Genomic DNA, 57,671 nt, shown 5'->3' with positions numbered 1-57,671 from the left:
GCGACGAGCTTTGACGATCTGTCCGTTTTCGATAAAAAAGATATGAGTAATCAAACGCTTCAGGATCATGTCGAAGCCGCCAGGCTCATTAAAGAAAGATCCGATGAAGATATTCCGACCGTGCATACGCTGTTTACGCCGCTGACGGTCATAACCAATGTGTTCGAATGCCCCTTTGTACGCCGTCATTTTCCCGCCGACAGAAAAGATAATAAAATTTTCGACATTATTAAAAACCGCGGAAAAGAATTGGAAGCCGCCCTCGAAAATATCACCGATACGTATATTGCTTATTGGAAAGCGTTGAAAAAAACGGGTATAGACGGTTTTTTCTATGCGGGCATTTCGTGGGCGAGAACGGGCTATATGAGAGAAGACGAATGGCAAACCTATGTCAAAAAATACGATTTGAAATTCTTAAACGAAGTAAAAAAAGACGGAGGATTGATCATCTACCATACATGCGGCATCAAAAGCAATCCTCAAAGATTTGCCGATTATCCGATCGACATCCTTCATTGGGATCAGGGCGGTGAAGATAATCCGTCCATCAGTGAATCGCAAAAATTTTTAAAAAAAATCGTGCCGATGGGCGGCGTCGATGAAATGATCTTCGGTACCGGAGCCGAAAAGAAAATCGGTGAGCTTGCCGAAAAAGAACTGCAAGCCGATAAAGGTATCCCGTTTATTTTAGCGCCCTATTGTTCCGTTTCGATACATACAAGCGATGCGGAACTGAAGGCGTTCAGAAATAGTGTTAATTTGTAAAACAAGGAGGAAAAATTAACATGACAATACCTGCAATAATAACATGCATCATTTTTGTTGTTGTTATCATTTTGCTCGTATGGCAACCCGTGCATCCGGTTTTGATCGGTGCTGCGATCCCCGCCGTTTTAGCCGCATTTAAAATAATAGACGGCGGTACGGCCTATGCGGAATTCGGAAATACTACGGTAGTATTTTTTATGGGACTCGTCGTGGTCGGGGAGGCCTTCTTTAAAACGGGACTTGCCGACTTTATAGGCGGGAAAATAATCGGGCTCATCGGCAAAACCGAAAGGGGCTTGATTATCGGAACGTCGATCGTCGGCGGAGGACTTTCCGCATTTTTGAACGATACGGGTACGACCGCCTGTTTGATGCCGATCGTCGGCTCTATGGCCGAAAAAGCGAATGTGCCCAAATCAAAATTGCTCATGGCGCTCGCCTATGCGGCTTCTCTCGGCGGAACCATAACCCTCATCGGAACGACTCCGCACATCGTCGCAAACGGTATGCTCAAAGATATGGGCTTGCGCGAGTTCGGATTTTTCGAATACACAAAGATCGGTCTCCCGCTTCTTATCGTCGGTATGATTTATATGGCGCTCATCGGAACCAAACTGCTGCCCGTAAAAGACATCGAATCGGAAGACGTCGAAAGAAAGAGCGAAAAAAATCCCGCCAAAATGGTAACCGTGGCGCTCATCTTTTTGGCGGTCATTGTCGCGATGGCGACAAAGATCGTGCCGATGCACATCGCAGGAGTTTTCGGGGCTATCCTCGTCGTCCTTACCGGCTGCCTGTCCGCCAAAGAGGCGATCAAATCGTTCAGCGTCACGACCGTCTTTTTAGTCGGCGGTATTTTCCCTCTCAGCAAAGCGTTGGTTAAAACGGGAGCTGCAAAATACATCGTCGATCTGCTGAGCCCCGCGCTGCACGGTTTGCCGCCGGTACTGTTGATAGCCGCCATAGCGCTCATCATGCTCATCGTCACCCAATTTTTGCTGAACTCGTCGGCGACCGTATTGATGTTGCCGATCGCCATATTGGTTTGTCAGGCGGCGGGGATCAATCCCCTTGCCGGAGCGATGGCCGTTTCCGTGTGCGCATCGGGTGCGTTTGCGACTCCGTTCGGAACGGGGCCGAACCTTCTCGTGTGGGAAGCCGGCGGATATACGATGAAAGATTATTTGAAATGCGGCGCGCCGCTTTTGATTTTATTCTGGATCGCTACGACCGCTTTGTGCTACATCATTTACGTCTGAAGCCGAATAGCAAGCTTCAGATAAAATAAGGAAGCGCCGATCGATGCGACTGCGTATTTGATCGGCGCTTTTTAATTGATTCGATTTTTCTCTCAGCCTTTCTCAATCGGTTTATGATAGTATAAAAAACAAAAACGAATTCCCGGAGGAAAAGACGGAAAAGTTTTTAATAGTAACACACATACGCACGCGAAAGATTCTGTCGGCAATCAACATTCCCTATCGCAGAGCATCGGGTACAGTGTTCAACGTTTCGCACTGTATGTTATAATAAGATGGTAATGATGGTGATTCTTTCTGTTTGTGTCAGCAGAACATTGTTGTAGAACTCGCCATCGGTATAGGGCTTAATATCTTCCTTTGTGCCCCAGAGAGCATTTTGTCAAGTACCTTTTTATGTCTATGGACGATTTTTTGAAAATTGAGCAACAAAAAACAGCAAACCTTTTTGATTTACTGTTTCTCAAATTGTTATATTCAATTAGACAAACTGGAATTTATGAAGCTGAATTTATCTACGAATTTATCTATTAAAGATTTTATCCATATTTGAATAAAATAAGGGTAAATCCAGATTTTCTTGCTTCCCAGCCTCATAAATACTTTTACATCCATACATAATGTCTTTTACATCATTATGTAACGTCATAATTCTGCTTGTGAGCTCATTTCCTGCAAACATTCGTTTCATTATCATACCTGCGACAGCAGAAGGTATTTTGTAAGGAAGAAGTTCATTTTTATATAATTTCAAATTGACCCCTCTAGCTTTTACTACTTTAACAGTTTCTCTTATCGATTTCACTGCTATAGATAATGCGTGGGAATCTCTCATAAGATTAATCGCAAGCTGTTTTGGGTCATCAATTTTTCCTGCTCGTGCAGCAGTAGAAGTAACACCTGCATTTATTGCCATGTGAATCCATATCCATTCCACCATATCATAAGGAACTTCTGTTTTTAGGTCTGTAGATTTAAGAAGTTCTATCAAATCTCTATAGTTTGGAATGCTTGCTTTTTCCTTGCTTTCAAGCATTATATGGCCAAATAGAACACAGTTCAACTCTTGCTGTATCATACTTCCACCAGCAGTAGGAAATCCTATAATGTATTTAAAATTACCTACTATTTCTTCAATCTCTTTGCGACTGTTCCAAAAGTTACAGAATAATATCAAACTTCCCGTAATGTTGTTTTGCGAAAGTGTTGCTATAGCATCTTTTATTTTTCCGCGTGAAACACTCAAAAGAATAAAGTCATAACTTGTATCCGGTTTTGCAAGATTTACAGTGTATGTATCTGTTTTTTCTTCTCCCTTATTATCATAACGTCCGTCTAATATAGTTATATTCAGCTTTGCTGGAACATTTTGTTTTTTATTTTCCCTAACTAAATGCTCAATCTGATGTCCTGCTTTTTGAAATACATATCCATAAGTTGTACCTATCACACCTAAGCCTAAAATACATATTTTCATTTATATACACCTCTACAAATTCTAATTTGTTTTACTCAATGTTTGTAATATTATACCATTTTTAAGTTTTTTTTCCACTGTCAGATTTTTCCCCATCCGAACGGAGTGAGGGAAACCTCCGGAGAAAAAAAGCCATGAACAATGACTTTCTTTTTATAGCGGAGCTCCACAATAGTAATCCAAATGAATTCCCTTGGTTTCCAAATTCTTGAGACAGTCACGATAATAGCAATCATCATGTTCGGTATATATGGGATTGGGTACTTCAATGACCTCTAAATTATTATATGCCGGACATCTCTTACCGCGATAGTTTTTGTCCAACCATTCGGGACTGACCCTGTAGCCTCGCCGATTCATCTCTGCCATAATGAGTCGGTGATAACGATAAAGCAGATAGGGTGAATAACGAAAAACATAATTGACAGTTGCATGCTGCCTGCCCCAGCCGTTTCCGCGCAAGGCACAGCACTCCCTATGTTGTCCCAACAGCTGTTGACGCGGGAGTTTGCCGATCATATCTTGATGCCACAGTCTCATCTATCTCTCTCAATATATAACTTAGAGCAGGGTGCTTATGTGCTGCCCAAAGTTTTTGATACTCTTTTGACCGATTCGATTCTCTCATAACGTGCGGCAAACTGTCAATCGTCAGATAATGAAGCACACTTGTAATGATGCTGTGCAGCGTATACGCCGTATATTTTCAATTGGCAGCAAGCAGTCGTGTTTATTTTTTCAGCCGCCCGCGGAGCTTTGAGGTTACCGTCGTTGATAACACCGCACAATACATCGCTAAAGTACATACCGTAGAAAACACTAGATTTTTGTGCTGTTTTTGTATAAGAAGTACGGAGAGGTTCTGATGGATATTCATTTTAACAGGCTGACTGCAAAATGAAAAAAAGAAAAGGTGAAAAAACAGCATGCCGGCTCGTTAAATTTTTATAGAAAAAGATTCAGGAAAGGATTATGGAATTTGCAAATGAATTTTTGCCGCTCATTGAACGGCTGAATGAAGCGCTTTCGAAAGCGGATGCACTGCTCATCGGAGCGGGGGCGGGTCTTTCGACTTCGGCGGGATTTACTTATTCGGGCGAGCGCTTTGAAAAATATTTTTCGGACTTTCGAAAAAAATACGGCTTTACCGATATGTATTCGGGCGGATTTTATCCGTTTAAAACGCTCGAAGAATTTTGGGCATATTGGAGCCGTTACATTATGATAAACCGCTATACCGACGCGCCGAAACCGGTTTACGAAAATCTGCATAAGCTTGCGGACGGTAAAAATTATTTTGTGCTGACGACGAACGTCGATCACTGTTTTCAAAAAGCGGGCTTTGATAAGGCGCGGCTCTTTTACACGCAGGGCGACTACGGTTTATGGCAGTGTTCCGTTCCCTGCCACAACAAAACCTACAACAACGAAGAGGCCGTCCGCAAAATGGTCGAAACGCAAAAAGACATGCGCATCCCGTCCGATTTGATTCCGTACTGTCCGAGATGCGGAAAACCGATGTCGATGAACCTTCGAAGCGATTCGACATTCGTGGAAGACGAGGGCTGGCACCGGGCCGCCGAGCGCTACGGCGATTTTATCGAAGCGCATAAAAATGCGAACATCCTCCTTTTGGAATTGGGCGTCGGTTCGAATACGCCCGGCATCATCAAATACCCGTTTTGGCGTATGTGCGCCGACAACCCGCGTTCGGTCTACGCGTGCATCAATTACGGCGAAGCGCTCTGTCCCGACGAAATCCGCGGGCGCTCGATATGCATAGACGGCGACATAGGAAGCGTACTGGAAAAGATGCAATGATTGTGATATAGTCCGGTTCGGAGAAAAATACGGATACCGGCGGGGAAATTATGAACGGATTTGTTTTAGTGGCAATAAAATTATTAATCGGTTTTTTTGCTTTGATAATGATAATAAATATTTCGGGAAAAGGAAATTTGGCACCTTCATCTGCCAGTGATCAAGTGCAAAATTACGTGCTCGGCGGTATTATCGGCGGCGTGATTTATAATAATAATATTCGATTATTGGATTATATAGGTGTTTTATGTATTTGGTGTGTGCTTATATTGACTTTGAAATGGATCAAAACGCATAATGTAAAAGCGAAACAGGTCATAGACGGGAAGGCATTAATAATTATCGATGACGGTAAAATCAATATTGAAAATTGTGAAAAGGCGGGTTTATCTGCTCATGATATTTCTTTTAAGCTGCGAACAAAAAATGTTTATTCGACAAAAGACGTAAAAAGAGCTTTTGTGGAGCAAAACGGTCAATTGATCGTTATACATCACGGAGAAGCCAACCCGAAGTTCCCGCTGATAACAGACGGGCAGCTGCAAGAGGATATTCTGGACGTGATAGGCAAGGATGAAGAATGGCTGAGTGAAGAAATTAAAAAACAGGGATTGGAGAAATACAGCGATGTGTTTTTGGGAGAATATGTGAACGGCAATCTCATACTGACGGCATATCCGCCTGAGCATGACAAATTAAAGAAGTATAAAAAACCGTTGAATCAAGCCCGCGATTCCGCATCTCATCGCTTTTTTTCGTTTATAAAACCGCGGAACTGAAGGGCAGGGTGAAAGCTTTACCCGCACCAAATCCGCAGCCGCACGATTTGCGTAAACGGTGATATCGCAAGCGAGTTGGAAAAGCTCGGGTAAATATGATTCAGTTTTCTTTTACATAAGAATAGATGATCTTGCGCGCTTCTTTCGCTTCGGGAAGCCAGGGCGCGGCAGCCCACGTGTGCATCATGCCTTTTCCGATATGGGTTTCGAGTGCAACGCCGTCCGCTTCGCATTTTTGCTTAAAGGCGTCGAGTTCGGCATAATAGATTTCGTCCGTTCCGTAAAACGCCGCTATGCGCGGAAATCCTCTCCAGCTGTATGCGACGGAATTCCCCAAAAAACCGAGCGCGCCGCAGAGCGACATCATCTTTGATGCGGCCTCAACATATTCTGCAGTAAACATCGCATCTTTTTTTGCGATGCGCTTCATATCGTCAAGCTGCGCACTTGTCGGCGGCATTTGGATCGTAGCCGAAAACGGAATGAGTTTGCCCGGAAGCGGAAGGGCGATTTTTTGCTCGGTAATGTACGCGCAAATGTCGAGGCACAAAGAGCCGCCGGACGACAGACCGAAAAAGGCGATGTCCTTGGCCTCGTATAAGCCGAGCGCTTCTTTATAAACGCCGATAATCGATTCGATAAGCTCTTTGCCCGTCGTTTCGGGGAAAAGTTTGTACCATACGATCCACACGTCGGCTCCCGTTTGATCGGCCATATCCTGCGCAAAATCGAAATCGCCGGCATCGCCTGACATGACAAAGCCGCCGCCGAAAAAGTACAGTACGAGCTTTTTTTGCACGCCGGTACCGCAGCAATTTTTATTGCGGCTGTGTACGGCGTAATACGGGATTCCGCCTGCCGTCTTTTCATCGAAGTCGTATTTTTTGTGAAGATCCGAAAGCGCGAGTTTCTTTTTTTGCCGTGCTTTATACTGTTCTTGAAGAAATTTTTCAGGGTCGGCGGCGGCTTTTTTCATCATCGGGCGCACAAGACTCTTAAATAAAAATTTTGTAAGTTTATATTGAATGCTTGCCATATCGAATGCTCCTTGCCGGACTGTGCCGTTAATCAGCATCGTCTGTCGTATTGTACCGCGCTGCGGCTTTTCGTTCAAGAATTTTGCGACGGTTTTATTAGGGTAAAGGACATCTCGAAGAACTATCTTTAGCGATTTTCATACTGAAGCTGTGAATTCTATGCGATAAGCTCTTGACAGTATCTGGAAAAAAGTGTAATTTAATATTGAATATTAATTCTGTTTTGAACGGAGCGCTTTACAATGCCGCAAGTTCTAAAAGAAGAAATCTACGACCGCATTTTTCATGCCGGAATTGAAGTTTTCTACGAAAAAGACTTCCGCAGCGCAAAAATGCAGGACATTGCGGAAAAAGCGGACATCCCTGTGGGCCTTATTTACACTTATTTTAAAAATAAAAAAGAGTTGTTTGAAAAAATCGCCGCATCCGTTCCGGTCGATTTTCAGCGGATCATTAAGGAAGAAGAAGCTGCAAAGGGTTTGCCCTCCGAACGATATGAAAATATTGCCGAGGGCTATCTGCTGGAGCTGTTGAAACACCACAAGGTTTTTGTCATCTTGATGGATAAAAGCTGCGGGACAAAATACGAAAACGCAAAAGAGGAAATGATTGCCTCCCTCGGTGCCCATATCAAACGGGAGCTTTCCAAAAAAACGAAGCGCGTATATCACAATATGCTCATTCATATTCTTGCGTCCAATTTTGCCGAAAGCCTTTTGGAAGTTGCGCGCCATTACAAAACGCAGGAAAAAGCAAAAGAACTGCTGCGCCTCGTAACGCAATGCTATTATGAAGGGGTAAACTCGCTGTGAAAAACGGTATTTTTTTTAACCGTTTTTTTTATTTTGTTTAAAACTGAATATATATTCGGTTTTTAAAATACAATGAATGAAAAATTATGGAGGATGAATATGTTGGAGCAAAAAAAACTTGTCCGTCAAGTAAAAGCAAAAAACAGGATTTCCAATATTGCGCTCTGTTTTAAAATTGCGCTCGATCTTATTCCGCAGGCGCTGATTATTCATTTGATCGCTTCGGCGTTTTCGGGACGGCTTTCGCTTTTGCTTATTGCGTTCGATGCGGGTGCAATGCTGGCATGTTTTGTTTTAAAAGCTGCGTGCGGGTATCTTGCTGTATGGAAGGCGCACGAGGCCGCATACAATGTGCTGACGGATTTGCGGATGCGGATTATCGAACACTTGAAAAAGCTGCCCTTGGGATTTTTTCAAGAGCGCAAAACCGGCGACCTTACAAATATCGTTGAACACGATGTAGAGCAGGTGGAAGTGTATCTGGCACACGGCTTACCGGAAATTACGGCGGCGCTGCTGCTGCCTGCACTGATTTTTGCCGTTATGCTTTTTATCGAATGGCGCCTTGCGCTTTTAATGATTGCGGGCATTCCTCTTATGGGATTTGTGCAACTCGTGTCCGCTCCGCTGTGGAAAAAAAACTTTAAAATTTTTGCGCAAAGCACAAAGGAGATGCAGGAAAATCTCATGGAATATGTTGCGAATATTTCCGTGATAAAGGCGTTCGGCAAAGAGGAGCGCAAAACCGAAAAAACAATCCGCTCGGCGAAAGACTATGTGTATTGGGTAAAAAAATCGATGACGGGGATAAGCGTACCGATGGGGTTGATAGACCTTTTTATGGAATCCGGCGTTGTCCTCGTCATGATTTTCGGAATATGGCTGTCGGCTTCAGGTTCACTGTCTGCTGCGCGTTTTATCCTCTGCGTTATTTTGGGGGCCGCCTTTACTTCTTCCGTTGCAAAAACGGCAACCTTCCAGCACTACGGCGTGGTATTTAATCAGGCAATGGCGGGGATCGGCTCTATCCTCAATGTCGCTCCTCTCGAAAAAAAATCCGCATCGGATGCGCACGCAAAGTTTTCGGCAGCAGAGAAAAAAAATCCGGCAGCATCCGAGTCGAATACCGTTTCCGACGCAAGTGTGCCAAACGGCGATATAGAAATAAATGCGGTGGATTTTTCATACAAGGGCACACAAAAAACTTTAAAGCACATCTGTCTGACGTTCAAAAAAGGAAGTAAAAATGCGCTGGTAGGTTCTTCGGGCTGCGGCAAAACGACGCTTGCAAATCTTTTGATGGGCTTTTGGCAGCCGGACAGCGGTAGTATTCGAATCGGCGGGACGGATATGCAAAGCCTTTCGGACAAACAGGTCAATTCGCTTTTTTCTATCGTGCAGCAAGAAACGTTTTTGTTCAATTTGAGCATAGAAGAAAATATCCGCATCGGAAAACCGGGCGCATCGAAAGATGAAATTATCGAAGCTGCAAAAAAAGCGCGCATTCATGATTTTATCGTGTCGCTGCCGAAAGGCTACGATACGGCTGCAGGGGAAGCGGGCGTAAAGTTTTCCGGCGGAGAAAAACAGCGCATTTCGATTGCCCGGATGATTTTGAAGGATGCACCGATCATCATTTTGGACGAAGCGACAGCTGCCGTTGATGCCGAAAATGAAGCGGCAATACAGGACGCGATTGAAACATTAAGCCGCGATAAAACCGTCATTACAATTGCACATCATTTGAATACGATTCAAAATGCGGATCAAATTATCGTAATGGACGCTGGAGCGGTCATCGACAGCGGAACGCACAGAGAATTGATGCGTCGCTGCGCGCTCTATCAAAAAATGGTGAGCGATCAAAATAAGGTGGATCACTGGAATATAAAAGAAGGGGTACCGCTATGATTAAAGAAATATGGAATACGCTTACCGGCAAGGGGAAGCGCTCACTTTTGTTCAGCATTGTATGTTTTACCGTGTATGCGCTGTCGGGGACGGCGATGATGCTTTTAACGCTGCGTGCGATGGAAGCGATTTTTTCGGGAAATGCAAGATTGTACGGCTATTGGCTGCTGCTTACGCTGTGTCTTTTCATTAAGGGAGGCAGCAATATGATTGCGGATATGCAAAAACATTTTGCGGGCTTTGACCTTGTGTACGAAATCAGGACGAAAATCATTTACCGCTTAAAAACGTTTTCGCTCGGTTTTTATACGAACGAACGGCTCGGAGAAATCGGTACGATTATCCATAGGGATGTAGACAATATGGAAATGATTGTCGCGCATGTATGGACACGGATGTGCGCCGATTTTATTATGTCACTGCTTTTGCTTATCTTTCTTTTTTCCGTAAATGCGGCTATGACGTTGATTATGCTCGGCATTCTTCCGTTTGCGCTTTTGTTTCTTTCACATGCATTAAAAAAAGCCGATACGCTCGAAGAAAAAACGGGTAACAGTCTTGCCGATATGGTGAGCCTTTTTGTGGAATACGTAAAGGGTATTCCGCTTTTAAAAGCCTTTTCCGAAAGCAAGCAATTCGATGAAAGACTTGCCGCGGCAACGAAGGACTTCGGCGCGCACAGCAAAAGGGCTTCAAAGAATAAAGCGGCTGTGTTGTCCGTATACGGCTTTTTTATCGATTTTGCTTTTTGGCTCACGGCTTTGGCAGGCATTATCTTTACTGTACGCAAATCGTTGTCGATAGCGGAATATTTGATTTTTATCGTTTTAAGCAGAGAATTTTATAAGCCTTTTGTCGCAATGGAAATGCACTGGGCGAATTATTTAAAAGCGGCGGATAGCTTTCGGCGTATCAAAAAAATCACGGAAGCGCCTGCGGTAATCGAAATTGCCGAGCCTGAAAAACCGGACGGATTTTCCGTTACCTTTGATAAGGTCGGCTTTGCATACGAAGCGGACGGCTTTGTATTGAAAGATATTTCTTTTCATACGCCGGAACATACGCTCACCGCGCTGGTAGGAGAATCCGGTTCGGGGAAAACAACGGTAACCAATCTGCTGCTTCGTTTTTGGGATGTAGCTACGGGTACCGTCAAAATCGGAAATACCGATATTCGCAATATGAGCTATGACGAATTGCTTTCTTCCGTCAGTATTGTGATGCAAAACACACAGCTTTTTGCGGACACTATCGAAGGAAATATCCGACTCGGAAAGGCGGATGCAACGGAAGCGGAGGTTGTTGCGGCGGCAAGAAAAGCGCGCATTCACGATTTTATCATGTCGCTGAGCGACGGCTATCTGACGCGTATCGGAGAAAACGGCGCAGGTCTTTCGGGCGGACAAAAACAGCGGATTTCCATCGCACGCGCTTTTCTAAAGGACAGTCCCATTTTGCTCCTCGATGAAATGACGAGCAATGTCGATCCTGTCAACGAAGCGCTGATACAGGAAGCGCTTTCCGAACTTGCCGCACACAGAACGGTGCTCGTTATTGCACATCATTTAAGCACGATACGCTCCGCCGATCGGATATTGGTATTTAAAAACGGCGAGATCATACAAGCGGGTACACACGATGCGCTGCTTGCCGACACAAGCGGCAGTTACTATCTGCTGTGGAGTCAAGGAACACATCATCGGACTGTAAGCTTACCGTGATGGAAAAGTAGAACGCAGTTGCATTGAGTTCCCTTTTATCTACGAGGTAAGCGACTGCGGAAAAACTTCAATTGTCCATGACGGTTGTCCGCAACGCTTGCTCGCGATCGATTTGACAAAGCGCGTATCTCAAAATATAATATCATTTGGAGTAATTAAATTTACAAAACCGTCCGATAATAGAGTATGGGGCATCTCGGAAAACTCGCCTCTAGCGATTTTTTCGAGATTTCGACGAGTTGTAACTCGCTGTAGTATTTCGAGTTTGCGTTGCAAACTCGTTTATATAACTGTGCGCTCCGCTCGAAACTTCGCGCTGACGCGCTTGTTGCGAGTACGCGTACGGCTAAAAACTTTTTCGGAAGCCGATGCTTTCTATAAAAGTTTTATAGGAGTTTTGCATGAAAAAGGGCTTGGTAGTCTGTATGTGTTTCGGACTGCTTTTAGTGTTTGCGGCGCCGGCTTTCAGCCAGGATACGCTGCAGACGCAAAAGAGTACCGAATCGTTTATGATCGACAACTTCAACAACGAAGGTGAAAACGGATGGACGTGGGACGTCAGCGCGAGCCGCTACGTCGCCGAGGGATATCCGAAGACGGGATATTTCGACGGTATTCCCAATTCGCTCAAATACTTGCTGAAAGACGGCAAGGACAATCAAAAAGTGCTCGGCGTGCAGATCGCGTTTAAGCGAAAAGGCGACAACTGGTTTGAAGTATATCCGGTAAAAGACGGAAAAGCGTATGAAATCCCCTTTGTCGGATCGGTGACGCAGATCGATTTTTGGGTGTGGGGAGCGCATTATATGTATTTCCTCGATGTCATTGTCAGAGATGCCGACGGACGCGTTCACGTACTTCCTGCGGGCAATCTCGCATTCGACGGATGGAGAAACGTCGTCGTGTCGGTGCCGGGCTGGATACGGCAGCATTCGCGGTCGAGCAGCGGCCGGGATGCGATGTCGTTTATCGGTTTCAGGATCCGCACGAGTCCCGAAGAGTTCGTCGATTCGTATACGATTTTCTTCGATCAGATGAAATACGTTACGAGGGCGCTCGCTAATATCTTTGACGGTTACGAACTGAAAGAAGCGGACTTCGGCAATTCGGAGGGTAAATAAATGAAGAAAATTATACTGACGATTTGTGTCGTACTTGCAGGCAGTTTTGTTTTTGCCCAGAATTCGAGCCTCTTGGAACCGACTCCCGAAACGATCGGAGCCGATTCCGCCGCGATGGCGCTCCGCGAAATAAACGTCGATAAATTTGAACGCGAAGGTTCGTGGGACGTCAAGATTTCTTCGGATTACGGTTTTATCACGTCGCGTCTTTTTGACGGAAATCCCGCGATGAAAGATACGCTTGAAGAGGATAAGGGCAAAGAAGACGAAGACTCTTTCGTTTTCGGCGTAAAAGTCGAATTTTTCCGCCGAGGCGTCAATTCCTTTTACATCACGTCGGTGCGCCCGCTGCCGGTCGAAGGCATTGCAAAGACGATCAGCGTGTGGGTGTGCGGTCGAAATCAGGATCATAATCTGTGGGTACTCGTACAGGATATGTTCGGCCGCAATTACGAGTTGTACATGGGTACGCTCGGTTTCGGCGGCTGGAAAAAGATGACGGCGGTCGTTCCGCCTTCTCCGGACGGGGAGCACGGCATCGTACAGCAGAGCGCGTTTTACAACAGCCGCCCGGGCTTACGCATCGTCGGTTTCAGGATCGACTGCAATCCGGTGCTTGCGCGCGGTTCGTACTATGTGTATTTCGATGCGCTCCGCGTCGTCACCGACTTGTACGATTTGCAGTACCGCGACGAAGACGATATGTCCGATAACTGGTAAGGGAACCTCTAAAAACTGCAGTTTTTAGAGGTAACTTTGAAAATGCGATGTTGTAACTCGCGATAATACAGCGAGTTACAACTCGTCGCAATCTCGAAAAATTCGCTAAAAGCGAGTTTTTCGAGATGCCCGTAAGCGCTTTCGCGTGCAATAATTCCGATTTTTATACGGCGGCATCTTGCAGGGTGCCGCTTTTTTTATCTGATCCTATAATATCGCGGGCGGGAAATGTCGTTTTCGGCTTCGATGAGCTTCATGTGTGAAAGCACCCACAGCATGAGATTTGCTTGCGCTTTTGCGGAAGCGGGCAAATCCTTGTTTTCGGCGAGGGAAGAAGCAATGTCTCGGGCGCAAAAACGGGGAAGGCAGGATTCGGGGATGAGCGAAAGGTAGTCGGCTGCTTTTGTAAACCTGTGCGTTTCGAATATCGTTTCGAGCCGCTTGTCGGTTTTGTTCCAATTTTTTAAAAAGCGGCGGCGGCCGTTCGGCGACTGTACCGGCGTTTCGCTTTGCGTGCGGATTTCGCTCATCGCGATTTCGAGCACATCGAGCGAAAAGCGTTTTTTTAAAAGCACGGGATAAAGGCCGGTGAGTTCGCGGAATATGCTGTAGATCGAAGCGCGGACGGGGCTTTTCCGCTTCGAAAGAAGTACTCCTTTTTGGTCATAAACTTCGATGTATTTGACTTTCGCGACGGGATAGACGATTTTGACGCGGCGCCCGTCTTTCAGCGCACCGAGCGTTTTTACGAGCAGCGACGAAAGGTTTTTCGTCTGTATTTCGGTGATGTTTCCGTGAGCGTCGACGACATCGTAAATCTTTCCTGCGATATTGACTTCCGTCATGCATCCTTTTTCGAGCGCATAGAGCGATTTTAAAGAGCGGTGGAGTGAGCTTTCGTTGAGCGTATTTATCATTATTTTTCGAATTCCACGATACAATTATATAGATAATCGGAGTATATTGCAAATTTCTTTGGCGAAAAGGCCGTTTTATCCGTTGACATTCGGTATTTTTATTATAAAATAGTTGCTAAGTGGGAATTACTGGGGAAAAGTGGTAGGCAGTGGCATGAGTATGCTGACAGGAGAATTTCGGAATACGCTTGACGAAAAGGGGAGGATCCTCTTTCCCGCCAAACTGCGTTCCGAACTTGCCGGAAATGTGCTCATCGTGACGCAGGCTCTTGACCGCTGCCTATGGCTTTTTACTCCGGAAGAATGGAAAACCGTTTCTTCGAAACTCATGGAAGCCGCGTCTCCGTTCAGCGAAAAAAACCGCCTCGTGCTCAGGAGGTTTGTCGCGCCGGCGCAGGAACTTGAGTTCGATAAATCGGGGCGGCTTTCGATCCCCCAAAGTCTGCGCGAATATGCCGCGCTTTCCAAAGACTGCGTTTTGCTCGGCGTCAGCAAATACATCGAGCTGTGGGACGCGGAAAGTTATCGGCACTATATCGAGGAAAGCGAAGCGTCGTTCCGCGGGGCTGCGGAAGAGCTCGGCTCGATCTTTTTTTAGCGCAGGGGAGGAAAGCGCATGGAAGCGATTCATACGCCTGTTTTGTTGCAGGAATGTCTTGAACTGCTTGCCCCGTGCGGCGCCGAAGCGGTCATGTGCGACTCGACGCTCGGCGAAGGCGGTCATTCGTTTGCATTTCTTTCACGATTCCCGAATATTAAGATAATCGGCATCGACGCCGATGCGGGCATTTTGGCGCGCGCAAAAGAGCGGCTCGAATGCTTTGCCGAACGGACGATGTTTTACAACGGCTGGTTCGACGATTTTTACGCGTCGTACCCTGCGGATTTTCCGAAGCCCGATATCATATTGTTCGATTTGGGCATATCGATGTACCACTACGAACTGTCGGGCAGGGGATTTTCGTTTCGTCACGATGAAGCGCTCGATATGCGCCTTACGCCGTCGGGAGGAAAAAGCGCCGCCGATATCGTAAACGGTACGGAAGAAGGGGCGCTTGCCGATTTGATATACCGCTGGGGCGAAGAAAAACTGAGCCGCAGTATAGCGAGGGCTATCGTGAAGGCGAGGGCGAGCGGGGAAATCCGTTCGTCGAAAGCGCTCGCCGATATCATTTACGATGCAGTGCCTTCGCAGTACCGGCACGGAGCGATACATCCGGCGACACGTACGTTTCAAGCGCTGCGCATCGCGGTAAACGGAGAGCTTGCGCGGCTTCCGCGCTCGCTGCACGATGCGTTCAACGATTTGAATGCGGGCGGAAAGATGGGGGTGATCACGTTCCATTCGCTTGAAGACCGCATCGTAAAAAATTATTTCCGGAATCTCGGAAAGTCCTGCATTTGTCCGCCCGAGGTTCCGGCTTGCCGCTGCGGTGGGAGGGCGTGTGCCGAAGTGCTTACGAAAAAGCCCGTAAGTCCCTCGGCGGAAGAGGTTTCCGGCAATTCGCCGTCGCGGAGCGCGAAGCTTCGCGTCGTGCGCAAACTGTGCGATGCCGAAGATGCGCGGCGCCTAAGCATCGCAGTATGATCGGGAACCGTTGAATATGTGCGCACTTGCGCACGATGCGAAAACTTTTTCGGAAATTCCAATTTTCTGCAAAAGTTTTATGGGAGTGGGTATGAAACGAAAATACGCTCGCGTGCGCGAAACGCTTGTCGTCTGCATTATCGCTCTTTCGATTCCGCTTTTGCTGATCGCGGGCGGCATACAGTCAAGAAAATACGAAGATCTATCGGACGAAGTCGCGGCTCTTGAAAAAAAACAGGAAGCGCTCGTCGAAGAAAATAAAAATCTCGTTACGGATATCAGTCTTTTGGCGAGTACGGAGCGCATCGAAAAGATTGCGGAAAACGAACTCGGCATGCATAAAGCGCAGACGGACGATATCGTCCGCGTCGAAATGAAGGGGAAGGGCAGTGCAAAGTCTGATGGAGCGAAATGAGCTCGTCGCTGCCGTCCGCGGTAAAGGTGTCGGACACAGTGCAGCCGAAAACCGATTTTGTTTTTCCTCAGTTACGACCGACAGCCGCTTCGTCGTTCCGGGCAGCCTCTTCGTACCGCTCGTCGGCACCGTGCAAAACGGCCACGCCTATATTCCCGAAGCCCTCGAAAAGGGGGCGTCATGCGTTTTTGTCAACGAAAGCGAATATTCAGGCGACGAGAGAGCGTATTCGCTTTTGGCGGAAAAATATCCTCTCGCTTTTTTTGTGATCGTCTCCGATACGCTGTACGCGCTGCAGGATGCGGCCGCCGCCTACGTCGCAAAATTTCCGCGCTTAAAAAAAATCGGTATCACGGGGTCGAGCGGAAAGACGACGACAAAGGAACTCGTCGCTGCGGTTTTAAAGCAAAAATATCGAGTCGTTTCGAGCGACGGCAATTTCAATTCCGAAACGGGGCTGCCGCTTTCCGTTTTTAAAATCAGGGATACGGATGAAATCGGCGTATTCGAAATGGGCATGAATCGGCCGAACGAAATCGGGGAAATCGCCGGCGTTTTAAAACCCGAGTACGCCCTCATCACGAATATCGGAAGCGCGCATATCGGCATACTCGGCAGCAAAAAAAATATCGCCGCCGAAAAGCGAAAAATATTCGATTATATTCCCGAAAGCGGTGCGGCCTTTGTTCCCGCGTCGGACGCGTTCGCACCGTTTTTAATCGAAAACTGCAAAGGACAAATCGTCTATTTCGGAAACGATGTCGCCGAAAAAAGCGGCGTCTCTCTCTTGTCCGACGACGGTCTTGCAGGGACGGTTTTTTCTATCGGAGATGAGCGCGTGCACTTTAAGCTTCCGGGCATGTACAATTATGAAAACGCGCTCGCAGCCGTCGCCGTCGGAAAGTATTTCGGTGTAAGCGATGCGGAAATCAAAACGGCGCTTTCGTCTTTCGGCGGCGTTTCGGGAAGGAGCGAAAGCGGACATATCGCATTGAAAAACGGCAAGCGCGTCACGCTCGTAAAAGACTGTTACAACGCGAACGCCGAATCGACTGCGAGCGTCCTGTCGTTTTGCGCGTCCGCAAAAGACGTCGAGCGGAGGATATACGTACTCGGCGATATGCTCGAACTCGGAGAGGCATCCCGGGTCGTGCACGAAACAGCGGGCAAACAAGCGTGCAAAGCGAACGCGTATAAAATCGTATTTATCGGCACGGAGATGAAATACGCTTACGATGCCGCCCTCGCTTCGGGCTTTACGGGCGCGCTGTATATTGCCGACTCTTCCGAAAATGCGATGAGCTGCGCGGCGGACTTTATCCTTGCAAACGCTTCCGACGGGGATTTGCTTCTTTTAAAAGGTTCCCGCGGTATGGCGCTCGAGCGTATTGTTCCGCTCATTGAGGCGGAGGAGGGGCGCGATGCGTGATTATCTTTTCCTCGCCGACAAGCCCGTTTCGTCGTATCGAAAAAGCGATTCGGCTTTTATCGCGTGCGTCATCCTCCTGTGCGGACTCGGCATCTTTGCGCTTTTCGTATGCTCGCAAAATTACGCCGAACGCATGTTCGGCAATCCGTTTTATTTTGTAAAGCGCCAGCTCGTGAGCATCGCCGTCTCTCTCGTCGGATTTTTTTTGTTTGCGAGCATACGCATAAAAATTATTAAAAATATTTTGCCGATCCTCGTGCTCGGTGTGATCGTACTCTGTCTTTTGACCTTTGTTCCCGGCATCGCCGTTGAAAGGAACGGCGCTCATCGGTGGATACGCATGCCCTTTGCGTTTACGCTGCAGCCGTCCGAATTCGCAAAATTTGCGCTCATCCTCTTTCTCGCGAATTTTTTCGACAAGCAGGCACGCATCGAAAATCCCGAGGATAAATCGGTGCTGCCGGCCGTCATCGGTTTGACTTCGGTTTCGCTCCTCGTTTTTTTTCAGCGCGATTTTTCCACGAGCGTTTTTATTTTTTGCGTCGGCCTTCTCATGTTTTTTGCGTCGGGCGCAAAGCTTACGTGGCTTCCGCCTGCGCTCCTGCTCATCATTCCGGCTCTCGTCTTTATGATTTTGCAGGAGCCGTATCGGATCGAACGCATCATCGGATTTTTGCGGCCGGAAGAACACGTGCGCACGTACAATTATCAAAGCATTGCGGCAAAGCGCGCGATCAGTTCCGGCGGTTTTTGGGGCAGCGGCATCGGGAGCGGTCTCGTGTGGATAAACAGTATTCCCGAAGTGCAGGCTGACTACATATTCGCCGGCTGGGCGGAAGCGATGGGATTTTTCGGCGTGCTTTTGTACTTTGTCATGCTCGCAGCTTTCGCATGGCGCGGATTGAGGTCGTCGTTCGTCTGCAAAAACCGTTTCGCCGCCTATGCGTCCTTCGGCTGTGTCGCCGCAGTAACGCTGCAGTCGCTGATGAACTGCGCCGTCGTCTGCGGGGCGCTTCCGGCAACCGGCATACCGCTGCCGTTTTTTTCGCTCGGCGGTTCGTCGATAATCGTAACGCTTTGTATGTGCGGCTTTATCGTCAACGCGTCGCGTTGTACGGCGGAAGAAGACGAAAACGAATTTGAAGATGCCGTCTATGAGGGAAAGGATGAGTGATGTAAGCATGGCTGGCTTTGCCGCCGAAAAAAAAGAAACGAAAAACGATGTAAAGACGAAAATCGTCGTCGCTCTCTTTTTTGTTTTTTGCGCAATTTTTTTAATCGAAATCGCCGTCTATAAATTCGCCCTTCCGAGCATGCACGCTCCGAAGATCGTCATCGGCGGAGAACGCTCGCTTTCCGACGAACAAGTGCTTTCTCTCTTGCAGCCGATGCACGGTGCGAACTGGTTTTCATTCAACGCCGAAGAAGCCGTTTCGATTTTATCGTCGGTGCCGGCGATCGATTCGGTTACCGTGACGAAACGCTTTCCCGACAAAATATTCGTGCGCATTGCCGAACGCGAAAGCGTTGCGATGACTTTCGTTTCATCTGCGGGAAGGAGCATTCCCGTGTGCATCGATAAAAACGGCGTACTCTTCGACGATGCGGCAGTCGACAGAAAAAGCGGCGCCGTTCCGATCATCTCAGGGCTTCCGATAGAACACTTGTCTGAAGGCATGCGAATTCCCGCAAAGTACCGCACGCTCATCGAACAGATTTCGGAAATTCAAAGCCGCGACAGGCGCTATTTCGCCGCTCTCGCGGAAATCTGCGTCGTTCCGAAAGAATACGGAAACTACGAACTCGCGCTTATCCCTGCGCACACGAGGATGCGCGTGCTGACCGACCGCGCATTGAACGAAGACGCGTTACAGTATATGATGGTTGTGCTCGACGTCGTCAATTCGATCGAGCCTGACGTATCGGAAATCGATTTGCGTTACGGCTCCGTTTCTTACCGGACGCGCTGAAGCGAGGATGAGCAGGTATGATTGTCGGTCTTGATATAGGTACGAACCATATACGCGTCGCGATCGGAGAACTGAACGATTCGGGCGGCATTGAAATCGCAGGGACGGCTTCGAGAAAGTCGGCGGGGCTCCGAAACGGAGTCATCGTCAATATCGAAGATGCCGCGGCCGCGATCAGAGAAGCGGTCGAAAGCGCCGAACAAAATGCCGGAGCCGAAGTGACCAAGTGTGCGATCGGCATCGGAGGCACGCAGATCGAAGGTTTGAATCAGAGGGGCATAACGCCCGTGACCGAACCGGGGCGTCCGCCGAGGGAAGTGACGAGGGGCGACATAGAGCGGGCGATCGACAACGCGCGCGCGGTTTTTATTCCGCAAGACAGAGAATTGCTGCACGTCGTCGCGCAGACTTTTACCGTCGACGGTTTGAAAAATATTAAAGACCCGACGAATATGATGTGCGCCCGTCTCGAAGCGGATGTCCACGTGATCACCGCGTCAAAGACGACGATACAAAATATCAAACGCTGCGTGAGCCGCGCGGGCTACGAATCGTCGGGCATTATGCTGAAAACGCTTGCAGCGACGCAGGCGGTCGTCCACGACGACGAAATGGATCTCGGTTCGATCCTCATCGATATGGGTGCGGGAACGACCGACGTACTCGTGCTTTTGGGAGGGGCGCCCGTGTGTACGGTGTCCATTCCCGTCGGCGGAAACCTCGTCACAAACGATATCGCGATCGTAAAAGGCATACCGGTATCGGCTGCGGAAAAGATCAAAATCGAATCGGGATGCTGCTTTATCGACAATATCGAAATCGACCGCGAAGTGATAATACCGGGCGTCGGCGGAAGGGATCCCGAGCTTACGACGCAGACGGAATTGTGCGGCATCATTCAGCCGCGTGTCGAAGAAATTTTTTCGATGGTGCGGAGCGCCGTCATCAGCAATTCGAATATCCGCCGTCTTTCGGGCAATATCATTCTGACCGGAGGAGGCGCGCAGATGGAAGGCGTGGTCGAATGCGCGCAGGCGGTTTTCGGAACGAGCGCGGTGCGGATCGGCACGCCTGAAAAACTCGGAGGCGCGGAAGCCGAATACCGGCGCCCCGAATTCGCTACGGTGATAGGGCTTGTGATTGCGAATAAAAATGCTGTTCAGGAAAAGAACGGTCGTAAAAATAAAAAACCGTTTTCGTCGGAAGAGAGCGGAAAAAAAGAGAATCTGTTGACAAGGTTAAAAAAATCGTTTTTCTGAGGGGAAAAAAGGTTGGGAGGAAAACATGATGGATTTTTCGGTGATCAATGAAAGCGGTACCGCCCTCGATGCGGTGAGCCCCGCGGTTATCAAAGTCATCGGCTGCGGCGGCGGCGGATCGAATGCGGTAAATCGCATGATCGACGCGGATATCGCGAACGTCGATTTTATCGTGCTGAATACCGATGTGCAGGATTTGAACCGATCGAAAGCCGAGACGCGGCTGGCTATCGGACGAAAGATTGCAAAGGGACTCGGTGCCGGAGGCAATCCGAAAGTCGGAGAAGAAGCCGCCGAAGAAGATAAAGAGGCGATCGCCAATTTGCTCGAAGGTACCGATATGATCTTTATCACGGCCGGTATGGGCGGCGGCACGGGTACGGGATCGGCTCCCGTCGTCGCCCGCATCGCGCGCAGTCTCGGCGTACTCACCGTCGGCGTCGTTACGACTCCCTTCGAATTCGAAGGACCGGTACGCATGCGCCAAGCGCGCGAAGGTATCAACCGTTTGCATGAAAACGTCGATTCTCTCATCGTCATTCCGAATCAGCAGCTTTTAAAAGTCGTCGATAAAAATATGCCCATACGCCAAGCTTTCCTCGTTGCGGATGACGTTTTGCGGCAGGGCGTCGAAGGCATTTCGAATATCATTACAAAGCCGGGCGACGTGAACCGCGATTTTACCGATGTCAAAAATACGATGCTCGGACAGGGAGAAGCGATCCTCGGCGTCGGTCATGCGAGCGGCGAAAATCGTGCCGTCGATGCTGCGACAAAGGCGATTAAAAATCCGCTGCTCGAAGACACGAGCATAGACGGAGCGAAGAGCGTTCTCATCAATATCTGCTCGAGCGGCGACATATCCATGCTCGAAGTGTCGGAAATCATGAAAGTCGTCAGAGCTTCGATCGATCCCGACGCGAATATTTTGTGGGGTCAAGCCATCGATCCTTCTCTCGGCGAAAGCGTCAGCGTTACCGTCATCGCGACGGGATTTCATGCAAGCTTTGAAAGAGGAGCTTCGGAAGATGCGCTTTCGTCTTCTTCCGCCGTACACGATTCGTCCGTCGTCACGAGCGACGAATTTTCTGACATACTCGGCGGGCGCGGTTTCGAGAGTATGCGGCAAAAGCTTTCATCCGCCGCTGAAACGAGCCTTTTCGATTCCGTCGACTCGGATGCCGAAAAAGTTCCCGTTGCGGTCGGCGCTCCTTCCGTCCGCGAACAGGTAAATCAAAAAATCGGTTCGCTCGGAAAAGCGCTTTCGGCTTCCGTCCCCCGCTATTCGGCGAGCGGCATAAAACCGCCTGCGGGATTTATCGGAGGCAACGACATCTCTCAGCCGGCGTGCTGGCGGGCGAGCGGACGCGGAGAATTGTCGCGGACGATCAGACTGCAGGATTAGCGCGGGATCCGTATGGCTGAAAAGTTGACGATTCCGGTCATACTCTCCCGATTTTATACGGACATCGTGCTTGTTTTGCGGCGCTCGCAGAAAACGGCGGAAACCTATCGGCTTTCTGCGGGTGAGTTTTTGTCGTGGTGCGTCGAAAAAAAAATAAAGCTGCACGATGTCGCTTCCCGCGAACTCACATATTATCTCGTATGGAAAAAGACCAAAGGCGATACGGAGCTGACGATCGCAAAAGATATTTCAGCGCTGCGTGCTTTCGGATCCTACCTTGTCAGAATCGGTATATGGAGCGAGAATTTCGCGCTCGCGCTCGACCGGCCGAAAGCCGCCCGTCCGCTGCCGCGCGTCCTTTCCGTTGCGCAGATCGAATCTTTTCTTTCGTCCATCGATACGTCGGAGCCCTTGGGACTTCGCGATGCGGCGCTGTTCGAACTTATCTATTCGTGCGGACTTCGCGCAAGCGAAGCGGCTTCTCTTCTCATGCAAAACGTGCATTTGAACGAACGCATCATCCTCGTGCGCGGCAAGGGCGATAAAGAGCGCATCGTGCCGTTCGGAGATGCGGCGAAAGAAAAACTTTCCGCATATCTTTCGGAAGCGCGGCCGCGCCTTGTCGGGAAAAAAACGGTCGCCGAAGTTTTCGTCAATTATCGCGGCGATCCTCTTTCGCGAAAAGGTTTATGGAAACGATTTTGCGGATACGAAGTGAAAAGCGGTGTTCACGCGAAAGTGCATACGCTGCGCCATTCGTTTGCGACGCACTTGCTCGCAGGAGGGGCCGATCTGCGTTCCGTTCAGGAATTGCTCGGTCACGCGGATCTTTCGACGACACAGATTTATACGCACGTCGATGACGAACAGCTTCGGAAAAATCACGAAAAATATTTTCCGGGCCATGCGGCAAAAGGCGACGTATCCGCGCCCTAATGTGCTGCCGCCGGGCGCACATGCGTTCGGCAAAAATAAAACGTATCCGTGCGCGATGTGCGGCGGCTCTGCAAAGCGTTTGCTGTGGCGTAATGTGGGTATGCGCTACGGTTCGATTGCCTTGTTCTTGCAATTTTAGTATATATCGTTATATTGATATGGAAAGATTCGAAAATCGAGGTTGCTATGAAAAAAATACATATAACGGCAAGTTTATTATTATTAATTTTGATGTTCGTTTCATGCGGATCGTCGAATGCAGCCGTCAAACGTCTGCAGCAGACGGAAGAAGGGGTTTCGTCTCCGACGACGATCGACGAATACAAAGAGGCTATCGCAAAATACGAAAAGCGCGTTGCGGATATAACGCTTGCGAACGAGCAAATCGGCATTTGGTATAAGATACTCGGTTCGCGCTATATCGATTTGAAGATGTGGGGCGAAGCGCTTTCGTGTTATCAAAAGGCGATCGAGTATTATCCGACAAATCAAAACCTCTATTACTATGTCGGCGTGTGCGCGGGTTATATGGCGCATTCGGCGCTCGATTACGATGCGACGGGCGGCACTGCAAAACGATATAATTATTTGAAATTGTCGGAATCGGCATACCTCCGCGCGATCGCGATCGAAGGGCGTTACGTCCGCGCGCTCTACGGGCTCGGCGTGCTCTATGTGTTCGAACTCGATGAAAGCGAAAAAGCGATACCCTATCTTAAAACGCTTTTGACTATCGACACGGGACACACCGACGCAAAGAGCGTGCTTGCGAACGCGTATTTCCGGATCGGAGATTTTCAAGCGGCGGCGGATATGTACGATTCGATTATTAAAACGACGAAAGATAAAGAAAAAAAAGCGCTCGCGGAACAAAATAAAAAAATCGCTTTGGATGCGGCCTATGGGCGTTGAGAAGGAAAAATATTTTCTTTCTCTGTGTCTCGCCGGCGTATCGTTTTTGACGCTGCGTGAAAAAAATATTTTACTCGAGAACCTTGACAGCGCCGCCGCCCTTGCGCTACTGTCTATAGACGATATCGCAACGCTTGTCGGAAGAACTTTTCGAGCCGCGGTGTGGAACGGTCCTTCGTGCGTGCGCGAAGCGGAAAAGGCCGAAAGGATTATTAAAGCGTTCGGCATCGAAACGATTTTAAACGGGGAAGCCTTGTATCCCGCCCTTCTTTCGGAAGCGGAAAATGCGCCGTTTATGTTGTTTTGCCGAGGAGATGTGTCCTGTCTTTCAGGCGAAACGGTTTCCGTCGTCGGAACGCGGCGCATGACGAGAGAAGGAAAAGAAGCGGCTTTTTCGTTTTCGCGCGATGCCGCTCGAAACGGAGTTACGGTCGTGTCGGGTCTCGCGTACGGCATCGATGCCGCTTCTCACGCGGGAGCCGTCGATGCCTGTTTCGATGCGATGGAAGCGGGGACTGAAAAAAACTGCGGAAAGACTTGCGCGATCCTTCCGTGCGGAGCGGATATGATCGTTCCGTCTTCGCATAAAAGGCTTGCGGAAAAAATTATTAAAACGGGCGGGGTTCTCGTAAGCGAATATATTCCGGGAGTCCCTGCCGAAGCGTGGAGATTCGTGCACAGAAACCGCATCATCGCGGCCCTGTCGCCTGCGACCGTCGTCGTCGAATCGCCCCCGGGAAGCGGTGCGCTCATTACGGCGCAGTACGCCCTTGATTATAACCGCGACGTGATGATTCACGAAGCGGCATTTTCCGCTCCTGCAAAGGCGGTTTCGCGGCAAGCGAAGTGCGAGCTCGAAAAAAAGATCGAGAGGGGAGAAGCCGCAAAAGGAAAGACCGAGCGAACGGCGGAAAAATACGTCGCCGACGGCGCTCCGGTTATAAAAGATTATGCCGATTACCGCCGCTGCCGCTCGGAATCCCCCGGTGCGCGAAGCGGCGAGCCCTCTCTTTTTTAAGAGGGGCGAAAATTTTGAAAAAATCGCTCGGGGCAAGTTTTTTAAGATGCCCTTATACGTGGCTGTCCAAAAACTGAAGTTTTTGGACAGTTTACTTAATTGTACTACGAGTGCGGCGCGGAACGCCGCACTCTCGCGTTAAAATTTTTATGGGAGAAGGCTATGGCTGATGCAGCAAAAAAACGTGCTTCAAAAACAAAAGAATCGACGCTCGTGATTGTCGAATCTCCGGCAAAAGCGCATACGATCGAAAAATATCTCGGCCCGGGCTATACGGTAAAAGCGTCCATGGGACACTTGATCGATTTACCGAAATCGCGCCTTGCGATCGATGTCGATCACGATTTTCAGCCCGAATACATCACCGTGAGAGGCAGGGCAAAATTATTAAAAGAGCTGCAAAAGGATGCGAAAAAATCGACGTCCGTCCTGCTCGCAAGCGATAACGACCGCGAAGGAGAAGCGATCGCGTGGCATTTGAATAAGGCGCTGAAAGAAAAGACGAGCGCTCCGATCAGCCGCATCGTGTTCAACGAAATCACGCCGATTGCGATCAAAGAAGCGGTCAAGCATCCCGACGAAATCGTCGAAAGCAAAGTGAACGCGCAAAAAGCGCGGCGCGTGCTCGACCGCCTCGTCGGCTACAATTTAAGTCCGCTTTTGTGGAGTAAAGTGAAAAACGGTCTTTCGGCCGGCCGCGTGCAGTCGGTTGCGCTTCGTCTCATCTGCGAGCGCGAAGAAGAAGTGGAAAATTTTCTGCCCGAAGAATATTGGACGCTCGATGCGGATTTTGTAAAAGGCAAAACGACGTTTACCGCTCAGCTCGTTTCGTACAAGGGCGAAAAGGCTGAATTGAAAAACGAAACCGAAGTCAATAAAATCATCGACTTGATAAAAAATTCCGACTGCACGGTCGCGAGCGTCAAGACGACCGATAAGACGGTAAAACCGAAAGCGCCGTTTACGACGTCGAAATTGCAGCAGGCGGCCGCAAACCGCCTCGGCTACACGTCGAGGAAAACCATGCAGATCGCGCAGCAGCTCTACGAAGGCGTCAACGTCGGTGAAAGCCGCGTAGGTCTCATCACGTATATGCGCACCGATTCCGTGCGCATTTCGCAAACCGCCCTCGACGAAGTGCGTTCGTGGCTTTCAAAAAATTATCCCGACGACTTGCCTGCCGAACCTGTAAAGTATGAAGTCGGAAAAGCGGCTCAGGATGCGCACGAAGGCATCCGCCCGACTTATGTGTCGTATACACCCGATTCGATAAAAGAATATTTGACGCGCGATCAGCTTCGCCTCTATTCGATCATTTGGGAGCGCTTCGTTTCAAGTCAGATGAACAATGCGAAGACGCGGACGACGAGCGTCGAAATCGCTTCGGGTGATGCGATTTTCCGCGCATCCGCAAGCAAAATAGTCGACAAGGGTTTTTATCATGTCATCAAACTCCTTTCGTCGAAAGAGGATAAAACCGGAAATCTCCCGTCGCTGAAAGAAGGCGAAAAAATCGCGTGCGAAAAATTTTATCCCGAACAGCACTTTACTCAAGGGCCCTCGCGCTACACCGATGCGTCCATCGTTCGAACGCTCGAAGAAAAGGGAATAGGCAGACCTTCGACTTATGCGCCGATCATTTCGGTTTTGCTCGACCGCTATTATGTGACGCGGACGAACCGTCAGCTCGTGCCGACTGTCCTCGGCCGCATGATATGCAAAATCCTCGTCGAATCATTTCCGAACGTCATCAACGAACATTTTACCGCGGAAGTCGAAAACGATCTCGACAAAGTGGAGCAGGGCGCTCTCGTGTGGAACGGGATGATAAAAGATTTTTACGGTCCGTTCAAAAAACGCGTCGACGACGTGATGGAAACGCAGGAAAGCGTCAAAGGCTTTCTCGACGAAAAAACCGATATCGTGTGCGAAAAATGCGGAAAGCCCATGGTTAAAAAACTCGGCCGCTTCGGATACTTTCTCGCCTGTTCGGGATTTCCCGAATGCCGCAATACGCGCTCGATCCCGCTTGCGAAGTGCCCGATGCCCGGCTGCGACGGAGAGATCGTCGCACGGAAAACGAAGGGAAGAGGCAAAGAATTCTACGGCTGTACGAATTACCCGAAGTGCAATTTTATTTCGCATTTCAAACCGATCGATCAGTATTGTCCGAAGTGCGGATGGTTCCTCGTCGAAAAATACGACAAAAAGAACGGCACGTATAAGTCGTGCATCAATCCCGATTGCACCTTTTTGCACTCCGCCGACGATGCTGCGGCTTTTGAAAAAGAGTCGGAAGGCGCTCCCGAGTCTCGGCAATAGCGCAGGGTAAACCGGTGCGCCTTTCGGATGCGATAGACGAATTTTTGCTCTACCTCGAAGCCGTACGCGGACTTTCGCTCAATTCCGTTTGTGCGTATCGAAACGATCTGCGACGCCTTTCGGCTTTTTTGGGTGCGGAAAAAGACGTGAAGGAAGCGAGCGCCGAAGATATCAGAAGCTGCATCGGAGTCCTTTCAAAAGAAAAAAAATCAAGCGCAACCGTAAACCGTTTTATCGCCGCGTGCAGAACTTTTTTTGCCTATTGCAAAAAATTTGAGTATATTAATACAGATCCCGCAGAGGAAATCAAAACGGTAAAGATGCCGCGCCATGTGCCGCGCTTTTTAACCGGCGCGGAAGTCGACGAGCTGTGCGCCGTACCGAAAGAAAAAGAAATCCTGTGGGCATCTCGCGACAGCGCTATTTTGGAAATGCTCTATTCGTCGGGGTGCCGCGTTTCGGAGCTCGCTTCCGTTCGCTTAAGCGATATGTCGGAAGATTTTTCTTCCGCTCTCGTCACCGGAAAGGGCAGTAAAGACCGCCGCGTGTATTTCGGAGAAGATGCGCAAAAAGCGTTCAAAGCGTATCTTGCCGACAGGAAAAAGTTTTTTGCAAAAAAACGCATGACGGACAACGTCAGCGAAATATTCGTCAACAGGAGAGGCACCGCTCTCGGTGCGCACGGCATCCGCTGGATACTGTCACGCTATTCGGGTGCGGAAGGGACGGCTCGCCATATTTCGCCGCACGCGCTTCGCCACACCTTTGCGACCGCGATGATTTCACAGGGCGCGGACGTGCGCGTCGTGCAGGAGCTTTTGGGACACGCGAGCATTTCGACGACGCAGCGCTATACGCATATCACGACGGAGCGTCTTATCGAATTGTATGAAAAAGCGCATCCGCACGGAAAAGGGTGAGATAATTAATAATTGGTAATGTGCAATTGTTAATTGTGTGTGAAATCGAATCGGTTGCACGGCGGCGGTAAATGCGCCGGTGTAAAACGGTCGCGCCGTTTATTTTTTTGTTTTTGTTGGAGTGTATATGGCTGCAAGAAAAATTCACAGTACGACGGTTATCGCCGTCCGCCGGAACGGAAAGGTTGCGATGGCGGGCGACGGACAAGTGACTGCCGGCAATACGGTTGTAAAGGGCAACGCGCGCAAAGTGCGCAAAATATACGACGGCAAAGTGCTCACCGGATTCGCAGGTTCGGTTGCGGACGCGTTTACGCTGTTCGATAAATTCGAAGAAAAATTAAAAGAGTATTCGGGCGACATCATGCGCAGCGCCGTCGCGCTTGCGAAAATGTGGCGTACCGAGCGTTCTCTGCAAAAGCTCGAAGCCGAGCTCCTCGTCGCCGACGGAACGAAGATACTGCTCATTTCAGGCGACGGCAACGTCATCGAACCGGAAAACGACGTGTGCGCGATCGGAAGCGGGGGAAACTATGCGTATTCGGCGGCTCTCGCGTATCTTGAAAGCTCCGATATGAACGCTTCCGAAATTGCGAAAAAGAGTCTTGAAATTGCGGGTAAAATCTGCATCTATACGAACGGTAATTTGACGGTGGAGGAGGCATAAACGCATGAGCGACGTACCGGCAGAAGTACATACGGATTTGACGCCGAAGGAAATAGTCCTCAGGCTCGATCAATACATCATCGGACAGGAAAAGGCGAAGCGCGCGGTCGCCGTTGCACTGCGTAACCGCTACCGCCGTTTGAAACTCCCCGAAGATATCCGCGACGAAGTTGCGCCGAAAAATATCCTCATGATAGGACCGACCGGCGTCGGCAAAACGGAAATCGCGCGACGGCTTGCAAAACTGTGTTCGGCGCCCTTTTTAAAAGTCGAAGCGACGAAGTACACCGAAGTCGGTTATGTCGGGCGCGACGTCGAATCGATGATACGCGATTTGATGGCGGTCGGTTTCAACGATGTCAAAGCGGAAATGGAAGAACGTTTGCGCGAAAAAAGTGTGCCCCTCGTCGAAGACCGGCTTCTCGATCTCCTGCTCCCCGGTTCCGCCGAAAAAGACAGGGCTGCAAAAGCGAACGAAAAAAAAGATGCGGCTGTCCTCGGAAATATCTTTACGCTTATAAGCGGAAGCGGCGCGGAATCGAATACGGCATCTCTTTCCGATCGATCGGGCAGCGCTTCGGAAAAAGATGCTGCACAGAATGCGTCATCGGAAAGATCCGCTTTATACGATGCGGTATCGGAAGAGGCCGCCTCATCCGATGCGGAAGCGCAGAGTGAAAGCCGGCAAAAAGAAAGCTCGACGCGGGAAAAGTTCCGCACAATGCTGCGCGAAGGAAAGCTCGAAGAGAGAGAAGTGGAGCTTACGGTACATCCTCAGTTTCAAATGCCGAGCATGGAAATTATCGCCGGCGGCAATATGGAAGATCTCGAAAACAGTATGCAGAGCATCGCCGGTATGTTTTCGGGCGGAAACAAAGCGAAGCGGAGAACCGTGACGATCCACGAAGCGCGGAAAATCATAAGCGGAGAAGTGCTCGATACGATGATCGACCGCGATAAAGTCGCATCCGAAGCGAAAAAACGGGTCGAACAAAACGGCATCATCTTTATCGACGAAATCGATAAGATTGCGACGAAAAACGGCGAATCGCGCGGGCAGGACGTTTCCCGCGAAGGCGTGCAGCGCGACATCCTCCCGATCGTCGAAGGCAGCAATGTAAATACGAAGTACGGTGTCGTCGATACCTCTCATATTTTGTTTATTGCGGCCGGAGCGTTCAGCGTTTCGGCTCCGAGCGATTTGATTCCCGAACTGCAGGGACGCTTTCCGCTGCGCGTGGAACTCGACGCGCTCAAAAAAGACGATTTCAAAAAAATCCTCACCGAACCGAAAAACGCGCTCACAAAACAATACGTTGCGCTCCTCGAAACGGAAGGAGTGACGGTACGTTTTGCCGAGGATGCGATCGACCGTATGAGCTTTCTCGCCGAAGACGTAAACGCAAAGAGCGAAAACATCGGCGCGAGGCGGCTCCACACGATCATGGAAAAAGTGCTCGACGATATTTCGTTTACCGCGGATGAACATGCAGGCGAAACGATCGATATCGACGCGGCATACGTCGACGACAAGCTCAAAGATATCGTCACCGACGGCGATATGTCGCGCTATATACTCTAAGGCTGTACAGCGAGTTTTCCGCCGAAATATCTTTTCGGCGAAAATTCCGCTTTTATACGCCCCGCCGATTCTCCCTTATTTTCCGCTAAACCCCTTTCCGCTATCTGCCGAAATTTGTAGTATGAGTACCTTTACGAGGGCGGTCGATTTACTGCACCGCGGCATGGATGTCAATACGCTGCGCTATCAAGTGTCGGCAAACAATATGGCCGCAAGCGGCGTGCCGAATTTCAAACGCAGCGTCGTCAATTTTGAAAGCGAACTCAAACGCGCGTTCGAATCGGAAGAAAAGGCTAAAAACGGTTTTCAGCTGACGCGAACCGACGAGAGGCATTTTGCGCTCAACGAGCCCTATGATTACCGCGACGTCGAACCGAGGCGCGTCCTCGATTATACGACGACTGCGAAGCCGAACGGCAACAACGTCGATGCGGAAACCGAAGCGATGATCGTTTTGCAGTCGCAGATGCAGTATCGCATGATGGCTTCTCTTATCAATTTCGAATTTTCGCAAGTGAACACTGCGATGCAAAAAGGGTGATAGGTACTTCTAAACTATAGCTTAAACTGCGCGTAAGAGGCGCGCACTTTACGGGAGCAATGTATGGGACTTTTTTCAAGTATAAACGTAGCCGCGACGGGGATGGCAGCCGAACGCCTTCGAAGCGATGTCATCGCGAACAATATCGCGAACGCTTCTACGACGAGAACGCAGGAAGGAGGCCCCTTTAAACGTTCTCGCGTCATACTCCAGGCGATCGGCGAAAAGTCGGTACAGTGGCGTATGCCGTTTTGTCCCGAAGACTTGGACGAGGGTCCGGGAAAGGGCGTGCGCGTTTTGCAGATCGTAAAAGATACCGATACCGAAGGCCGCCTCGTCTACGATCCGACGCATCCCGACGCGATACAGTCGGGACCGAACAAGGGATACGTCGAATATCCGAACGTCAACATCGTCAACGAAATGGTCGACTTGATCGCAGCTTCGCGCGCATACGAAGCCAATTCGACGGTCATCGAAGGCGCAAAAGATATGTTTGCTTCCGCACTGGAAATAGGACGGTAAAAGCGCTATAATGACGACGGGTAAAAGCGCTCGTGTGATTTGAGCGCAGGGGAAAATTATGAAAATACCGGAATTCGGCACATTGCAAATGAACCGCACGCTCTCCGCTCACACGGGCCGCGCAAATCTTTCGGATATAGCCGGCGCTCCGCTGAACGGCATTCCGTCCGCTGCAAAAAACGCGCTTGAAAAAAAGCGAATCGATTTCGAATCCTATCTCATCGATGCGGTAAAGTCGATGAATGCCGACCAGCTCGACGTCAACGCGCTCGAACAAAAGATTCTCACCGAGCCCGAATCGGTCGATCCTCAGGACGTGACGATCGCGATGGCGAAAGCTCGGCTGTCTCTCAGTCTTGCGCAAAACGTGATCGATCGTATCGTTTCCGGTTGGAACGAAATCACGACGACGCGGTAAAACGGCGCGGTGTTAATTCATTTTTACTAGGGGGATATTTACCGTCGCTGCTCCGTCTATAAAAACTTTGTGTTTTTTGAAATTACCGGGCGGTCCCTTGCCGTCGTAGTTGCTGAAGCCGAACGGCTCTTTGGGAATGCCGATCGCATTCGTATTCAATTTTCCATCGCCGTTGACGTCGTGGTAAACGCAAAAAGCGTACTCCCCGGCTTTGAGCCGTATATGATACACGGCTTTTTCTCCCGCCGCCGCCAATTCGACGTTTCGATACGGAATGTGTTTGCGAAAACTTTCAGCCGAATCATGGATGCTGATAACAATCGTTCCCGAATTTTCTTTTATGCCGGTAACGACGATTTCCGTGTCGCAGAGCGCTTCGCCGTCCGTCGTTTGGGAATACGACGAACCGAAAATCATCATACAGAAAAATAGGGTAAGTATTTTTTTCATATTGCCTCCCGTTATTGCGTTACATAATTTTCAAAACGGCACTGCTCGAATACGTCCGTACCGATAAGCGTAATCGCCTTTGCGGGGCAATTGTTTATGCAGCGGTAGCATATCGTGCAGTTTCCGGGGTAAAACACTGCTTTATTATTTTCGATATATAATGATTTTGGAGGGCAATGTGCCGCGCATAGACCGCAGCCGATGCAGCGTTCCGTTCGGATTTTGAGCTGTTTGCTCAATTTTTTTGCATGCGTTTTGAACCACAGGCGCTGTCCGAACAATCCCGCAATTCGATGTAAAAAAGATAAACCGTCTTTCGGATAGATTCCGTGTTTTATGCTTTCCGCAGTTTGTGCGATCTTTTTTTGCGCCGCCGATATGAGCGCCCCGTTTTCTTCCGGCGTTTTTTTTAAGAGTTTTACATCGGCGATACAGTCCGGCATACGAAGATGTAAGCCTCCCGTAACAACGGCTCCGCATTTTCGAAGCAGCCGGGATGCAAGCCCCGCGCCGTCTCCGCTGAAAAGCCCCATCGTCGCGATAATAAAAACACGTTTTCCGCAAAACATATCGGCGTGTTCCGTAATGAACGCTTTGACGATACGCGGGATGTCGCTGAAATAAATCGGGTAGCCGAGTGCGATTTCATCCGACGCACGTAAAACTTCAAGCGCTTCGCCCGATTCCATGCTGTAAGCTCTGCCGCCGGTCGCTTGTGCCAGCGTTTCCGTGCAGTATTTTGTGTTTCCTGTTCCGCTGAAATAAATTCCGTTCATGTCCTACCTTTTGCGCTCTTACTTTAAAAATGACGGCTCGAGCAAGTCCATAAAATCGCCGATTTTTTCTTTCCAATTTTTATCGTAGCGAACGTTTTTCATCGTTGCCAATGCCGTAAGCCCGTGAATAAAAGCCCATATCGTTATTAAAATATCGTTTTGCTTTTTTTTCGAAAGTTTGTTGTGCTTGAGCAATGAAAGAACGCTGTTTTTATACAGAACAAAGGGTGTATAATTCTCCTCGTCCGACACGGATAAAGTTAAATCGACCTGTATGTCCGATTTGGAATACAAAAATTGAAAATACGCGGGGTTGTCAATAAAAAAAGCAACATAGGCTGTACCCAAATTTTTTAACAATTCGGCGGGCTTTTTATTTTCGGCGATCGTCGCTTCAAGCCTTTTCGAAAATCGCTCGGTAATGTACAGCTGCATTGCGTTGAGCAATTCTTCTTTGTTGTGAAAATGACTGTACGGAGCGGCATGGCTGACTTTGCAGGCTGCCGCGGCTTTTCTCAGTGAAAAAGACTGCACGCCGTCGGTATTGACGATTTCGATGCCTTTTTCGATTAGGAGATTTTTCAATCCCTCGCGGTGATACGGCAACTTCGATTTTCGCATAAGCGGCTCCTTTTTTCTTGTAATCTTTACAATGTCCAGATTATAGCGACTTATCTTTACATTGTCAAGTTTGAAGCGACGTACAAGCGATTTACAAAAGCCCTCGTTCACGCGTATAATTATGCCATGTTGTCGGATATCGAAATAGCGCAAAAGAACAGAATGCTTCCGATCGCGGACATCGCACAGCGGATCGGCATTGATGAAGACGGAATCGAACCGTTCGGAAAGTACAAAGCGAAACTTACCGCAAAAACGCTTCGGCTTTTGCAAAAACGCGCTTCGGACGAAACTTCGCGCGCACGCCTTATCCTCGTCACTGCCGTAACGCCGACGAGCGCGGGGGAGGGCAAGTCGACCGTTTCGATAGGGCTTGCCGATGCGCTCAACCGTATCGGCAAAAAAACGGTGCTCGCGCTCCGCGAACCGTCTTTGGGTCCCTGTTTCGGCATAAAAGGCGGAGCCTGCGGAGGCGGATACGCGCAGATCGTTCCGATGGAAGAAATCAATTTGCACTTTACGGGCGACATCCACGCGATCTCCTCTGCAAACAATTTGATTGCGGCTCTCATAGACAATCACATTCACCACGGCAACGAACTGGGGATAGATCCCCGCACGATTTCGTGGAAGCGGTGCGTCGATCTCAATGACCGCGAACTGCGCAACATCGTCGTCGGACTCGGCGGCAGAGTGAACGGAGTGCCGCGCGAAGACCGCTTTTGCATTTCCGTCGCGAGCGAAATCATGGCGATCGTCTGCCTCTCCCGAACGATTTCGGAATTGAAAGAGCGCATTTCGAATATCGTCATCGGGGAAAATTACGACAGGGAAATCGTTAAATTCGGAGAACTCGGATGCACCGGCGCGATCGCGGCATTGCTCAAAGATGCTCTGAAGCCGAACCTCGTGCAAACCCTCGAAAAAACTCCCGCTTTTGTGCACGGCGGCCCCTTTGCGAACATCGCACACGGCTGTAACAGTATCAACGCGACGCTCGCCGCTCTCGCTTCGGGAAACTATGTCGTAACCGAAGCGGGATTTGCCGCCGATTTGGGTGCGGAAAAATTTATGGATATCAAGTGCCGTGCGGCGGGCATCGCTCCGTCCTGTGCCGTCATCGTCGCAACGGTGAGAGCTCTTAAAATGCACGGAGGTGCGGAAAAACAGGATCTTGCCCGTCCCGATCTCAAAGCGCTTTCAGCCGGCTTTTCAAATCTCAAAACGCATATCGAAAACATCCGCAAATTCGGCGTAAGCGCGATCGTTGCGATCAATAAGTTCGCATCGGACACGAGCGAAGAACTCGAACTCCTCGCTGAACTCATTGCGGAAACGGGTACGGAAAGCGCCGTCTGCGAAAGCTGGGAAAAGGGAGGGGAGGGAGCGGTTTTGCTTGCCGAAAAAACGAGCGCGCTCTGCGATGCGGGAAAAGCGGATTTCCGTCCGCTCTACGATTCCGATATGCCTCTTTCGAAAAAGATAGAACGCATTGCACGGGAAATCTACCGCGCAGGTGCGGTTTCGTTTGAAAGTGTTGCTTTGAAAAAACTTTCGGCTTTCGAAAAGGCGGGCTACGGAGCGCTTCCCGTGTGCATCGCAAAAACGCAGAATTCGCTGAGCCACGATCCGAAACTGCTCGCTTCTCCGAGCGGCTATACCTTTCCGATCCGCGACGCGCAGCTCTACGCGGGCGCGGGCTTTGTCGTCGCGCTTTCGGGCGACATCACGGTGATGCCGGGTCTGCCGAAAAAACCCGCCGCGCTCAATATCGACGTGGATGACGACGGCGTCATTTCGGGATTGTTTTAAACGAAAAGATGAAGCATATATTGACGTTTCTATTTTTCGGGGGGATCTTTTTAATACTGTTTCGCGTATTTTTGCAAATACGATTTATTGTTTTATTAATAAAATATAAAGATATTTTTGCGATATTCGGCAGCGATAGGTGGCTTTTTTTGGCCCCTGAATTTATTTCCGTAAAATATTTAAAAAAGCGCATTGTGGAAACGCATAAAACGATAGAAAAAAGTGTAGCATTTTTTTTATTGCTGGTACGGGGGTATAAAATATACATCGTTATGTATCTTATTCTGTTTGTCCTAACTTTTCTGATAAAGTGAAGCGGGGAGAAAGAGATGCTTTTAGGTTTTACGATCATAATCGGGTTTTGCGTGTATTGCGGTTGTTTCTTTGTACGGGATATTTTAATCGGAACAAAAAAATTAAAAAATCCTATGTACGATACCGACGAGAAAAAAGATTATGCATTACGACGAGGAATTATAGGGTTGTGTATTAGCGGTATAGGTATAGTATTTTTCGGTATAAATTGTGTTCTCTGTTTGATACTGTAAGAAATCTGCAGCTTGGACGATTTGGCAGCTATGTCTTGCGGGTGTTTTGCAAAAAAAGTAAATAAAACGACGGATCGTTTTACGCATAAGCGATATATGATCAATCGTATCGGAGAATAAGAGCGTAACCGTTTTCGGCACGGAATATATTATCCTTTTTCTCCGCTATTGTTAATCGTCGAATTTTGCGGTAAGCTCTGGAAAAGAGGTGCGGAGTGCTTACGGCGAACATGGGAGACATACGGGCGGTTGCATTCGATATCGACGGCACATTGTATAAGCCGCGCGATCTTCATGCGCGCATGATGTTTCACTTTTTCAGATTCAATCAATTTTTTTTGCATTACGGAATCGTGCGTTCCAAAATCCACGATATGGGCGTGCTCGACGATTTTTATGCGGCGCAGGCAGAAATGCTTGCGAAGCGCATCGGGTGCGGCGTCGAAACGGCCGAAGAGCGGCTCGAGAGGATCGTATACAAGGGGCTCTCTCCGTTTTTCGAATCTGTCCCGCTGTGCGCGCATGTCGAAGAGGTCTTTCAAGCGTTTCACGATGCGGGCTTAAAAATTGCACTTATGTCGGATTTTCCGCCCGAACAAAAGGGTAAGCTCTGGGGGCTTCGAAAATACTGCGACGTTTTGCTCGGCACGGAAACTACCGGCGCGCTGAAGCCGTCGACGCATCCGTTTCGCGTACTCGCGGAAAAACTCGGCATCGCACCGGAATATATTTTATACGTCGGAAATAGCGTCAAATACGATGTCGTCGGAGCGAAAAACGCGGATATGAAAGCGGCGCACTTCGAACCCCGCTGGCGCAATCTTCTCCGCATGTCTTCCCGAAAAGCCGATATTTCTTTTTACGACTATCGCCAATTGCATAAAATTGTGTTACAATAGAATATGTGATATAATCGATAAAGCGGTTTAAACCGCGCGGGTGGGAAAAGTGGATATCGTCACAATCTTGATAGCGGCTGCCGTCGCTGCCGTAATCGCCGTTGTATTCAGAAAATTCGACAGAGACAATAACTCCATGGAAAAGGTCAAACGATATGCCGATAAGCGGCTCGAAGGTTTTGACGACTATTTTAAAAAACAGGATGCGAATCTGGCGAGCGCGGGAGCGGAACTCGAAACGAAATACCTTCAGGCAGCTGCGGGCATTAAGCGCCTGCAAAAAGAGCGCGACGATTTTATAGCGGGCGCGGATGAACTGCAAAAGTATAAACAGGCGATCGCGGCCGCCGAAGCGAAGATCAACGGCTACGACAAATCCCTCGCGTCCCTTGCGGAGATGACGGCGAACGTCGAAGAAAATTTAACAAGGCTGAAAAAAGAGGCGCTCATCGTCGAAAAACTCGACGCGCGCATCGATACGCAAAAAAAGACGATCGACGAAATCGAAAAGCGGATTCCGCATATTGTAGGAGAGTTTTCGCAGAAAAACGGCGAACAGCTGAAACTGCTCGGCGCAAAGCTGTTGCAGGAGTACGATGCGCGCTCGAAAGCACTTGGTGAACATATTGCATCTCTCGGAAAACAGGCCGACGATGCGCTTGCCCGCTTTCAATCGGAAATAGATGGGGTATACGATTCGGCTGCGAAAAAAGCGGACACACTCGAAGATACGGCGTTCCGCCATTTGAGCGAACAGGCGCAGGCGAGAAGCGACGCGTACGTGCGGACGATCGAAGACAAGATCGCCGAAATCGAAGCCCTTGTCGACGAGCGCATCGCAGAAGCGGAAAGCCGCGTCAACGACCGAGCCGACGAAGCGCTTGAAGCGGCCGCAGGCGCACAAGCCGATGTCGACGAAAAATACCGAGAGCGCTATGAAACTCTTTCCGACAAATATGAAAAAGAGATGACGGCTCTTGCCGCCCGCCTCGATTCCGGCATCGCTCAGGCGCAAAAAGAGATTGCGGACAAAACGCTTTCGATCGACGGTGCCATCGGCAGCCGTACGGCCGAAATGATAAAAAAATACGATGCCCAATATGCGCAGTTTACCGACACGTATAAAAAACGATTGGAAGACTACGGCGCAAAACTCGATCAACAGTATGCGCTCCTTTCCGAAAAGCATACACAAAAGTCGAACGAAACCGACGCGGCTATCACGTCTCAATACGGGGCGCTGGCGGAAAAATACAAAGAGCTTGCGGCGAAGACGAATGCGGCACTCGCTTCTCAATACGGAGCGTTGGCGGAAACTTATAAAAAGAAAGCGGTAGAAATCGACGGAGCGCTGACGCAAAAAACTTCGGAAGCGGTCGCGGCTTTTAAAGATTCGACGGGCAACATCGTTGCGAACATAAAAAAACAGCTTTCGTCGCTCGACGAAAAATACAAAAATCATATCGATGAATTCGGAAAACGCTACGACGAAAAAATCGATTCGCTGCAGGGAAAGTATGCGAAGCAGCTCGAATCGATCGACGGAAAAAACGACGGCCGCATCGCCTCTCTCGATGCGAAATTCGATACGCTCTATTCGAAACTGAGCGGCGCCTACGAAGAAAAAGCTTCGTCGCTTGAAAAACAGGCGGCATCGATTGCGGCGATGTACGACGAAAAAGAGGGTGCCGTTGCCGCAGATATAAACGAGCGTATCGATTCTCTTTCTTCCGAATACGGTGCACGGATCGAAAAGTTGAAATCCGAGCTTGCGGTATCGCTTTCGGAGGCGAAGACGACGTCGGATTTTATTTCGCAAAACGTTTCCGGAAACGCAAAGAGCCTTGAAGGGCTGCGTGCGATGCTCGAATCGGAAGTGAAGAATATCGAGTCGCGCTATAACAATCTCTTTGCGAACGCGGTTTCCGCAGCCGATGAAAAGGAAAAGGCGGCTTTCGAAAAATTCTCGGCCGCTTCGGGCGAACGTCTGGAAAAATATCAGGCGCAAGTGCAAAATAAAATCGACGCGTTTAAAACATCGCTTTCCGAAACGCTTGTCGAAATCTCCCGCCGCACGAACGATTCGGTACACGATGCCGAAAGCGCGATCAAAGAACTTCGCGCGGCCTGTGACGAAGCGCAGCACAGGGCGGACGGCGCGGGACCCCTGCTTGAAGAAAAGATACGGACGATCGACGAGCAGATTGAAAAATTCCGCGTCCAGTCCGAAGCGAAACTCGCCGACCTCGACAAATCGCTTGCCGAATCGATTTACAAAACGGCGAAACAGTGCGAACAGCAGCAGTCCGATGCGCTCAATGCGATCGATGCGCAATTCGGTTCGTATAAAAAAGATTTGGCATATCAATTTTCACGGCTCGAAACGTCGGGTAAAGACATCGATTCGCTCGAAGCAAATCTCCGAAAAGCTATGGACGAAATACGCCGGCGCGTGCTTTCGGATTTCGATTCGTTTATCGAAGCGCAGCAAAAAAAACACAAAGAATTTTCCGAGTCCATGCAGGCCGGTTCCGATGCGATCCGGTCGCAGCTGCACGCGATCGATCAAACAGTCGATGCATTGAAGCAGTCGGCGATCGGAAACGTAAAAGCGAAGCTGAAAGATTTTGAAGACGGTATCGACGACGATTTGAAAACGCGCGGCGGAAAGATCGCCGAAGATTTGGCGGTGTGGAAGAATTCGTTTGACGGAAAGCTTGCTTTATTTACCGAAGACTATGAAAGCGGTCGCCGTTCGCTCGAAATAAAATACGGTGAAGATTTAAAAGCGAAGCTCGACGCGCTGCAGGAAAAAAACGACGAACAGCTTAGCCGCATCGCATCCGGCGTCAAAGAAGCGAACGGCGAGATACGTGAACAGATCGACGGCATCGCAAAGACGGTGGACGATTTTGCCGAAGCGACGAGGGAGCGCGTAAACAAAACGCAGGCGATTTCGGACGAGTATTTGAAAAAGGTTGCCGGTCAATACGAAGCGAAGATGAACGACGAGCTCGAAAGGGTAAAGGCGGAATTGAGCGACGGTTTGAAAAAATTCGAAGATGCCGTGCTGAACCGGCAGGAGACGAGCGCGTCGACGATAGATGCCGCGCTTTCCGAATTCAATACGTGGAAGCAGCATCTCAAACAGCAGCTCGACGAATCGAATGCGGTTTTCAAAGGTCAGCTCGATACGTTGAAATCGTCTTCGCAAAATAAAATCGACGAAGCGCGCGAATCCCTGCTTGCTGATTTCCAAACCTACTCCGCCGACATGAAAGAAAAGCAGGCGGCTCTTTCGGCTTCGGTCAGCGAATTGCAGTCGAAAGCCGACGAATCGCTCGATATGTATGAATCGCGTTCCGAAGAAATACTCGAACGTTTGAAGTCCATGTACGAAGAGATGCTCAAAGATACCGAAGGGCGCCTGAGCAGGCAGAGCGCCGATTCGGCAAAGACGCTCAGCGATCTGCGCGGAAAAATCAATTCGCTTGAAGCGCAATCGAGCGAAAATCAGGCGAAGTTCGTGCTCAAAATGCAAAGCGATCAGGACGAAATGCAGAGCCGCATGGGAGAGCTGAACCGCGAACTGCAAAACGTTCGCTCTCAGATGCAGCAGTACGAAAAAGCGGAAGCGATGAAAAAAGCGCTCGACGAACGGATCGCCGCCCTCGACGATGATTTCACAAGGCTCGCTTCGTATAACGAAACGGCGCTTTCGCTTGCCGACAGTTATAAAGCTCTGCACAAAATGTACGACGATATAAACGGCCGCTTAAAAGAATTCGATGCGCAAAAAGCGCGTGTCGATTCGATCGGACAAAAATACGATAAGATGATCAACCTTTCGACTGCGATGGACGAAAAGATAAGCGGACTGCAGACGTCCTACGACGAACTGCAAACCTTCGAAGTCGCGGTGCGCGATTTTCAGGAAAAGCTCCATTCACTTGCAGGCTCCTACGACAGGCTCGAACAAAAGCAAACGGTCATCGAGCGCGTAAACGAAGACGTCAACAGATCCTTCGATGCGCTCAAAACGCTTGAAGACAAATTGAAGCAGTGCGCACGCCAAACGGAATCGCTGCCGCAGGAAATCAAAGACGTGCAAAAAGACGTCGACAAGCTTTTGAAAAGCGGGCCGAAACTCGCGCAGGCGGTGACGAAGCTCGAGTCGCTCGATGCGATCCTCACCGAAGCCGACAAGCGTATGGATGCGCTTACGTCCGCGCGGCAGGGCATCGGCAGGAGCGAAGCCCGTCTCGAAGAGTTGAAAAACGATATCGAATCGAAGTTTAAGCTGCTCAATCAGCTGACAAAAAAAGATTTGGAAAAGCATCCGGCAAAAGAAGACAAGCGTTTATCGCCGCAGGACAGGGACAATATCAAACAGCTCAAGCAGCAGGGTTGGACGGTAAAGGAGATCGCGCGGACGATGAAGCGGACGCAGACTGAAATAGAGATGGTGCTCGAGCTGCCCGAATAAAACCGCGTCGTTCGCCGTAAGAGAGGAGGCGCGCCGCAAGTGTATGTGCGCACCGAACACGCTGTTTGTCTTTCCGCCGTCGGCGAGTGTTCAGTTTTTTGCAAGCAGACAGGTGCACCACGCTTCTACGGCTTCTCCTTTGCCGACGTCTCCGATCGATTCTCCCGTTTTCGCTTTTACGAATATCGAATCGCTTTCGACGCCGAGCGCACGAGCGATCGACTCGATGACTTGCGCGCGGTACGGAAGGAATTTCGGCCGTTCCAGTTTTAGGACGCAGTCCATATTGACAAGTTTCCAGCCGTGTTTTCGTATTTTTTCCCAAACGGTTTTTAATAAAAAAACGGAATCGGCGTCTTTCCACGCATCGTCTTCCGGCGGAAAAAAACTCCCGATATCACCGAGAGAAGCGGCTCCGAGGAGAGCGTCGGTTACGGCGTGGAGGAGCACGTCTCCGTCGGAATGAGCGTCTTCGCCCTTATCGAACGGAATGGCGACTCCTCCGATCATCAATTTTCTTCCGGAAATAAGCCGGTGCATATCATAGCCCAAGCCCGTGTGAAATGTCTGCGTATGCATATCTCCTGCGTACGTGATTTTGCGGTTTTCAGGCGAACCTTCCACCGTCATCACGTCTCCTTCGTATTTTGCCCAAATCTCCGTATCGTCCGTATATGCTTTTCCGTCGTTTTCCGCTTTGCGGTGGGAGGCGAGAAGACGCATAAAATCGAATGCTTGCGGCGTTTGAACCGCAGCCATGCGTTCTCGTTTGAGATGCTCGACGATAAAGCCTTCGGCGTTGATGATTTTTTGCGTATCCGCCGGAGGAACGGCGGGAACGGCGGCACCGTGCTCGAGCGCGGCTTTCGCGGTGCGGACGATGATTTTTTCGGTGACAAAAGGGCGCGCCGCATCGTGCACTAAAACGATGCCGGGCGGATTGTTTTTTGCCGCCGCTTCAAGCGCGATTTTTACGGAGCTTTGCCGCGTCGCGCCCCCGCGCACAAAGAGCGGCTTTGTGTGCAGGAGTTCATCGATTTCCGCATCGGATGTAAGCGCCTCGCGCGCATGACTTTCGTCTTCATCGGAAGGGATCGCGATGACAAGCATTCTGCAGTCGAGCGCTTTTAAAAACGGCTTAATCGATTCCGAAAGAACGGTGCCGCCCCCGAGCGGCCGATATTGCTTTCGCAGGCCTTCACCCATGCGGGAAGAAGCGCCCGCCGCAACGATGACGACGGTTGCCGGAATTTTATTGTTTTTATCCATAACGAATGCTTTCCGGCTGGGTATGAACGCCGCGCTGCCGGAAAACGCGGCATTCAAATTGTTAATTATTAAAACGAATCATCGTCGTAGGACGAATCGTCATCCGAAGCATCTCCGTCATCGGAGTCGTTCGAATTTGTGTTCATATCGTCCATGAGGTTGTCGTCTTCATCGTCGTCGATGTTGATAACGTGCTTGACTTTCGGCGCAGCGCCGGGCGGTTCGAGTTTGATGTGAATCAGCGTTTCGACTTCTTTGAGCGATTTTCCCGTCGCAAACGAAATTTCGTCTTCGAGCAGTTTGCGCGCGGAGTCGTAAAGCTTTCGTTCGAGGATCGGAAGCTCTTTCACTTTGCTGCGGTTGTACAGGCAGCGCACAATCGTCGCGATATCGTTGATGCTCCCTTTTTTGAGCAGGTCGAGGTTCATCTGATACCGAAGTTTCCAATCCGATGTGATCGGCTCGAAATCGTCGGAAAGCAGATTGAGCGCCGTTTCCGCTTCGGCCGCCGAAACGATGGCGCGGATGCCGAGCTCTTCCGCCCGCTCTACCGGTACCATGACGACCATATCCGACGCTTCGATGTAGATATTGTAATACAGCATCGTTTGTTCGCGGAATATCTGTTCGTTGATGTCGGTGATTTTTCCGACACCCTGACTCGGGTAGACGATCTTTTGATTTATACGGAACCGTGAAGATTTCGATTTTTTCGGTACGGGCTTTACCGCTTCGGTTTTCGGTGTTGCTGTTCCGGCCGATTTTGGGGCGGCCGTTTTTGAAGCGTTCTTTGCAGCCGTTTTTGCCTGTACGGGCTTTTTGCTTTTTCCGGCTGCGGTTTTTGACGCTTTTTTTTCGGCAGATTTTACGGTCGATTTTGTAGCGACTTTTGCAGAAGTCTTTGATGCGCTCTTTGCGCCGGATTTTGCAGTGTTTTTTGCCGCAGGTTTTGCGGTCGATTTTACCGCGGGCTTAGCGGCGGCTTTCGCAGGCTTTGCCGCAGTCTTTTTCGTTTTTACGGGCTGCTTTGCTTTTGCAGCCGATTTTATCGATTTTTTCGGAGTCGTAGTTTTTGCCATATCCGGCACAGTATAGCACACAATGGAAAAATAATCAAACTTACGATCGACAACTACGGACGTGTCCTCGATACAACGTGTACACGGCGCATTCACATTTTTACCGCATTGTGTTATACTCAATGTATATGAATCGGGCTGTCAGCGCATTTTTGGCAAAACATAATTTTATCCGTCACGTCGACATCGACTCGGCGATCGATGCGCTTTTATACGATATGAATTGCGGTCTCCGCGGACAAAAACTCTATCAGGATATGATTCGCACCTACGGCAATCCGCCGGAACAGCCCGCTTCGGGTAAAAGCGTTATCGTCATCGATGCGGGCGGGACGAATTTCCGATCCTGCCTCGTGTCGTTCAACGAGCAGGGAAAAGCGTCGATCGATTTTCTCGAAAAGACGAAGATGCCCGGAGTGGCAAAAACGCTTTCACGTTCGGATTTTTTCGATGAAATCGCATCGAATATCGAACACTTAAAAGACAAAGCCGAATCGATCGGTTTTTGTTTTTCGTATCCGATGGAGATCACCGACGACGGAGACGGCATCCTCATCAGGTTTACGAAAGAAGTGAATGCGCCCGAAGTCGTCGGCTGCCGCATCGGAGCGACGCTCAAAAAAACGCTTGAAGCGCGCGGATGGAAAAAGATACGGCGCATCACGCTCTTAAACGATACGGTGGCGGCGCTTCTTGCGGGAGCTGCGATGCCGGATGCCGGAAAAAAGTATTCGTCGTACATCGGACTTATACTCGGTACGGGATTGAATGCCGCGTATATTCAGCCGGAGATGGCGGGCGTAAAAGATTTTGCAAAACAGATCGTCGTGTGCGAATCGGGGAAATTCGGTGCTATAGTCTGCTCCGATTTCGATGACGCGCTCGATGCAAAGACGCTGAGTCCCGGAAAATACCGTACGGAAAAACAGTGCTCCGGCGGCTATCTCGGGAACGTGGTATTTGAAGCGCTTAAAAGCGCGGCGGAAGAAGGGCTTTTCGGCGAAGCGTGCGCCAAGCGCATCCTCGCGCTGTCGTCACTTTCGCTCGTCGAAGCCGACGCGTTTTTGCACGCGCCGTACAGCACGAACGCTTCCCTCGGTGCTCTTGCCGCCGAAAGCGCTTCCGACGAAGATTACGACCGACTGTTTCAGCTCCTCGATGCCGTTATGGAGCGGTCGGCCCGCTATGCCGCCGCCATCCTCGCTGCCTGCGTCATTCAAAGCAGCGAGGGGAAAAACGCTTCGCGCCCGGTATGCATACTCTGCAACGGCAGCACGTATTTTAAAACGCACATGCTTGCCCGAAGAGTGGACGGCTATCTCGAAGAAGCGCTTACGAAAGAGAGAGGCCTCTATTGGGAGATAATTTCGCGAGAAAACGATATAACGCTCGGAGCGGCGATCGCGGGGCTTATCGACGCATAAATAACGCTCAATATCGGTCGGATTAGCGCCGATGTAGGAAGTAGGTCAAAATATATAAACGGGTGGGTTACGATGGCAAAAGGAAAAAACCTGGGCAAATCGATTGTCCTTCTTTTTCTGATTATAATTCTCTGTCTCGGCGGCTTGTTGTGGTTCGATTATTTGGGAATCATTCACGCAAAGACGCTGTTTACGCCGCTGTACCGTATCCTCGGCAGAGAAGTGCAGACGTCGATGACCGCCGTTCGCCCGCTCAACAACGATATCGATCAGGATCGCATAGACAAACAGCGTGAAGCGCTCAGGCTTTATAAGGAAGAACTCGATCAAAAAGAGAGCGAATTGACCGCGTCGGGACAGCAAAACGAGCGGATTGCGGCCGAACTTGCCGAACGCGAAAAAACACTCGAAGAACGCGAAAAAACATTTAACAATTTGCAAAAAAAGTACGATGATAAAGAAGTAAACATAGAACAGATCGCAACGCGTCTGTACAATATGCCGCCCGCCGCGGCCGTTCAAGAACTTGTGGCGATGGACGATCAGCTCGTGATCGACGTTTTGCGCAAAGAAGAAGAAATGGCGACGGTGAAAAAGCAGTATTCGATGACATCGTACTGGCTTTCGCTCATGCCGGCGGAGCGGGCTGCGGCAGTCCAACGGAAGATGGTGAGCAAGCCGAAAGCGCTTGACTGAACTTCCCTGCGGTCATTCTTTGTTTGCACAAATGGAGGATGCCGATGCAGGGAATTCCTGTTGCAAAAGTCAACGCAGTTCCGAAAGTAAACGCAATCGACAATATCGACGCTCTCTCAGCACCGCTTTCAAAAAACATTTTTGCATCTCATACGAAAGGCGAAGAACATTCGTTTGCAAAATTACTCGCACGTGCGCAGGGCAAAAAAATCGACGCTCAAGTCTCCGATGCATTTTCGGGTGCGGGGCTTCTCTCGCGCGGAAAATCAAAGTCTCTTTCGCCGCACGGCGGAAAAAGTGCGGATAGAGGTGTTTCCGATGCGGCGCATACGCGGGACGTCGGACGGTCTTCGGCGCGGCATGCGAAAGCGGATATGCTTTCAGGCGTGCATACGCTCCATGAAAACAAACGCACTTTTTCTGATCCCGTACGAGAGGATGCGGTGAAGTTCCGGCGGAACGATGGCGCCGATGCGGTAAAGGAAAGTAAAACGGACGGTGCGAAAGATTCCGCAAAAAAAGAGACAATCGACGCAGCAAAAGATGCCGCAAAAAAACAACAGGACGATACTTCTTCGGATATCAATCAAAAAAAATCTCTCAAATCCGCTGAGAACGAAAGCGGCGGACGGCCGACTGATGCTGAAGCGCTTGACGCAGCGGAACCGTCCGATACGGATGACGGGGCGCGCGCCGCGCTCTTGCAGGATTTCGCATACCTTGTCGACGGCTCTCGCAATCCCGAAACTGTCAACGCGGGAAGCGCTCAAAATGTCGAAAGCGGCGTGGGCGATTTTTTTGCCGAAGGAGCCGCCGCACCGGAAGATACCGCTACGTTTCAAATGGGCGCTCTTCCCGTATACGCGGAAAAAACGTCGGAGGGCAGAACCGAAAGCGGCGAATTTTCGGACGAGGCTTTTTCCGCAGAATCGGTGTTTGCTTTTGAAACAAAAGATGAGACGACCGCTGCAAAACGCGAGCGCATATTCGATACTGACGGCAGGATCATTGTCACCGATCTTCGAACGGAGATAAGCGAAAGCGTTTCCGAATCAAAACCCGTATCGGAAAAGTTGATAAAAATCGATGCGGCAGGCGGCTCTGCGTCCGAGATGACGATGTTCGTTTCGGACGGCATCCGGCAAAACGTTTCTCCTGCAAACGGTCAAAGCGCACCGGCGGCAAGTTCGAACTTTCAAACGATGCTCGCGAATCAAATACGGCAAAACGCATCCGAATTTGTAAAAGCGGGTTCGATCGTTTTACGCGACAACAACGCGGGAACGATCAACCTCGTGCTGCGTCCCGAATCGCTCGGAAATGTAAAGATCAGCTTGCAGCTTTCCGATAAGGTAGTGAGCGGTCAAATTACCGTGCATTCCGAAGAAGCGTACAACGCGTTTAAGGAAAGCGCCGACGCGCTCAAGAACGCGTTCGCGCAAAGCGGTTTTGAAGCGGGCGGTTTTACCGTAGCCTATTCGTCGGCCGGAACGGGCGGAAGCTTTTCGGGAAGCGGGGCGGGTGGCGGCTTTGCCGATGCTCAGCACGCAGGGCGATATGAAAGCGCTTTCGTGTCGGAAGTAAGCGCCGCTTCGGGCGGAAGCTATATCGGAAGCGAACACGCGGTAAATGTCGTTGTGTAAATTATTAATTGTTTTTAAATTATTAATTATTAATCAGCGGGATAGAGGTAGATGATGGACGGAATCAACACCACCATGAGTGCAGCCGACAGAGCGGCGGTCGATTTTGCCGTAAGCGGCTACAACAAAGAACTTGGCGTAAAAGGACGTACGGTCAATCATTCGTTGGGCAAGGATGACTTTTTAAAACTTTTGATAGCACAGCTGTCGAACCAGGATCCGACAAGTCCGATCGAAAACACCGAGTTTATCGCTCAGATGGCGCAGTTTTCATCGCTTGAACAGATGACGAACATGAGCGCGGAGTTTACAAAGCTCGCGGGCGTGTTCAGAGTTTCCGAAGCGTCTTCGATGCTCGGAAAGACGGTTGAGCTCAACGTCGGAGATACCACTACGACGGGTGTCGTGCAGGCTGCAACGCGCGAAGAAAAGCCGCGCGTTATGGTAGGCGGCAGATACTACACGATGGATCAGATCAGCGCGATTTACGGAAATTAAACGGGGGCAGCTCTATGATGAGATCACTGTATTCGGGCGTTTCGGGATTGCAAAATCACCAGACGCGCATGGACGTCATCGGCAATAACATCGCGAACGTAAATACGTTCGGTTTCAAACGTGCCCGCGTCAATTTTCAAGATATGATTTCCCAGCAGCTTTCGGGACCGGCTCGTCCGAACGACGAGCTCGGCGGCGTCAATCCGAAAGAAGTCGGACTCGGCATGATGGTTGCATCCGTCGACAATATCTTTACGCAGGGCAATTTACAGACGACCGGAGTGACGACCGACATCGCGATCGAAGGCAACGGCTTTTTTATCTTAAAGGACGGCGAGCAGTCCTATTATACGCGGAACGGAGATTTTTCGCTCGACCGTGACGGCACCTTTGTGAACCCTGCAAACGGTATGCGCGTGCAGGGCTGGATGGCGCAGGAAGTGAACGGACGTGAAATCGTTTCGACGGCCGCCACTCCGACGGATATCGTTATCCCCGTCGGATCGAAGGATCCGGCGCGCGCGACGCAAAACGTTTTGTTCCGCTGCAACCTCGATAAAAATACGCCGCTCATTCCCGAACAGGCGAACGCGGAAGACATCATCCGCGGCACGTGGGGAACGGAACAGGAAATCTACGACAGCTTCGGCAACAAGCACCTTTTGTCGGTATCGTTTGCGAGGGTTCCCGGAGCGGTCAATCAATGGCAGGCGACGGTAAACGTCGATGCCGATAACGCGGACTTTACGCAGACGAGAGTCGGACTCAATACGACCGACGGCATGGGAAATACGTTTATCGTCTCTTTCGATAATATGGGGCGTCTGCTTTCCGTCGAAGATTCTGCCGGCGTCGCATCGAACGAAAACGGACAGATTTTGCTGCAGACATCGTTTACCGTTCCCGAATCGAATCCCGACGCGGACGGCAATCCGTATAGGCAAACGCTCAACATCAACATCGGTACGATCGGCAGCATGACCGATACGATCACGCAGGACGCATCCCGCTCGACGACAAAAGCGTTTTCGCAGGACGGCTATGCGCTCGGTTACCTCGACAATTTCAAAATCGATTCGAGCGGCGTCATAACGGGTGTCTATTCGAACGGCAGCGTGCGCACGCTCGGACAGATTGCGATGGCCTCTTTTACGAACGACCGCGGTCTTGAAAAGGCGGGCGACAATACGTACACCGAATCGAACAATTCGGGACAGGCGATGATCGGCGAAAGCGGAGTGGCGGGAAAGGGCAAACTGCTTTCCGGCGCCCTCGAAATGTCGAACGTCGATTTGGCCGAACAGCTCACCGATATGATCGTTACGCAGCGTGGTTTCGAATCGAATGCAAAGACGATTCAAACGACCGACTCGATGCTTGAAACGATTTTATCGCTCAAGCGCTGATGATTGACGGGCGCAGTTCCCGCCGGTAAAAAAGGCACGGCCGAAACGGCTGTGCCTTTTTTTTATAATTAATAATTATTAAAAATCGCTGAGGGCGAGTTTTTGGAGGTAAGTTTTAAAATACTGTTTTCAAGAGCTTGCCTTATAAAAGCGAAACGGGATCGACGTCGCATTCAATGTACACCGACTGCGGATGGCTGTAGCCGAAGATGAGTGTTCTTGCGGCTTTTTGCAGCGGGCTGATATCGCTTCCTCGAAGCAGCAGGTGATAGCGGTAGTTTTGCGATATTTTTAAAATCGGGCATTCGGCGGGTCCGAGTATTTCGACGGCGTTTTCGAAATGCATTTTTTTTACTTCGTCAGAGAGGAGTTTTGCGCCCGCCGCTGCGGTTTCTTCGGCGGCATTTTTATCGGCGGAACGGAAGACGAGGCGGATGAGGCGGCTGAAAGGCGGAAAACCGAGAAGCTTTCGCTGCCCGAGTTCGTACGCGTAAAATTTTTCCGTATCGTGGGTGCACGCGAACGCGACGGGCTCTCTCGACGGGTTGTACGTTTGCACGAGCACTTTTCCGTCGGGGAAAAAACGTCCCGCGCGGCCTGCGACCTGCGTGATAAGCGAAAATGTCCGCTCGGAAGCGCGGAAGTCCGGTATGTGCAGTCCCGTGTCGGCAAGCACGATGCCGACGAGGCGCAGGTTCCGAAAATTGAGTCCCTTGGCGACCATCTGCGTGCCGAGCATGATGTCGTAATCTCCGCGTCCGAAGGCCGCAAGTTTTTCTTCGAGTTCGCCTCTCTTCGTTAAAGCGTCGGTGTCGATTCTGACGATCTTCGCGTTCGGGAATTTCGCCTTCGTTTCCGCTTCGATGTATTCGGTACCGAATCCCGAATAGCCGATATTGAGAGAACCGCAGGCGGGGCACGATTCGGGCGGTTCGACCGACCATCCGCAGTAATGGCAGCGAAGACGCCGCTCGCTTTTGTGGTAGGTCATCGGTACGGAGCAGTTTTTGCACGTCATCTCGTAGCCGCAGTCGCCGCATCTGAAAAAGTGGGTAAAGCCTCTCCGATTCAAAAAAAGTATCGTCTGCTTTTTGAGATTGAGAGTCGTCCTGATTTCGTTTGCAAGCGAACGCGAAAGGCAGCCGTCAGTCTTTTCCTTTGTCAAATCGATGCGTACGATTTCGGGCATCGCGCCTCCTGCAAGACGCTTTGTGAGCGTGTGACGGACGAGGCTCCCTTCGTTCATGAGGTGCCACGATTCGACCGACGGCGTCGCGCTTCCCATGACGAGCGGGATCGCACTGCGCGATGCGCGGTACATCGCAACTTGGCGTGCATGGTAGCGGGGTGTCGTTCCGCTTTTGTAGGAAGCGTCGTGTTCTTCGTCGATGATGATGAGTCCCAAGTCCGGCACCGGAGCGAATACCGCGCTCCGCGCTCCGACGACGACGCGCGCTTCTTTTCGGAGGATGCGTTTCCACTCGGAAAACTTTTTACTTTTTGTGAGGCCGGAGTGGAGGACTGCTGCGGTTTCTCCGAAGCGAGAGCGAACCGCGCGTATCACTTGGGGCGTAAGGCCGATTTCAGGGACGAGATAGATGACACCTTTGTTTTGTGCGAGGACGGATTCGGCGACGCGCAAAAACACTTCCGTTTTGCCGCTTCCCGTCGGCCCGTACACGTAGTGGAAAGACGCGCGCTTTGCTTTTGCAGAAAGGATATCCGAAACCGCCTGCTTCTGTTCGTCCGAAAGTGCGTATGCTTCGCTTGAAGAGATGTCGTCGGTAAATGAAAATCCTCCGGCGCCCGCTTCACGCCTTCCCGACGGAATCATCGCCGAAACGATTTCGCCGAGCGGGCAGAGGTAGTAATCGGTCATCCATTTTGCGAGCGTAAAAAGTTCGGCGGTCAAAATCGGCTCATCGTCTACGATGCGCCGTACGGCGCGGATTTTTTCTTTCGGCACATCATCGGGCGCCGTATCGCAGATGCCCGTGATAAAGCCCGTAAGCTTTCTGTTTCCGAAGGGTACTTCGATCCGCATTCCGATTTCGGCTTTTGTTTTTTCATCGGGTGTATACGAATACGTAAACGATCGGTTTACCGGCACGTTTAAAACGACGTCGAGATATATCATTTTTTAATAAAATCTTTTGCGTAATCAGGGACGAGACGCGAAAGCTCCGCGCGGAAAAGTTTCAAATCCTCCCACGCCGGCCGCTTCAGCGACACATCCCGAAGCAGGGCGCTCGGATGATAGGTGACGAGGAGCGGTATGCCCTCGTAATCGCGGAAAGTGCCGCGAAGTCGTCCGAGCGCTTCCGTCGTTTTTAATAAATTTTGCGCCGCAGTCCTGCCCGCTGCGAGGATGAGCTTGGGCTTGAGTATGTGAATCTGCGCTTCGAGAAAGGAAATACACGCATCCGCTTCTTCGGGGAGCGGCGTCCTGTTGTTCGGCGGACGGCATTTTACGATATTTGCGATGTAGCAGTTCACATCGCGCGAAAGGGAAATCGCTTCGAGCATTTTGTCGAGGAGCTTTCCCGCAGGCCCGACAAAGGGAAGCCCCTGCGCGTCTTCTTCCGCTCCCGGCCCTTCGCCGACGACGAGAACGGCAGGATTGGGAACGCCCATACCCGGCACGGTGTGCGTCCTCTTTTTTGAAAGCGCGCATCGCGAACACGAGGCGATTTTTTGTGCGACGTCTTCGAGCGTGATACCGCTTCGTCCCGATTCGGAGCTCGCAGGATCTGCAGGTTCCGCGTCTGCACAGTCGTCGGCGCGTCCGCCTGATACGGAAGCGTAGGCCGTCCGATCGGAGGTTTCCGCGTTTGTCGCAGGTTCGGCATCGTCGGAAAAAGAGGGCGTTTCCGAAAACGCGCGCGGTATGTAAGCACACAGCGACGACGATGCCGTTTTGAGGAGATTCCACACTGTCTGTTTTTCTGCGGCGAGCATAGGGCAAGCATAACACATTGCTTGTACTTTACGCAAGAATAAGGTATAGTAGGTCGAATATCGAGTTTCGAAAATATTTCTAAATAAAGGTATGCTTTTAGCGAGAACTTCGTTCGCTGCGCTCACTACCGAGTTTGCTCTGCAAACTCGCCGTGTATGCCGCGGTCGAGCTTTTTAGGACAGGCTTCCGCAAGCCTAACGCTCGAAACGGCACGCAGCCGGAACCTCGCCTTGAGCATAATTTTATTTGTTTTTCGAAACTCGCCATTCAGTTGGTGAGCGAAACAGATGGAAAATTTCGAGTTTTAGAAAACTCGAAATTGAACCTAGTAAAAACGATTTTATGAAAATAAAAAAATTATCGATAGTATTGTTTTTGGCGGCAGTATTTTTTTCAGCCGCATATACTCAAGTAAGCGTCGATCCCGCGGACGAGTTTTATGAAGCAGCTCTCCGTTGGCATATCCGCGGCGTCGTCTCCGAACTGCCGCAGCTCAAACCCTATCCGCAGGAGTCGATACGCCGTATCCTGCTCGCGGTTATGGAAAGAGGCGACCGCGAAGAAGCGTCCGACGCCCGCGAATATTACGATCGGATATTCGGCAAAACGTGGCACATATCGGCGGAAGCGAAGGGAGCGACTCTCATTTCGCGGAACGGAACGGCGAACGAGCGCGATATCGACGGCCGGATCTTTTTTTCGCTGCACGGCGGCGGAGACGTGCTGTTTGCAAACGGCTTCGGTACGGGCTATCGCGCGGGCGTTTCGGCTAAATTCCTCGATACGTCATCAGGCGTGTTCAAAGATGCGTGGGCGTCTCCGGCATACGATACGCTGGTCGATCCGATTGAAAGAGGGACGGCTGCGATCGAGTTCGATGCCGACGCGATCGCTTCCTATGCAAACGAAAAGATCAGCCTTAGCGCGGGGTACAACCGCACGGGCTATACGAATTATATCGACGGCGGAAACGTTTTGAATCCCGCGTCGTTCAACGCACCGAAGTTTTCGTTCGCTTATGACGGTCGCTGTTTTGATTTTGTGCAGCATTTTGCAGCTCTCCGCGCGTCCGATATGCTCGGAAAAAACGGTCCTTACGGAAAATTCCTTTCGTTCCACGCGCTGCGTTTTACGCCGAACCGGAAGATCCGCCTTTCGTATTACGATTCGGTCGTCTACGGTAAACGCTTCGATCCGTCGTATTTGATTCCGCTTCCCGCCGGTCTCATAGCTTCGGCAAACGGATACGACGATAACGTGATCGCAGGTCTTTTGTTCGAATATAATTTTTTCTCAGGCGTTTCGTGGCTTACCGATTTGAGCATCAATAAGCTCGATATACCGCAGATGGCTCGCCTGCGCTTCAATGCCGATAACCGTTTGGCGTTTAAAACGGGACTGTCCTATACGCCGAATGATTCACCGTGCAAGCTCCTTACGTTCAGTTATACGATCATCTCGCCGTACACGTACACATCCGAAGAGACGAACGGCGAATCGTACAACTACGGTTCGTATACGAATTGGGGACGGGGCATCGGACAAAGTCTCCCGCCGAATTCGGATCATATTTCGTTGAAAATCAAACTCGAACCCGTAAAGCGTTTTACCGTTTCGACCTTCGCTTCCATTACGCGGCATGCGAACGTGTATCAGTCGTATTCCGGCGATGAACTGCGGGAGATGCTTTCCAAAGGTGGACGCGCGACGGACGGCAGCATCAATTCGCAGCATTACGCTTCGACGCAGTTTTTATCGGAATCGTACGTTATGTATATTGCGCGAGGAGGAGTTGAAGCTTCGTATCGTTTTCCGCGCGTAAAAGCGGGTGTCTTCGAACTGAACGGCATCTTTTCGTACACCTATGTCAATAACGCGGGCATGGACACTCCGATGTTTTCCGGCGCAACAGGGGCAACTACGGATGCGCAATTCGACCTTATGCGTACCGCTTGGGAGAATCAACTGCACGACGAATACAATATATTCTTTTCGCTGGGTGTAAAATGGACATACTAGCGGAGGCGCAATGAAACGGAAATTTCTTTTTTTATATCTTAATACCGGCGCGGGTCATATTTCCGCAGCAAAGGTGCTCGCAGCGGCTTTGAAAGAAAAAGATCCCGACGTCGAAATCGAAATGCTCAACGGCTTCGATAAGTATAATTTTTTCGGGCACTTTATGTTCGAAAAGGGATATAATTACGCGACGAATTACGTTCACGGCGCCTTTCCGCTCATCTACGATATGGCGCAGCACCGCTGGGGCCAGACGATGTTCGTGCTTCCGCTGCGTTTTCACACGACGCGTTATCTCCGCCGCGTCATCCGTGAAAAGCAGCCGACCGATATCGTATCGTTTCACTTTGCGCTCACTCCCTTTGTTAAATCGGCATTGCGGCAAATATCGCGAAAGATCAATTTTACGGTGATGGTTACCGATCCGTTTACGCTGCCGAACGCATGGTTTTACGAAAACGATCAAAAGTTTTTTGTGTTTTCCGAACAGGCAAAACATCAGGCCGTCGAAGTCTGCGGAGTGCCCGGGCAAAACGTTACGGTCGTTCCGTTTTTGATGAACGAAAAATATCTTATGCCGCTGCCGTCAAAAGACGAAATCGAAGCGATGAAAGCGAAGCACGGTTTTACGGCCGACAAAAAAATCGTGCTGCTCGTCGGAGGAGGAGAAGGGCTTCCCGGCGCGGTCGAAATTATTAAAGAATGCGTGCTGCATCGCGCGCCGTTTGCAGTCGCCGTCGTGTGCGGTCGCGACAGGGCATTTAAAGACGCGCTCGAACTTCTCAGGCGTACATATCCAAAGCTCGATCTGCACGTATTCGGCTTTATCGATTACCTCGACGAACTTATTAAAATATGCGACTGCGCCGTCATCAAGGCGGGGCCGGCGACGCTTATGGAAGTGATTTCATGCAGAAAGCCCGTCGTCATCATCAAATACATTCACAATCAGGAACTCGGCAATATGCGCTTTGCAGTCGATCACAAAGTCGGCTGGTTTATCAGAAAGCCGCGCGACGTGTACCGGAAAATCAACGAACTGCTCGTCGATAAAAATTTTGACGAGGAGATGAAAAAGAATTTCGACAGCGTACACCTCGACACCGACGCGGGAAAAGTCGCTTCTCTTTTGCTCGAAAAATAACGATTGTCCCGGGACGGCTGACCCGCGTTTCGCCTTTTTTATTTGGCAGTATATTTATTTTTTATGTATGCATTTCCGGCGCATTTATTCTCTCCGCGCGCTCAAACCGAAAAGCGTTTTATCTCCCGTTTTTCAAATGCTTCTTGTATCAATGCATCGGCGTCGAGGGACGCGTAAATCGTCTCGGCTTCTTCGACGGATGCGCGGAGCACCGGATGCTTGGGCGAAAAAAGCACGCAGCAGTCTTCGTAGGGGAGGATCGACGTTTCGTATGTGCCGATTTCCCTTGCCGTGTCGATGATCTCTTCTTTGTCGAGACCGACGAGGGGGCGCAAAATCGGAAGAGCGGCGAAGTGTTCGGTAACGTTCAAATTGGCGATCGTCTGACTTGCAACCTGTCCGAGACTTTCGCCGGTGATAATGCAGTCCGCGTGCGTCCGCTCTGCGATGAAGTTTGCCGTTTTCATCATGCACACGCGGAGCATGAGCGTTGTCCACGCTTGGGGTGCTTTTTCTTTAATGCGCATCTGCACGTCGGTAAAGGGAACGATGTTCAAATACGTATCGAGTCCGTAATTTCCCAGAGATGAGGCGAGCGTTTCAACTTTTTTTTGCGCCTCTTCCGACGTGTACGGATACGAGTGAAAATATGCGCAGTCGATTTTCATACCGCGCCTCATCATGCGGTAGCCCGCGACGGGCGAATCGATGCCGCCGGAAAGCAGGAGAAGACCTTTGCCGCTCGATCCGACGGGAAGACCGCGCCTGCCTTTTTCCGCATCGGAAAAGACAAAGCAGCGGTCTCGCACTTCGACATAGATGCGCACGTCGGGGGAGTGCACGTCGACTGCGAGTATGCCTTCGCGCGATGCGCGGTCGGCCGCCCTGCAGCAGATTTCATAGGAAGTGAACGGCAAGTCTTTATCCTGCCGCCGGGCTTCGACTTTAAACGATTTTGCGCCTTTTTCCTTTGCGCGCACGGCTTCTTCATAGACTGCGAGATTTATGGAATCGATATCTTTTTCGACGACCGCCGTTTTTGCCCAGCCCGTGATTCCGATGAGATGCTCGAGCGCGAATCGCGCCGCCCCTTCATCGTCGCAGTCGATATAGAGCCGTCCCGCATTTCCGCTCACTTTTGCGCTCCGTCCTTTGAGAAGACGCCGTGCATTTGAAGCGAGACGATTTTTAAATTCTTCGATATTCGAACCTTTGAGCGAAAGCTCTCCGACCTTTGCAAGATACGTCATACGCACCAGTATAAATAATCATTGTACGCTACACAAGAGCGAGCAAATCCGAGCAGTGCGCAACTTGCAACGAGCACGAAGTGCGAAGTCTCCCGCGCAGGATTTGCTCGCGTGTCCCATGAAAGAAAAACGCGTCAAGCGTTTTTCGCCTCCCGACTTAAAAAGAGCAAATCCGAGCAGTGGTCGTTCGCGGTACATCCGTGTACCGCTCACTACCGTATTTTTACTTCGTAAAAATACGCAGCCATTTTGCAACATATCGACACGGCGTCCGTGCCGCGTATTGCAACGAGCGCGTTAGCGCGAAGTTCCCCGCGCAGGATTTGCTCGCGTGTCCCATGAAAGAAAAACGCGTCAAGCGTTTTTCGCCTCCCGACTTAAAAAGAGCAAATCCGAGCAGTGGTCGTTCGCGGTACATCCGTGTACCGCTCACTACCGT

The 57,671-nt window shown here is 50.1% G+C and carries 49 protein-coding genes (1 of these 49 cut by a window edge); 37 read left to right on the top strand and 12 right to left on the bottom strand.

The window, feature by feature from the left end; translation table 11 throughout:
• Nucleotides 1–768, top strand: the 3' portion of a protein-coding gene (locus H9I36_RS06670) for a uroporphyrinogen decarboxylase family protein (protein ID WP_187384597.1). The gene continues 264 nt to the left of window position 1, outside the view; the window shows 768 of its 1,032 coding nt (coding positions 265–1,032); the start codon falls outside the window, past its left edge; the stop codon is at nucleotides 766–768.
• A 20-nt stretch (nucleotides 769–788) separates the two neighbouring features.
• Nucleotides 789–2,030 (top strand): SLC13 family permease, encoded by a 1,242-nt coding sequence (locus tag H9I36_RS06665; protein WP_187384596.1) that lies wholly within the window; start codon nucleotides 789–791, stop codon nucleotides 2,028–2,030.
• A 523-nt stretch (nucleotides 2,031–2,553) separates the two neighbouring features.
• Here H9I36_RS06665 and H9I36_RS06660 read toward each other — a convergent pair.
• Nucleotides 2,554–3,507, bottom strand: a complete 954-nt coding sequence (locus tag H9I36_RS06660) for a ketopantoate reductase family protein (protein WP_187384595.1) — start codon at nucleotides 3,505–3,507, stop codon at nucleotides 2,554–2,556.
• Nucleotides 3,508–3,660: 153 nt separating this feature from the next.
• Nucleotides 3,661–4,047, bottom strand: a complete 387-nt coding sequence (locus H9I36_RS06655; protein WP_187384594.1) for a TIGR02328 family protein — start codon at nucleotides 4,045–4,047, stop codon at nucleotides 3,661–3,663.
• A gap of 432 nt (nucleotides 4,048–4,479) precedes the next feature.
• On the opposite strand from H9I36_RS06655, the gene H9I36_RS06650 reads away from it, so the two are divergent.
• Nucleotides 4,480–5,328 (top strand): SIR2 family NAD-dependent protein deacylase, encoded by an 849-nt coding sequence (locus H9I36_RS06650; protein WP_187384593.1) that lies wholly within the window; start codon nucleotides 4,480–4,482, stop codon nucleotides 5,326–5,328.
• Nucleotides 5,329–5,378: 50 nt separating this feature from the next.
• Nucleotides 5,379–6,107 (top strand): DUF421 domain-containing protein, encoded by a 729-nt coding sequence (locus H9I36_RS06645; protein WP_187384592.1) that lies wholly within the window; start codon nucleotides 5,379–5,381, stop codon nucleotides 6,105–6,107.
• Nucleotides 6,108–6,207: 100 nt separating this feature from the next.
• On the opposite strand, the gene H9I36_RS06640 is transcribed toward H9I36_RS06645, so the two are convergent.
• Complete coding sequence (locus H9I36_RS06640) at nucleotides 6,208–7,143, bottom strand: alpha/beta hydrolase (protein WP_187384591.1); 936 nt, start codon at nucleotides 7,141–7,143, stop codon at nucleotides 6,208–6,210.
• A 243-nt stretch (nucleotides 7,144–7,386) separates the two neighbouring features.
• Between H9I36_RS06640 and H9I36_RS06635 the strand changes: the two genes are divergently transcribed.
• From H9I36_RS06635 to H9I36_RS06615, 5 genes are all read left to right on the top strand, one after another.
• Complete coding sequence (locus tag H9I36_RS06635) at nucleotides 7,387–7,956, top strand: TetR/AcrR family transcriptional regulator (RefSeq protein ID WP_187384590.1); 570 nt, start codon at nucleotides 7,387–7,389, stop codon at nucleotides 7,954–7,956.
• A 102-nt stretch (nucleotides 7,957–8,058) separates the two neighbouring features.
• The gene (locus H9I36_RS06630; protein WP_222864659.1) at nucleotides 8,059–9,867 is read left to right on the top strand and encodes an ABC transporter ATP-binding protein; all 1,809 of its coding nucleotides are present in this window, start codon (nucleotides 8,059–8,061) and stop codon (nucleotides 9,865–9,867) included.
• Complete coding sequence (locus H9I36_RS06625; RefSeq protein ID WP_187384588.1) at nucleotides 9,864–11,588, top strand: ABC transporter ATP-binding protein; 1,725 nt, start codon at nucleotides 9,864–9,866, stop codon at nucleotides 11,586–11,588. Before H9I36_RS06630 ends, H9I36_RS06625 begins: the two co-directional genes overlap by 4 nt.
• A 401-nt stretch (nucleotides 11,589–11,989) precedes the next feature.
• Nucleotides 11,990–12,709 (top strand): flagellar filament outer layer protein FlaA, encoded by a 720-nt coding sequence (locus tag H9I36_RS06620; RefSeq protein WP_187384587.1) that lies wholly within the window; start codon nucleotides 11,990–11,992, stop codon nucleotides 12,707–12,709.
• Complete coding sequence (locus tag H9I36_RS06615) at nucleotides 12,710–13,429, top strand: flagellar filament outer layer protein FlaA (protein WP_187384586.1); 720 nt, start codon at nucleotides 12,710–12,712, stop codon at nucleotides 13,427–13,429.
• A gap of 197 nt (nucleotides 13,430–13,626) precedes the next feature.
• On the opposite strand, the gene H9I36_RS06610 is transcribed toward H9I36_RS06615, so the two are convergent.
• Nucleotides 13,627–14,346: a DUF8091 domain-containing protein gene (locus tag H9I36_RS06610; RefSeq protein ID WP_187384585.1), complete on the bottom strand. Its 720-nt coding sequence runs from the start codon at nucleotides 14,344–14,346 to the stop codon at nucleotides 13,627–13,629.
• Between the two features lie 154 nt (nucleotides 14,347–14,500).
• Between H9I36_RS06610 and mraZ the strand changes: the two genes are divergently transcribed.
• The 18 genes from mraZ to fliE all read left to right on the top strand — a co-directional run bounded on the left by mraZ (nucleotide 14,501) and on the right by fliE (nucleotide 32,253).
• Nucleotides 14,501–14,944: a division/cell wall cluster transcriptional repressor MraZ gene (mraZ, locus tag H9I36_RS06605; RefSeq protein WP_021331398.1), complete on the top strand. Its 444-nt coding sequence runs from the start codon at nucleotides 14,501–14,503 to the stop codon at nucleotides 14,942–14,944.
• An 18-nt stretch (nucleotides 14,945–14,962) separates the two neighbouring features.
• Nucleotides 14,963–15,934, top strand: coding sequence for a 16S rRNA (cytosine(1402)-N(4))-methyltransferase RsmH (rsmH, locus tag H9I36_RS06600; RefSeq protein WP_187384584.1), 972 nt, complete (start codon nucleotides 14,963–14,965; stop codon nucleotides 15,932–15,934).
• Nucleotides 15,935–16,025: 91 nt separating this feature from the next.
• Nucleotides 16,026–16,349, top strand: coding sequence for an FtsB family cell division protein (locus H9I36_RS06595; RefSeq protein WP_187384583.1), 324 nt, complete (start codon nucleotides 16,026–16,028; stop codon nucleotides 16,347–16,349).
• Nucleotides 16,336–17,778, top strand: coding sequence for a UDP-N-acetylmuramoyl-tripeptide--D-alanyl-D-alanine ligase (locus H9I36_RS06590; RefSeq protein ID WP_187384582.1), 1,443 nt, complete (start codon nucleotides 16,336–16,338; stop codon nucleotides 17,776–17,778). Before H9I36_RS06595 ends, H9I36_RS06590 begins: the two co-directional genes overlap by 14 nt.
• Nucleotides 17,771–18,952 (top strand): FtsW/RodA/SpoVE family cell cycle protein, encoded by a 1,182-nt coding sequence (locus H9I36_RS06585; RefSeq protein WP_187384581.1) that lies wholly within the window; start codon nucleotides 17,771–17,773, stop codon nucleotides 18,950–18,952. The genes H9I36_RS06590 and H9I36_RS06585 overlap by 8 nt, the downstream gene beginning before the upstream one ends.
• Nucleotides 18,945–19,748 carry a cell division protein FtsQ/DivIB gene (locus H9I36_RS06580; protein ID WP_187384580.1) on the top strand — a complete coding sequence of 268 codons (804 nt, stop codon included), beginning with the start codon at nucleotides 18,945–18,947 and terminating at the stop codon, nucleotides 19,746–19,748. Before H9I36_RS06585 ends, H9I36_RS06580 begins: the two co-directional genes overlap by 8 nt.
• 17 nt (nucleotides 19,749–19,765) lie before the next feature.
• Complete coding sequence (gene ftsA / locus H9I36_RS06575) at nucleotides 19,766–21,007, top strand: cell division protein FtsA (RefSeq protein ID WP_187384579.1); 1,242 nt, start codon at nucleotides 19,766–19,768, stop codon at nucleotides 21,005–21,007.
• Nucleotides 21,008–21,032: 25 nt separating this feature from the next.
• Nucleotides 21,033–22,412, top strand: a complete 1,380-nt coding sequence (gene ftsZ / locus H9I36_RS06570) for a cell division protein FtsZ (protein WP_187384578.1) — start codon at nucleotides 21,033–21,035, stop codon at nucleotides 22,410–22,412.
• Nucleotides 22,413–22,424: 12 nt separating this feature from the next.
• The gene (locus H9I36_RS06565; protein ID WP_187384577.1) at nucleotides 22,425–23,348 is read left to right on the top strand and encodes a tyrosine recombinase; all 924 of its coding nucleotides are present in this window, start codon (nucleotides 22,425–22,427) and stop codon (nucleotides 23,346–23,348) included.
• 186 nt (nucleotides 23,349–23,534) lie between these two features.
• Entirely contained in the window at nucleotides 23,535–24,260 is a 726-nt protein-coding gene (locus tag H9I36_RS06560) for a tetratricopeptide repeat protein (RefSeq protein ID WP_187384576.1), read from the top strand.
• Nucleotides 24,250–25,278: a DNA-processing protein DprA gene (gene dprA, locus H9I36_RS06555; RefSeq protein WP_187384575.1), complete on the top strand. Its 1,029-nt coding sequence runs from the start codon at nucleotides 24,250–24,252 to the stop codon at nucleotides 25,276–25,278. The genes H9I36_RS06560 and dprA overlap by 11 nt, the downstream gene beginning before the upstream one ends.
• Before the next feature lie 162 nt (nucleotides 25,279–25,440).
• Nucleotides 25,441–27,600: a type I DNA topoisomerase gene (gene topA / locus H9I36_RS06550; RefSeq protein WP_187384574.1), complete on the top strand. Its 2,160-nt coding sequence runs from the start codon at nucleotides 25,441–25,443 to the stop codon at nucleotides 27,598–27,600.
• A gap of 14 nt (nucleotides 27,601–27,614) precedes the next feature.
• On the top strand, nucleotides 27,615–28,520 hold the full coding sequence (locus H9I36_RS06545; protein WP_187384573.1) for a tyrosine-type recombinase/integrase: 906 nt from the start codon (nucleotides 27,615–27,617) through the stop codon (nucleotides 28,518–28,520).
• A 127-nt stretch (nucleotides 28,521–28,647) separates the two neighbouring features.
• Nucleotides 28,648–29,187, top strand: coding sequence for an ATP-dependent protease subunit HslV (gene hslV / locus H9I36_RS06540; RefSeq protein WP_187384572.1), 540 nt, complete (start codon nucleotides 28,648–28,650; stop codon nucleotides 29,185–29,187).
• A 4-nt stretch (nucleotides 29,188–29,191) separates the two neighbouring features.
• Entirely contained in the window at nucleotides 29,192–30,769 is a 1,578-nt protein-coding gene (hslU, locus tag H9I36_RS06535) for an ATP-dependent protease ATPase subunit HslU (RefSeq protein ID WP_187384571.1), read from the top strand.
• Nucleotides 30,770–30,890: 121 nt separating this feature from the next.
• Nucleotides 30,891–31,310 carry a flagellar basal body rod protein FlgB gene (flgB, locus tag H9I36_RS06530; RefSeq protein WP_016520259.1) on the top strand — a complete coding sequence of 140 codons (420 nt, stop codon included), beginning with the start codon at nucleotides 30,891–30,893 and terminating at the stop codon, nucleotides 31,308–31,310.
• A 63-nt stretch (nucleotides 31,311–31,373) separates the two neighbouring features.
• Complete coding sequence (gene flgC, locus H9I36_RS06525) at nucleotides 31,374–31,835, top strand: flagellar basal body rod protein FlgC (RefSeq protein WP_021331366.1); 462 nt, start codon at nucleotides 31,374–31,376, stop codon at nucleotides 31,833–31,835.
• 58 nt (nucleotides 31,836–31,893) lie between these two features.
• On the top strand, nucleotides 31,894–32,253 hold the full coding sequence (gene fliE, locus H9I36_RS06520) for a flagellar hook-basal body complex protein FliE (RefSeq protein WP_187384570.1): 360 nt from the start codon (nucleotides 31,894–31,896) through the stop codon (nucleotides 32,251–32,253).
• A gap of 12 nt (nucleotides 32,254–32,265) precedes the next feature.
• On the opposite strand, the gene H9I36_RS06515 is transcribed toward fliE, so the two are convergent.
• The 3 genes from H9I36_RS06515 to H9I36_RS06505 are packed head-to-tail and all read right to left on the bottom strand — an operon-like array spanning nucleotide 32,266 to nucleotide 34,100.
• Entirely contained in the window at nucleotides 32,266–32,703 is a 438-nt protein-coding gene (locus tag H9I36_RS06515) for a DUF2141 domain-containing protein (RefSeq protein ID WP_187384569.1), read from the bottom strand.
• Between the two features lie 11 nt (nucleotides 32,704–32,714).
• Entirely contained in the window at nucleotides 32,715–33,479 is a 765-nt protein-coding gene (locus H9I36_RS06510; RefSeq protein WP_187384568.1) for an EFR1 family ferrodoxin, read from the bottom strand.
• 18 nt (nucleotides 33,480–33,497) lie between these two features.
• Nucleotides 33,498–34,100 carry a TetR/AcrR family transcriptional regulator gene (locus H9I36_RS06505; RefSeq protein ID WP_187384567.1) on the bottom strand — a complete coding sequence of 201 codons (603 nt, stop codon included), beginning with the start codon at nucleotides 34,098–34,100 and terminating at the stop codon, nucleotides 33,498–33,500.
• Between the two features lie 126 nt (nucleotides 34,101–34,226).
• On the opposite strand from H9I36_RS06505, the gene H9I36_RS06500 reads away from it, so the two are divergent.
• The 3 genes from H9I36_RS06500 (at nucleotide 34,227) to H9I36_RS06490 (ending at nucleotide 41,845) form a co-directional block, all read left to right on the top strand.
• On the top strand, nucleotides 34,227–35,912 hold the full coding sequence (locus tag H9I36_RS06500) for a formate--tetrahydrofolate ligase (RefSeq protein ID WP_187384566.1): 1,686 nt from the start codon (nucleotides 34,227–34,229) through the stop codon (nucleotides 35,910–35,912).
• 778 nt (nucleotides 35,913–36,690) lie between these two features.
• On the top strand, nucleotides 36,691–37,359 hold the full coding sequence (locus H9I36_RS06495; RefSeq protein ID WP_222864657.1) for an HAD family hydrolase: 669 nt from the start codon (nucleotides 36,691–36,693) through the stop codon (nucleotides 37,357–37,359).
• Nucleotides 37,360–37,408: 49 nt separating this feature from the next.
• Nucleotides 37,409–41,845: a SpiroCoCo family coiled-coil protein gene (locus tag H9I36_RS06490; RefSeq protein WP_187384564.1), complete on the top strand. Its 4,437-nt coding sequence runs from the start codon at nucleotides 37,409–37,411 to the stop codon at nucleotides 41,843–41,845.
• A 90-nt stretch (nucleotides 41,846–41,935) separates the two neighbouring features.
• Here the strand turns inward: H9I36_RS06490 and ispD are convergent, their stop codons facing one another.
• Together ispD and H9I36_RS13060 are read right to left on the bottom strand one after the other, a co-directional pair.
• A complete protein-coding gene (ispD, locus tag H9I36_RS06485; RefSeq protein WP_187384563.1) occupies nucleotides 41,936–43,114 on the bottom strand; it encodes a 2-C-methyl-D-erythritol 4-phosphate cytidylyltransferase in 1,179 nt (392 codons plus the stop codon).
• Nucleotides 43,115–43,182: 68 nt separating this feature from the next.
• Complete coding sequence (locus tag H9I36_RS13060) at nucleotides 43,183–44,193, bottom strand: CarD family transcriptional regulator (RefSeq protein ID WP_187384562.1); 1,011 nt, start codon at nucleotides 44,191–44,193, stop codon at nucleotides 43,183–43,185.
• Between the two features lie 128 nt (nucleotides 44,194–44,321).
• On the opposite strand from H9I36_RS13060, the gene H9I36_RS06475 reads away from it, so the two are divergent.
• The 5 genes from H9I36_RS06475 (at nucleotide 44,322) to flgE (ending at nucleotide 49,860) form a co-directional block, all read left to right on the top strand.
• Entirely contained in the window at nucleotides 44,322–45,617 is a 1,296-nt protein-coding gene (locus H9I36_RS06475; protein ID WP_187384561.1) for a hexokinase family protein, read from the top strand.
• 72 nt (nucleotides 45,618–45,689) lie between these two features.
• Nucleotides 45,690–46,313, top strand: a complete 624-nt coding sequence (locus tag H9I36_RS06470) for a periplasmic-type flagellar collar protein FlbB (RefSeq protein WP_187384560.1) — start codon at nucleotides 45,690–45,692, stop codon at nucleotides 46,311–46,313.
• A 44-nt stretch (nucleotides 46,314–46,357) separates the two neighbouring features.
• On the top strand, nucleotides 46,358–47,956 hold the full coding sequence (locus tag H9I36_RS06465) for a flagellar hook-length control protein FliK (protein ID WP_187384559.1): 1,599 nt from the start codon (nucleotides 46,358–46,360) through the stop codon (nucleotides 47,954–47,956).
• 54 nt (nucleotides 47,957–48,010) lie between these two features.
• Complete coding sequence (flgD, locus tag H9I36_RS06460; protein WP_038080615.1) at nucleotides 48,011–48,454, top strand: flagellar hook assembly protein FlgD; 444 nt, start codon at nucleotides 48,011–48,013, stop codon at nucleotides 48,452–48,454.
• A 14-nt stretch (nucleotides 48,455–48,468) separates the two neighbouring features.
• Nucleotides 48,469–49,860, top strand: coding sequence for a flagellar hook protein FlgE (flgE, locus tag H9I36_RS06455; RefSeq protein WP_187384558.1), 1,392 nt, complete (start codon nucleotides 48,469–48,471; stop codon nucleotides 49,858–49,860).
• A 142-nt stretch (nucleotides 49,861–50,002) separates the two neighbouring features.
• On the opposite strand, the gene priA is transcribed toward flgE, so the two are convergent.
• Nucleotides 50,003–51,997, bottom strand: coding sequence for a replication restart helicase PriA (gene priA / locus H9I36_RS06450; protein ID WP_187384557.1), 1,995 nt, complete (start codon nucleotides 51,995–51,997; stop codon nucleotides 50,003–50,005).
• Entirely contained in the window at nucleotides 51,994–52,818 is an 825-nt protein-coding gene (locus tag H9I36_RS06445; protein WP_187384556.1) for a uracil-DNA glycosylase, read from the bottom strand. Before H9I36_RS06445 ends, priA begins: the two co-directional genes overlap by 4 nt.
• A gap of 343 nt (nucleotides 52,819–53,161) precedes the next feature.
• Between H9I36_RS06445 and H9I36_RS06440 the strand changes: the two genes are divergently transcribed.
• Nucleotides 53,162–54,838 carry a hypothetical protein gene (locus H9I36_RS06440; RefSeq protein ID WP_187384555.1) on the top strand — a complete coding sequence of 559 codons (1,677 nt, stop codon included), beginning with the start codon at nucleotides 53,162–53,164 and terminating at the stop codon, nucleotides 54,836–54,838.
• A 10-nt stretch (nucleotides 54,839–54,848) separates the two neighbouring features.
• Nucleotides 54,849–55,982 (top strand): MGDG synthase family glycosyltransferase, encoded by a 1,134-nt coding sequence (locus H9I36_RS06435; RefSeq protein ID WP_187384554.1) that lies wholly within the window; start codon nucleotides 54,849–54,851, stop codon nucleotides 55,980–55,982.
• A gap of 101 nt (nucleotides 55,983–56,083) precedes the next feature.
• Here the strand turns inward: H9I36_RS06435 and thiI are convergent, their stop codons facing one another.
• Complete coding sequence (gene thiI / locus H9I36_RS06430) at nucleotides 56,084–57,232, bottom strand: tRNA uracil 4-sulfurtransferase ThiI (protein WP_255422689.1); 1,149 nt, start codon at nucleotides 57,230–57,232, stop codon at nucleotides 56,084–56,086.
• Nucleotides 57,233–57,671 lie beyond the last annotated feature (439 nt).

Origin of the sequence: Treponema sp. Marseille-Q4130 (assembly GCF_014334325.1) — a bacterium.
Classification (GTDB): domain Bacteria; phylum Spirochaetota; class Spirochaetia; order Treponematales; family Treponemataceae; genus Treponema_D.
The sequence above is the reverse complement of the archived record's forward strand: the minus strand, read 5'-3'. Positions and strand labels throughout refer to the sequence as shown.

Coding starts and splice junctions, on each gene's coding strand:
- H9I36_RS13060 (WP_187384562.1), bottom strand. CDS start 44,193: ATGGCAAAAACTACGACTCCGAAAAAATCGATAAAATCGGCTGCAAAA.
- priA (WP_187384557.1), bottom strand. CDS start 51,997: ATGATATATCTCGACGTCGTTTTAAACGTGCCGGTAAACCGATCGTTT.
- H9I36_RS06590 (WP_187384582.1), top strand. CDS start 16,336: ATGGAGCGAAATGAGCTCGTCGCTGCCGTCCGCGGTAAAGGTGTCGGA.
- H9I36_RS06515 (WP_187384569.1), bottom strand. CDS start 32,703: ATGAAAAAAATACTTACCCTATTTTTCTGTATGATGATTTTCGGTTCG.
- H9I36_RS06560 (WP_187384576.1), top strand. CDS start 23,535: ATGAAAAAAATACATATAACGGCAAGTTTATTATTATTAATTTTGATG.
- H9I36_RS06565 (WP_187384577.1), top strand. CDS start 22,425: ATGGCTGAAAAGTTGACGATTCCGGTCATACTCTCCCGATTTTATACG.
- H9I36_RS06650 (WP_187384593.1), top strand. CDS start 4,480: ATGGAATTTGCAAATGAATTTTTGCCGCTCATTGAACGGCTGAATGAA.
- ispD (WP_187384563.1), bottom strand. CDS start 43,114: ATGGATAAAAACAATAAAATTCCGGCAACCGTCGTCATCGTTGCGGCG.
- H9I36_RS06470 (WP_187384560.1), top strand. CDS start 45,690: ATGGCAAAAGGAAAAAACCTGGGCAAATCGATTGTCCTTCTTTTTCTG.
- ftsA (WP_187384579.1), top strand. CDS start 19,766: ATGATTGTCGGTCTTGATATAGGTACGAACCATATACGCGTCGCGATC.
- hslU (WP_187384571.1), top strand. CDS start 29,192: ATGAGCGACGTACCGGCAGAAGTACATACGGATTTGACGCCGAAGGAA.
- H9I36_RS06445 (WP_187384556.1), bottom strand. CDS start 52,818: ATGCTCGCCGCAGAAAAACAGACAGTGTGGAATCTCCTCAAAACGGCA.
- rsmH (WP_187384584.1), top strand. CDS start 14,963: ATGGAAGCGATTCATACGCCTGTTTTGTTGCAGGAATGTCTTGAACTG.
- H9I36_RS06435 (WP_187384554.1), top strand. CDS start 54,849: ATGAAACGGAAATTTCTTTTTTTATATCTTAATACCGGCGCGGGTCAT.
- H9I36_RS06615 (WP_187384586.1), top strand. CDS start 12,710: ATGAAGAAAATTATACTGACGATTTGTGTCGTACTTGCAGGCAGTTTT.
- hslV (WP_187384572.1), top strand. CDS start 28,648: ATGGCTGCAAGAAAAATTCACAGTACGACGGTTATCGCCGTCCGCCGG.
- H9I36_RS06655 (WP_187384594.1), bottom strand. CDS start 4,047: ATGAGACTGTGGCATCAAGATATGATCGGCAAACTCCCGCGTCAACAG.
- H9I36_RS06580 (WP_187384580.1), top strand. CDS start 18,945: ATGAGTGATGTAAGCATGGCTGGCTTTGCCGCCGAAAAAAAAGAAACG.
- topA (WP_187384574.1), top strand. CDS start 25,441: ATGGCTGATGCAGCAAAAAAACGTGCTTCAAAAACAAAAGAATCGACG.
- flgE (WP_187384558.1), top strand. CDS start 48,469: ATGATGAGATCACTGTATTCGGGCGTTTCGGGATTGCAAAATCACCAG.
- H9I36_RS06465 (WP_187384559.1), top strand. CDS start 46,358: ATGCAGGGAATTCCTGTTGCAAAAGTCAACGCAGTTCCGAAAGTAAAC.
- H9I36_RS06505 (WP_187384567.1), bottom strand. CDS start 34,100: ATGCGAAAATCGAAGTTGCCGTATCACCGCGAGGGATTGAAAAATCTC.
- H9I36_RS06475 (WP_187384561.1), top strand. CDS start 44,322: ATGAATCGGGCTGTCAGCGCATTTTTGGCAAAACATAATTTTATCCGT.
- H9I36_RS06440 (WP_187384555.1), top strand. CDS start 53,162: ATGAAAATAAAAAAATTATCGATAGTATTGTTTTTGGCGGCAGTATTT.
- H9I36_RS06645 (WP_187384592.1), top strand. CDS start 5,379: ATGAACGGATTTGTTTTAGTGGCAATAAAATTATTAATCGGTTTTTTT.
- H9I36_RS06500 (WP_187384566.1), top strand. CDS start 34,227: ATGTTGTCGGATATCGAAATAGCGCAAAAGAACAGAATGCTTCCGATC.
- H9I36_RS06495 (WP_222864657.1), top strand. CDS start 36,691: ATGGGAGACATACGGGCGGTTGCATTCGATATCGACGGCACATTGTAT.
- dprA (WP_187384575.1), top strand. CDS start 24,250: ATGGGCGTTGAGAAGGAAAAATATTTTCTTTCTCTGTGTCTCGCCGGC.
- ftsZ (WP_187384578.1), top strand. CDS start 21,033: ATGATGGATTTTTCGGTGATCAATGAAAGCGGTACCGCCCTCGATGCG.
- H9I36_RS06660 (WP_187384595.1), bottom strand. CDS start 3,507: ATGAAAATATGTATTTTAGGCTTAGGTGTGATAGGTACAACTTATGGA.
- H9I36_RS06585 (WP_187384581.1), top strand. CDS start 17,771: ATGCGTGATTATCTTTTCCTCGCCGACAAGCCCGTTTCGTCGTATCGA.
- mraZ (WP_021331398.1), top strand. CDS start 14,501: ATGAGTATGCTGACAGGAGAATTTCGGAATACGCTTGACGAAAAGGGG.
- H9I36_RS06635 (WP_187384590.1), top strand. CDS start 7,387: ATGCCGCAAGTTCTAAAAGAAGAAATCTACGACCGCATTTTTCATGCC.
- H9I36_RS06625 (WP_187384588.1), top strand. CDS start 9,864: ATGATTAAAGAAATATGGAATACGCTTACCGGCAAGGGGAAGCGCTCA.
- thiI (WP_255422689.1), bottom strand. CDS start 57,232: ATGACGTATCTTGCAAAGGTCGGAGAGCTTTCGCTCAAAGGTTCGAAT.
- fliE (WP_187384570.1), top strand. CDS start 31,894: ATGAAAATACCGGAATTCGGCACATTGCAAATGAACCGCACGCTCTCC.
- flgC (WP_021331366.1), top strand. CDS start 31,374: ATGGGACTTTTTTCAAGTATAAACGTAGCCGCGACGGGGATGGCAGCC.
- flgD (WP_038080615.1), top strand. CDS start 48,011: ATGGACGGAATCAACACCACCATGAGTGCAGCCGACAGAGCGGCGGTC.
- H9I36_RS06510 (WP_187384568.1), bottom strand. CDS start 33,479: ATGAACGGAATTTATTTCAGCGGAACAGGAAACACAAAATACTGCACG.
- flgB (WP_016520259.1), top strand. CDS start 30,891: ATGAGTACCTTTACGAGGGCGGTCGATTTACTGCACCGCGGCATGGAT.
- H9I36_RS06640 (WP_187384591.1), bottom strand. CDS start 7,143: ATGGCAAGCATTCAATATAAACTTACAAAATTTTTATTTAAGAGTCTT.
- H9I36_RS06620 (WP_187384587.1), top strand. CDS start 11,990: ATGAAAAAGGGCTTGGTAGTCTGTATGTGTTTCGGACTGCTTTTAGTG.
- H9I36_RS06595 (WP_187384583.1), top strand. CDS start 16,026: ATGAAACGAAAATACGCTCGCGTGCGCGAAACGCTTGTCGTCTGCATT.
- H9I36_RS06665 (WP_187384596.1), top strand. CDS start 789: ATGACAATACCTGCAATAATAACATGCATCATTTTTGTTGTTGTTATC.
- H9I36_RS06610 (WP_187384585.1), bottom strand. CDS start 14,346: ATGATAAATACGCTCAACGAAAGCTCACTCCACCGCTCTTTAAAATCG.